Below are 41,343 nucleotides of genomic sequence, written 5' to 3'. Positions count from 1 at the left end.
TGCCACCGATGAAGACCATCCCGCCTTCCTGTCCCGAACCGGAAACGGGCCGCACCTATTGGCGCAGCCTTGACCAGATTTCTGACACCCCGGAATTCCGTGAGTGGCTTCACCGGGAATTCCCCTCGGGCGCAAGCGAGTTTCTCGATCCCGTTTCCCGCCGGCATTTCGTCAAGATCATGTCCGCCTCCTTCGCGCTGGCGGGGCTGGGCTTCGGCCTGACCGGCTGCCGTCGGCCGGAGGAAAAGCTCGAGCCGATGGGCAAGGCGCCGGATGATTACACCTACGGCATGCCTTCGTATTACGCCTCCGCCATGCCCACGCGCGGCGGGGCCATCCCGCTGGTCGTCAAATCCTATGACGGCCGGCCGGTGAAGGTGGAAGGCAACGATCTTTATCCCGATGGCAACGGCAGCACCGACCGCTTTGCGCAAGCCTCCATCCTGAACCTTTACGATCCCGATCGCGCGCAACGGTTTCTCAAGGACGGCAAGACCGCCACGGCTGAGGCGGCGTATGATTTTCTGGCGGAACTCTCGAAGAAATTCTCGACCAGCCAGGGGCAGGGCCTGGCGTTCCTTGTTGAGCCCGGCACCTCGCCTTCGCGCCAGCGTTTGCAGCAGCTCGCGGAGGGGTTGATGCCCAAGGCGGGCTGGTTCTCCTATGATCCGACGGACAGCGTGGTGCATGCGCAGGCGGCGGCCCAGTTCTGCGGCAAACCGGTGGCGCCCACGTTCCGTTACGACAAGGCCAGCGTGATCGTTTCGTTGGATTGTGATTTTCTCGGCTCCGAGGAGGACGTTCACAATCACATCCGGCGCTTTGCGAACGGCCGGCGTTTGGAAAAGCCGTCCGATACCATGAGCCGGCTTTACGTCGTCGAAGGTTTGATGTCGCTGACCGGCGCCAACGCCGATCATCGCCTGCGTCTGCCTGGCAGCGCGGTGTTGAAGGCGGCGGCCGTGATGGCGTCGGCGATCGGCGTGGCGGGTGTTTCGGCGGAGAACGTTCCCGCCGACGCGGCCAAATGGCTGGCCGAATGCGCCAAGGATTTGGTGGCCAACAAAGGCCGCAGCCTCGTGGTGGCAGGTGCGGGGCAGCCGCTTGCCGTGCATGCGCTGGCTTACGCGATGAATGCGGCGCTGGATAACTTGGGCCGCACGGTCGAGTTCCGGGAAATGCCGCAGAAGGGCGGCACCATTCAGCAGCTTACGACGGCGTTGAACAATGGGGTGGTGGACACGCTGGTCATTCTGGGCAGCAATCCCGCCTACACCGCGCCGGCGGATTTGAAGTGGAGCGAAGCGCAGGCCCGGGCGAAGACCGTGGTCCGCCATGCATACTACGAGGATGAAAGCGCGGCCGGATGCCACTGGCATTTGCCCGGCACGCACTATCTCGAATCATGGGGCGACCTCCGCACGTCGGACGGCACGCTGGTGCCGATTCAACCGTTGATTGCGCCGCTGTTCGGCGGCCTGTCGGAAATCGAAGTCCTTGCGCGCATCGTGGGCGCTTCGGCCGTCAGTTCCTACGAGATCGTGCGTGAAACATTTGCAGGCTTGGTAAGCGGCAACGTCGAGGATGCGTGGCGGAAGTTCCTGCATGACGGTTTCCTCGCGGATTCCGCCGCGAAGAAGGTTTCGGTGGCGCTCGACAACGTCGCCGTGGCGAAGGCGCTGAACGCGGTCAGGGCGGAGGCTGCTGCGACGGGCAAGTTGGAACTCCTGGTCCGCCGCGATTACAGCGTGGACGACGGGCGTTACACCAACAACGGCTGGCTCCAAGAAATGCCCGATCCGATCACCAAGATGACGTGGGACAACGCCGTTCTGGTCAGCCGGAAGACGGCTCAAGATTTGGGTGTGGCCAACAACGACATGGTGACGCTCACCGTCGGCGGGCGTTCGGTTGATGGCCCGATCTGGGTGCAGCCCGGCATGGCCGACAACGTGGTGGGAGTTACTTTGGGCTACGGCCGTCCCAAGGCGGGACGCGTTGGTTCCGGCACCGGTTTCAATGCTTACGTGCTGCGCGCGAGTGACGCGATGCACATTGTCAGCGGCGTCACGGTGACGAAGACGGGCAAGACGTTCCCGCTTTCCTGCACGCAGGAGCACTGGTCCATGGAAGGCCGGCCGATTGTCCGGGAGGCGAACCTCGAGCAGTTCCGCGAGCACCCGGACTTTCCGGCGGCGCTCGACCTCGAAAAACCGCCCGTTGTCCAGTCGCTTTACGACAAGGAAAACCCGCTCAAGGCGGCCATGAAGGCGGCGCACCATCAGTGGGGCATGTCGGTGGACTTGAATGCCTGCGTCGGCTGCTCGGCGTGTGTGATCGCCTGCCAGAGCGAGAACAACATTCCTATTGTTGGCAAGGATCAGGTCCGTCGTGGGCGCGAGATGCAGTGGATCCGCATCGACCGTTACTATACGACCGACAAGGAGCACGCGAAGCAGAAGCCCACGGTGCCGCCGCTGGAATCCAAGCAGGAATTTGAGTCGTGGATCGATGACGTGCAGGTGGTCAACCAGCCGATGATGTGCCAGCACTGCGAAAATGCGCCGTGCGAAAACGTCTGTCCGGTCAACGCCACCGCGCACGACGCCGAAGGTTTGAACGTGATGGCCTACAACCGTTGCGTGGGCACGCGTTACTGCTCGAACAACTGCCCCTACAAGGTTCGCCGCTTCAACTTCCTGGATTACAACAAGCGTCCGTTGAGCAATCTCAAGGGGCCGTTTTACGCGACACCGCTCACCCACACGACTGATGGACAGTGGGACATGGTGCGCTGGTTCAAGGATCCGAATGCGGGCATGCGGCCGGATGACGAGTGGGATCTGATCAAGATGATCAAGAACCCGCAGGTCACCGTGCGCATGCGTGGTGTGATGGAGAAGTGCTCGTTCTGTCTCCAGCGCATCGAGGCGGCGAAGATCGCCCAGAAGGTGAAGGCGGGGCCGACCGGCGACGTCATCGTGCCGGACGGGGTCATCAAGACCGCCTGCCAGCAGGCCTGTCCGGCCGGCGCCATCGTGTTCGGCAATGTCGCCGATCCCGAGAGCCGCGTTTCAAAGCTGAAAGGCCAGACCCGCAACTACAGCGTGCTGGAATTTCTCCTGACCAAACCGCGCCTCACGTATCTGGCGCGCGTGCGCAATCCGAACAAGGCCATGCCGGATTACTACGAAGCACCGAAGAGTTTGCAGGAATACGAAGTCAAGATGCAGACTGAAAATCCGTTTGAAGAACACGCGGGTGCACATGAGCCCGCCAACGCCGGAGCCACGGCCGAGAAAGGAGCCGAATAATGGCTTCGCAATCGACAGTCACGGCGCTGCCGGTGGTGCCCCGCGAACTGGAGCGGATCCCGCTCGTCGCGAACGACCGCAAGCCCGGCTGGATTTCCGACCGCGTGGCGGGAATCTGCGAGGGCAAAACGCCCGCCTGGTGGTGGGCGGCCTTCATTCCCAGCGTGCTGCTGGCCGGATTGCTCCTGGCCATGCTGGCCTACCAGATTTCCACGGGTGTTGGCGTCTGGGGCAATCATCATCCCACCATGTGGGCCTGGGACATCGTCAACTTCGTCTGGTGGATCGGCATCGGCCACGCCGGCACGTTGATTTCGGCGATTCTCTTCCTGCTGCGCCAGCGCTGGCGCACGGGAGTGAACCGCGCGGCGGAAGCCATGACGATTTTCGCGGTCATGTGCGCCGGCATTTATCCGGCGGTCCACGTGGGCCGTGTCTGGTTTGACTGGTTCCTGTTTCCGATTCCCACGTCCAACGGCGTCTGGCCGCAATTCCGCTCGCCGCTCATGTGGGACGTGTTCGCGGTTTCAACCTATTTCACGGTTTCGCTGCTGTTCTGGTATATCGGCCTGGTGCCCGACATCGCGGTGATGCGCGACCGGGCGAAGTCTAGAATCCGGCAGTTTCTCTACGGGCTGTTCTCGCTCGGGTGGACGGGGTCCAACCGTCACTGGCGGAACTATGAAAAGGCCTACCTCATTCTGGCCGGCTTGAGCACGCCGCTGGTGTTGTCGGTGCACTCCACGGTGTCGCTGGACTTTTCCGTTTCGCAGCTGCCCGGCTGGCACACGACGATCTTCCCGCCCTACTTTGTGGCGGGTGCGATTTTCTCCGGCTTCGGCATGGTGCTGACGCTGCTGATTCCGCTGCGTCGCTGGTGTCATCTCGAGGACGTCATCACGATGCGGCACATTGACGTGATGTGCAAGGTGACCCTGGCCACGGGTTCGATCGTGGGTTACGCCTACTGCATGGAGTTTTTCATCGCGTGGTATAGCGGCAACCCGAACGAGCGATTCCACTTCCTGAACCGGGCCATGGGTCCGTATTGGTGGGGCTGGGTGTGCATGATGGGTTTCAACACGCTGCTGCCGCAGGTGTTCTGGTTCCGGAAGATCCGGGAAAACCTCTGGCTGGTTTTCGTGGTTTCAATTCTGGTCAACGTGGGCATGTGGTTTGAGCGGTTTGTGATCATCGTGGTCTCGTTGCACCGCGACTTCCTGCCCAGCAGCTGGGCCTATTATTTGCCAACCTGGGTGGACGTCAGCACGTTCATGGGAACGTTCGGACTGTTCTTCACCCTGTTCCTGTTGTTCATGCGTTTCCTGCCCATGATTGCCATATCTGAAGTCAAGGGTGTGACGCCATACGCCGATCCGCACACCGTCGAAGGGGGCGCGAAGGGAGGACAACACTGATGAGTGCAAACGCAAAGGCCTACGGGATCATGGCGGAGTTTCAGACGCCGGCGGACGCGCTGCACGCCGCCGAAAAGGTGCGCGATGCCGGGTTTCGGCGCTGGGACGTTTTCACGCCGTTCCCGGTGCATGGCATGGACAAGGCCATGGGCCTGTCCAATTCCAAGGTGGGCTGGTTTTCGTTCCTGGGTGGTGTTGCCGGCTACACGAGCGGCATGCTCATGATCTGGTTCTGCAACAAGTTCGATTACCCGGTGCTGGTGGGTGGCAAGCCGCTGTTCAGTCCATTCAGCGCGTTCCCGCCGTCGTTCGAGTTGACGATTCTGCTGGGTGCGTTTGGCGCCATTGGCGGCATGTTGTTTTTGAACCGCCTGCCCCGCCTGCACCATCCATTGCTTAAAAACCGCCGCTTTGCCCTCGCGACGCACGACCGTTATTTCGTCGTCATCGAGACCAGCGATCCGCGGTATAACGAGATTGAAACCCGCAAGCTGTTGGAAGCCGCTGGCAGCAAGCACATCGAGTTGGTGGAGGAATAATGCGCTACTTCCTGCTTGTCTTTGGAATTGTCATTGTGCTGGGCATGGCCGTTGCCGGCAAACGCGGCAGCCTGTCCCGCCGTCCGCCCATCGAAGTGTTTCCCGACATGGACCGGCAGCTCAAGCTGCGGCCCATGCAGCCGGACGGCTTCTTTGCCAACGGCATCAGTTCGCAGCCGCACATTGCGGGCACCATTCCCCGGGGCGAGCCGATTCAGACCGCCGCGGGTCCGGTGTTTCCCTATGAAGATTCGCCGGTGAACACCGGGCGCATTCCCGGCACCACGAACTTTGTTCCGGTGAACCCGCTGGTGGTGGATGCGGCCCTCATGAAGCGCGGCCGCGAGCGGTTCACGATTTATTGCTCGCCCTGTCACGGGCAACTGGCCGACGGCAACGGCGTGACGCGCAAGTATGGGATGGCTGCGGTGGCCAACCTGCATGACAAGCGCATCGTGGAAATGCCGGACGGTGAAATTTTCAACACCATCACGCACGGCAAAAACCTGATGCAACCTTACGGCCCGCAGGTGGATGTCCGGGATCGCTGGGCCATCATTGCCTACGTGCGGGCCCTGCAACTCTCGCAGTTGGGAACCATTGACGACGTGCCGGAGGCCGAGCGGGCCTCCCTCAAGAAATAGCTTATGAGCGCCGATTCAACTTCTACCAATCCACCAGCGCCGCTCGACTTGTCGAAGTGGGCCAAGGTGCCGAATCTGCTGATTGGCGCGGGGATCGTGCTGACCGGTTTGGGCGCCTTTCTGAGCATCAAGCAGTTTGCCTATTCGTGGCTGCTGGCCTTCATGTTTTGCCTGAGCCTCTGTCTCGGGTCGCTGTTCCTCGTGATCGTGCATCATTTGTTCGACGCGGGCTGGTCCGTTCCGCCGCGCCGCTTCCTGGAGCACATTGCGTCCTGCCTGTTTCCGTGGATGGCAATTTTCTTCATCCCCATCCTGCTGCTGGCCAAGACGATTTATCCCTGGCTGACGGTAAACCCGGAAGTGGACCACGCGGTGCGTGCGAAACTGCCGGTGTTTACGGTGCCCGGATTCTATGTGGTCGCGGCGGTGAACTTCCTGGTGTGGTGGGTTCTTTCGGCCGGGCTGCGGCGCTGGTCCATCGCACAGGACGCGACGGGTGACCCGAAGTGCACGTTCAAAATGCGTGGCTATGCCTACTGGGGCATCTTTGCCTTTGCGGTCACGCTGACGCTCGCGGCCATCATATGGATGAAGTCGATCCAATATCAGTGGTTTTCGACGATGTATGGCGTGTGGTATTTCGCGGCCAGTGCCTGGACGGCACTGGGCGTGGCGTATGCCATCATGGCGGTGTTGAACCGCCAGCGGGTGATCACGCATGTGCTGCACGATCACCAATTCTATTTCATGGGCACGCTGCTGTTTGCGTTCACGGTGTTTCACGCCTACGTGTCCTTTTCGCAATACTTCATCATCTGGAACGCCAACATGCCGGAGGAAACCTTCTGGTATGTGCTGCGCGAACGCGGCACCTGGTTCTGGGTCAGCATGGTCATCATTTTTGGCCATTTTCTGCTGCCATTCCTGATGTTGCTGCGCATCGACATCAAGAGTTCGCCGAAGTTCGTGGTGCCGCTGGCCATTTGGGGACTGCTGATGAATTACGTGGATATCACCTTCAACATCACCCCGGCGGTCAGTCCGGAGGGGTATCCCTTTAAATGGATCTGGCTGGATGCCGGCTGCATTGCGCTGATGGTGGGGGTGCTGGCCAAGGTGTTCGTTGCGAAATACAAGAGCGCCGCGCCGTATCCAATCAAGGATCCGCGGCTCATTGAAGCCATGGGCGGACATTATTCCGTGCCCACGCAGATTTCCGGCGGTGAGCTGGATCAAACCGACGATTTGCTGGACGGCCCGTCCCAGGCGACGAAAGGAAGTCACTGATGAATGGTAGCAAGGTAAACGACACGGGCGGCTGCTGCGGTGTCCGCTGGTCCTACGTGATTGCCGTCACAGGCGCGTTTTTGATTGTGGGCGGGCTGGTTTGGGCGATGAAACACTACACCACGCCGCCTTCGTTGACGGCACAACGTGCGGCCGAACGCCTGAAGAACCTCACCGACCTGCGCAGCGCCGAAACCCAGGCAATCAACAATTACGGCTGGGTGGATCAGCCGAAGGGCATCGTCCGCCTGACCGTGGACCGCGCTGTGGAACTGGCGACGGCTGCCTGGCAGAATCCGGAGGAAGCGCGCAAGGATCTGATCGAACGCGAGGAAAAGGCCACCTACGTCCCGCCAAAGGCGCCCGAAAAACCCAGTCCTTTTGAATGAGCCGGCGCCGCATGAGCGAGACCCGATCCATTTCTGATTCAGCCACGCCGACGACCGGAGCCATCGACGCGTCCTGTCGTGTGCCGTTGCTGGCCTTGTTTGCCGGAGCGTCGCTCTGGCTGCTGGCGGCGGCCGTGACGGCGTTGCTGGCCTCGATGAGTTTTCACAAGCCGGATCTGTTTGCCGATGACCTGTGGCTCAGCTACGGCCGGATTCTGCCGTTCAGCAAGGCCGCGCTGTTGTATGGCTTCTGCCTGCCGGCGGGATACGGACTGGCGTTGTGGCTGGGGGCGCGGCTGGGGCGCACTCCGCTGGCCGCGCCTGCAATGGGCCTGCTGGGAGCCCTGCTTTGGAACTTGGGCGTGCTGATTGGTGCATTTGGAGTCCTTTGCGGCGGCAGCACGGGCTACGAGGGCATGGCCATGCCCAAGTATGCCATGTTCATGATTTTTGGCGCGTCACTGCTGCTTGGATTTGTGGGGCTGCTCACGGTGCATCAACGGCGGGACCGGCAGATGTATCCCTCCCTCTGGTTCGTAATCAGCGCGTATTTCTGGTTTCCGTGGATTTTGTCCACGGCCGTTCTGCTGGTCGATGTGACGCCCGTGCGCGGAGTGGCGCAGGCCATCATTGCCGATTGGTATCTGAACAACCTCCAATTCGTCGTCCTCGGTTTGTTTGGCATGGGCGCAGCCTTGTATTTCGTCCCCAAACTGGCGGGGCGGGGGCTCTACAGCGCCAACACCGCGCTGTTCGCCCTGTTTACCTTGATGGTGTTTGGCAGCTGGACCGGCATCCCGATGGGCGGGCCGTTGCCGGCGTGGATCGGCACCTTGAGCAGCATTGCGGCTGTCTTTGCCGTGGTGCCAACGCTTGCGCATTTTGACAACGTGCGGCGCTCCTCCGGCGGGGCGGCGCCTGCGGCGGAAGCAAAATTCTTTTCCTGGAGTGCGGCGCTGCTGGTGCTGGCGGCGTTGGTCGCCGCCGTGAGCGCCTTCGTGGCGCAAACCCAGTTCACATTGGTTCGTCCTGCGCAAATGACCCTGCTCGTTCAGGGGTTCTTCGTGTTGATTGCGCTGGGCGGCATGTATCACGTCGTGCCGAAAGTTGCCGACCTTAACTGGCCGGTGACGGGTTTCGTTCGCCTGCATTTCTGGCTGGCGGCCGGGGGCGTTCTGTTGATGGCGTTGCCGGGTTTGATCGGCGGCTGGCAGCAAGGCGCAAAGCTTAATCAGCCCGACGTCGTCTTTTTGGACGTGGCGAAAGGCGCGCTCATGCCGATTCGCGCAGCGAGCGCCGGTGAGCTGTTGTGGGCTTTGGGCACCGTGTTGCTGGCTCTGAATGTGTTTGGCGTGCTTCTCAAGCGCGCGCGGGCCTGCTGGCGGCCGGCGGTGAGCGAAATGACAGCGACCATGACGACGGCGGAGGTGAAGGCGTGAACTCGGGGGCGATTGTTTTTCTCGCGGGCTTTGTGGCGCTCGCGAGCTCGTGGTTTGGCCTCGTGCTGGCGCCGCAATTGCAGGTCGGCCGCAAGGACATCACCACAGTGACCGGCACCGGCGATCTGTATCCGTCGCGCCGTCCGGGACAGGCGGAGCAGGGGGCGCAGGTTTATCGCGCCAACGGCTGCGTGACCTGTCACAGCCAGCAGGTGCGGCAGACGGGCACGGTGTTTGACGTGGTGCTCGATGAACTGGGCACCAACGCACCCGCCGTCAAACAGGCGTTGAAGGAACTCGATGCAAATTTGAGTGAGGCCGAACTGGCCGCGCTGCCGAAGGACATTTTCCGGGCGGTGGACAAGGACCATTCCGACAAGGCGGATGCTGCCTTGAAGAAAACGGGCGCGAAGTATGAAATCCGCATTCGTCCCATTGGTGCTGACATCGACCGGGGGTGGGGCCGGCGCGGCAATGTGGCGGCAGATTACCTGCAGGACAGTCCGGTCTTTTTGGGCGCGCAACGGCTCGGGCCGGATCTGGCCAATGTGGGCGTGCGCAAGCCGGACCTGAACTGGCAATTGAATCATCTGTATGCTCCGGCCAGCGTGGTTCCGGGTTCCACCATGCCGCCTTACCGGTTTTTGTTCGAGAAGCGCAAAATCGGCCGCTATCCGTCGCCAGACGCACTGAAGCTCCCGGGTGAATTCGCGCCAGAACCCGGCTACGAAATTGTCCCGACGGACCGGGCCCGCGAACTCGCGGCCTACCTGCTCAGCCTGCGCTCGGACGTTCCCCTGCACGAAGCTCCTTTGTCAGCGAAATGAGTCAGAACACCAAATCAATCAACGTGCGTGGCGCGGTGGATGCGGAACCGACGGCCGGCCCGGCCAACGTCCCCATCTGGATGATGGTGTCGCTCCTTGTGCTTTTCTTTGCCGGGGCGCTTTACTTTGACAGCGAGGGCGGCTGGTTCAGTCAGGAGGTTTACGCTCCCTACCGCAGCGAGGAGCAACTCGCCTTGTTCCAGCCCGCCTCCGGCGCCGACCGCGCCCTGGCGCGCGGGAAGTTGGTTTTTGAGCAGGTTTGCGCGCTTTGCCATGGCGTGGACGGCCTTGGCAAGCCCGGGCAGGCGCCTCCGTTCGTCGGCTCCGAATGGGTGCTCAGCGATGTGCCCGCCCGCTTGATTCGTATTCCGTTGCATGGGTTGAACGGACCGATCACGGTCAAAGGCGAGCAATGGGCGCTGGCCATGCCGGCCATGGGCGCGGCGATGCCGGATGAAGATTTGGCGGCAGTGCTGACCTACATGCGCAATTCGTGGGGCAACAAGGCCTCGGAAATCACGCCGGAACAAGTCGCCGCTGAGCGGGCGGCCACGGCAAGCCACAGCCAGCCGTGGACGTCGGATGAACTCCTGCAAGTGAAATAAACGGCCGGAGCAATTCGGATCACGACCGGAAATTTTTTTTGGAATGAGGCAGGCTTCGTGCCTGCCTCATTTTTTTCTGCTGTTGATTTGAGCCACGGCCCAGCGGGCGTGTTCAGCAATCAAAGGTTCCGGATCACTCGTCGCCCTGGCCAGCGTTGGGAGAACAGCGGCCGTGCCGACATTGCCCAGCGCCACGCACACATTGCGCACCAAGCCGCGGCGTTTCGAGCGCAGCAGCGGTGTTCCGGCAAACCGCCGTTTGAACTGCGCCTCATCGAGCTGGAGCAGTTCGAGCAGGGCAGGCTCCGTCAGGTCGGGCCGGGCGTGCGGGTGCAACAGCCGTCCCGCCTGGGCAAAGCGGTTCCATGGGCACACGGCCAGACAGTCGTCGCAGCCAAAAATCCGGTCGCCGATCGCGGAGCGCAGTTCCAATGGAATGGATCCTTTCAGCTCGATGGTCAGATAGGAAATGCAGCGGCGGGCATCGAGCTGAAAGGGCGCGGTGATTGCCTGGGTCGGGCACGATGCCAGGCAGCGCGTGCAGTTGCCACAACGGTTCGTCTCCGGGGGATCGGGTTCCAGTTCGAGTGTCGTCAAAATTTCCGCCAGCAAGATCCAGTTGCCGAACTGGCGGCTGATCACATTCGTATGCTTGCCCACGAAACCGATGCCGCTGCGCTCGGCCAGCTCCCGTTCGAGAATCGGGCCCGTGTCCACATACCACAAACACCGCGCGTTGGATCCACTCGTGGATTCAACAAACTCTGCCAGTGTTTTAAGCGGGGCGGACAGCACGTCATGATAGTCTGCGTGCCGGGCGTAACGCGCGACCTGGCCGCGCGGCTCGTCTGGCGAACCGGTCGAATTGGCTGTCGCATTGTCCCGGGGCGGCGGGTTGTAGTTGACGGCGAGGGTGATGATGCTGCGGGCGCCCGGCAGCACGGCCTGCAGGTCGCGGCGCTTGACGGCGCTGCGCTCCATCCAGCCCATTTCGCCCTGCCGTCCGGCGGCGAGCCACGCATCGAAGGCGGCCCGGCGGGCGGGCGGAGCGGCGTGGGTGAAGCGACAATCGTCGAAGCCCAGTTCCCGGGCGCGTTGCCGGATGGCTTCCTTCATGCGGTTTGGGCGGTGGCGAGGCGAAACTGCTGGATGACCTGCTGACAGACCTGGCGCTGTGAACGGTTGTCCGTGTTGAGCAGCACGTCGGCCTGCCGGTAAAACGGCGCGCGGATGTCCAGCAGCTCGCGAATGCGGGCCATCGGGTCGGCCGTTTGCAGGAGCGGACGGTGGCTTTGGTGGCGCACGCGTTCCCAAATGCGTTCCGGCGAAGTCCAGAGACAGACGACCAGCGCGTGTTGTTTGAGCAGGTCGAGATTGGTCTGATTGGTCGGCAGGCCGCCGCCGGTCGAAATGACCACGTTGCTGGCCGCGTCCAGTTGTTCGACGACCTTCCGTTCCAACTCGCGGAAATGCGCCTCGCCGTCCTGGGCGAAAATTTGCGTGATGGATTTGCCGGTCCGGGATTCGATCAATTCGTCCGTGTCCACAAACTCAAAGTGGAGCATCTGTGCAACCGCGCGGCCGACGGAGGACTTGCCGGCGCCCATGAAGCCGATCAACGCGAGGTTGCGAATGTGACGGCAGGAATCCATGCCAGTGACTTACCCGAGCCGGTGGCGGGGCGCACGAAGATATTTTGTCCGCGTGACCGCGGCCGTGCGGGCCTTCCGGGCCGCGGAGCGACAATCTGTTCTTTTCCGTTCATGATTCCACCTCCATCTTGTGTTCGATGCATGGGCACCCCGAAAGATCCTGGCATTTGCACCCGCTGCGAACCGCGATGCGCCGGCTCGGCGGCCTGATCGTCGCCGTTGCCTTGTGGCTGGGTTGGCTGCTGCCCGCCGGGGCGTCCTCGACCATCTTTGGCGGCGGGCCGTTTTATTCGGGTGGCACCGCGACGATGAATGCCTTGCGTGCTTCCGGCTACACAACGGTGATGCTTTGGTGCATTCATGTGGATGCGACGAGCGGCAACCTGATTTACAACGACCAGTTGATTGTCGCGAATGGCGCCTATGTGGGCAACGCGTCGTGGCCCGGGCAACTCGCCACGCTGAAGGCGCAGCCGACGTCCGTGAACCGCATCGAGGTGTCGGTGTCTTCCTGGGGGGTGAATGACTTCCAGTCGATTCAAACCCTGATGAACAACTACGGGACGAACACAGACAGCATTCTCTACCGTAATTTTCAAGCGTTGAAGGCGGCCACCGGCGCCGACGCCATTGATTACGACGACGAGACGCTTTATGACGTCGCGACGGCGGTGAAATTCGGCCGGATGCTGGCGTCCATCGGCTACAAGGTGACGCTGTGTCCTTACACCAATCCCAGCTTCTGGCAGGGCGTTTACAGTCAACTGGGCACCGGCATTGTGGACGCGGTTTATCTTCAGTGCTACGCGGGTGGGGCGGGCAATAATCCGGCGACGTGGAACGGCTATTTCAGCGGCACGAAGGTGCAGCCCGGGATGTGGTGCAAGAACGGGAACGGCTGCACGGCTGGCAACTCCGCCAGCGAGGTGCAGACGCAGATGGCCGCCTGGCGGGCCGGTGCGGACATCCCCGGCGGATTCATGTGGCTCTACGATGACATGCTGGCCTGCAACGCGGGCGGCACGCCGGCCGATTACGCCCGGGCCATCAACACGGCGGTGGATCCGCTCGTCGTTTCGCCCGCGGCCGGTTTCGCTGCGGCGACGGCGTTTCGCGCGTTGTCAGTGCCCACGACCACGCCGTTTGTGCTCTCAAACGCCGGTCCTTCAACGCTCAACTGGAATCTCGTCAATACCTCGAGCTGGCTCACCGTCTCGGCGGCAGGCGGTTCGCTCGTTGCCAACAGCGCGGCGATGGTGACAGTGGGTTTGAATGCTGCGGTTGCCACGAACCTGACACCGGGATTTTACTCCGCCAGCATCGTGTTCAGCAACCACAGTTCAGGCGTTGCGGTCGCGCGCAACTTCACGTTGAACACGGCCATTGCTCTCTGGCCGGTGACGGTGACGGGCTTTAATGCTGCCTTGCTGGCACCCAATACGGCCACACCTGCGAATCCCGGAGCGTCGGCGTTCGACATCCCGAACAATTACTGTTTCTGTCAGGCCGGGTTGAGCGGTGGTTCGCTGGGACTGCCGCTGAACGGCTTCTTCGCCAGCCTGGCCGATGCTTACACGGCGTTTCAACTGGGCGGTTACGGGACGACCAATGCCTTGTTGCTCGGGAACACGTATCCCCGATCCGGCACATTGACCATGACCTCACCTCGCCAGTTCAGTGCCCTGTCGGTGCTGGCGACATCGGCCAATGGCGGTGGCGTGGGCACTCTGGTGCTCAACTTCACCAACGGCACACGGAGTCCCGCGCTGTCGTTCAATGCGCAGGATTGGTTTTACACCGTGACGAATGTGGCGTTGCAGGGTTTTGGACGCTTGAAGCTCGGCACCAGTTTAACACTGGAGAACAATGGCGCCGCCAATCCTAACTTGTATCAGACCACGTTCAACCTTGCGGCGCTGGGGCTCACGCAGGCGGTTGCCTCTATCACTTTTTCCAACCCGGCCACGGCCGGCGCTTCCCAAACCACGGCCATCCTCGCCGTCAGCGGACTTCCCGGCGACATTCCACTCGGTGCGCCCGCCGTGCTGGCGGCCCGGCCGGGCTCCAACGCCACCGTGCAACTGACCTGGTCGCCGGTGGTCGGGGCGGCCAATTATCACGTCAAGCGTTCCACGGTGAGCGGAGGTCCTTACGTCACGTTGGCGAGCCCTGTCGGCACGAATCACACTGCGACCGGCCTTGCGAATGGCACCACGTATTTTTTCGTGGTTTCGTCGTCGGGTCCGTTCGGGGAAGGCGCGAACTCAACCGAAGTCAGCGCCATGCCGGGTTCGTATGCCGGCTGGCTCCTGTCCGCGAGTCCGGCTGGTTACTGGCCGCTGGCTGAGACCGGTGGTTCCGTGACGCACGATGTGGTGGGAGGGAACGACGGTTTTTACGCGGGCACCTGCTATCTGGGCCTGGCGGGCGTGGCAGGGGCGGGCTTTGCTGTGCCGCATCGGGCCGTGCATTACGACGGAAGCAGCGGTTACACGCAAATCCCGCGGGTGATTGGCAGCACGAATTTTTCGATTGCCTTCTGGCTTCTGACCAGCGCGACCGGCGGCACGCCCAATTGGTATAACGGCCGGGGCATTGTGGACGGTGAAGTGAGCGGCATGACGGATGATTTTGGCGTTGCATTGGTTGGCGGCAAGATTGGCTTTGGTCTGGGCAATCCGGATGTGACGCTGACCTCCGTCAAGACGGTCAATAACGCGCAGTGGCATCACGTCGGGGTGACGCGTGACGCCGGCACCGGCGCGCTGCGCATCTACATCGATGGCACCCTCGACACGAGTGGGACCGGTCCTACGGGGCCCAAGACCGCCCCGTCCAGCCTGCGCCTCGGCAGCTTGCAAACGGCCAACAATTTTCTCAACGGGAGCCTGTCCGATGTGGCGGTTTACAATCGCGTCTTGAATCCTGAAGACGTGGCGGTGCTTTACCAGGCGGCCACCGGTCTGTTCTACGACGTGACATTGACGAATTCGTGGAATGGCAACAGCCTTGTGTTGAGCTGGGCCGGCAACGGCAAATTGCTGGAGGCGACGAACATTTTGGGGCCTTGGTCAACCAATGCGGCGGGGTCGCCGGTGATCGTCAGTCCCGCCCAGCCGCAGAAGTTCTATCGCATCCTGACGCGCTGACGTTGAAATCTGATCCGCCAGCCGGATTGATTCCGGGCTGTCTGCCGCATGGCCAACATTCAAATCCAACCCGTGAAAGCTCTGAACTGTTACACTTGCAAGTTGACCCCGGAGCAGGCGGCCTCGTTGCGGGCATTCCTGGAACAGGCCAGGTTTGTGTTCCGTCAGGTGCCGCATGCTGCCTTCGCCGGCGACAAGGGCAAAGTCGGGGTGGTGTTTTACCACAGCGGCAAGCTCGTGGTGCAGGGCAAGGAAACCCGTGAGTTCGTCGAGTTCGTCCTCGAGCCCCAGATTATAAAGGAGGCGAAGCTCGGCTACGAAACCGTGCTGAATCCGGACCTGCTGCTCCCGCGGCTTGGCGTGGACGAAAGCGGCAAAGGCGACTTTTTCGGGCCGTTGTGCGTGGCGGGTGTGTATGTGAACGAAGCGGTCATCAAGGCCTGGGCGGACGCGGGCATTCGTGATTCGAAGAACATTTCGAGCGACAAAAAAATCGGCGAGCTGGCGGACTTGATCCAGCATACGCCGGGTTGCGTGACGACGGTGGTGCCGATTGGCAACGAGGCCTACAACCGGCTGCATGCCAAGCTCGGCAGTGTGAATGCAATCCTGGCCTGGGGGCATGCACGGGTGATCGAAAACCTGTTGGGACAGAAGCAGCGCATGAATCCGCCGCCGGTGCGCGCGATCAGCGACCAGTTTGCCCGCAGCAAGGCAACCGTCGAACGCGCCCTGATGTCACAAGGCCGCGAACTCGAGCTGGTCCAGCGCCACAAGGCGGAAGAAGACATGGCGGTGGCGGCGGCCTCAATTCTGGCGCGTCATGAATTCGTCAGCCGGCTGGCCCAGTTAGGCAAACAATTCGGCATGCCCCTGCCGAAGGGGGCGTCGGAAGCAACGCTTGCTGCCGGCCGGAAGTTTGTTGAGCTGCACGGCGCGGAAAAGCTCAGCCAGGTGGCGAAACTGCATTTCAAAACGACGCAGGCCATCGGCGGTTGAGACGCGGGAGAGGATTGCCCGGCTCGTGCCAGACAATTCCCGTTGACCAGTTGGCGACGGCGGCCAAATCATTCCCAGAATGAATGAACATGAATCCGATGCGCCCCCGGTCATCAACCGGCAGCTGCCGCCCGCCCCGCCGGTCATCGGTTCGAACCCGCCGCCGGATCTGCCGCGGCCGGAGGAACGGCCGGGCGTGGCGGACGCGCGATCGGAAAGCCGGTTGAAGAAGTTGCTCGGTTCGCTGGGCGTGGTGGGCGTGCTGCTTCTCAAGCTGGGGGCCAAGCTTAAACTCATCATTTTGCCGGCGATCAAATTCTTCCCGGTGTTGTTCAAGACGGGCGGCACCATGATTCTGTCGGTGGCCGCCTATGCCATGGCTTGGGGCTGGTGGTTTGCGTTGGGTTTCGTGCTGCTCATTTTCGTTCACGAATGCGGTCATCTGCTGGCGGCGAAGAGATGTGGCCTCAAAGTGGGGGCGCCGGTGTTTATTCCGTTCATGGGTGCATTCATTGCGCTCAAGGAGGCGCCGCGCAACGCATGGGTTGAGGCGCAGGTCGGCATTGGCGGGCCGTTGCTGGGCGCGTTCGGTGCCGCTGTCTGCGAAATCGTCCATCTGCTCACCGGCAATCTGCTGTTTCGTGCGCTGGCTTACATGGGATTCTTTCTCAACCTCTTCAACCTGGCTCCGCTCGGCATGCTTGACGGCGGCCGTATCGTGACGGCGCTGTCGCCCTGGCTGTGGGTGGTGGGGCTGGTGATCGTCGTAGGGCTGACGATTTTGCACCCGAGCTTCATTCTTTTTCTGATTCTCGTATTTTCCGCGCCGCGGGTTTTCTCGCTGTTCCGTCGCCAGAGCGAGGCGGAGCGGCGTTATTTTGAAGTGACGCCCGGCCAACGTTGGACGATGGGGACGCTTTATTTCGGGCTGATTGCGCTGCTCGTGCTGGGCATGCAGTTTACCCACATCCCTCGGGAAACGCTGCCGCAACGGGGAACACCCAGCCAAAGTGGAGGGGAAGGCCAGGCCGTTCGGACCGCGGCGGTTGGCGCCCAGCTTGTCGCGCTGAAGCCGCCCGCAACGAATTGCGTGGTGGTGAGATTTTGCGGGCGAATTTGATCCGTTTGCAGTCCTTTGAAGGGCGTGCGTGCGGTTCTTGGTGGGCGCAGGCACGATGCTTTAAGCGCTTGTTGCGGCAGAGGTTGGAGGAGATTGCACCGGGAGACACATTGTCCAGAAAAAATTCCGAAAACTCGTTGACACTCTGAACGCGCATTCCTATTTTGCTACCTGACATTGGGCCGTTAAAGTCAAAAAATCGCTAGCCCCAAAGCAAATTCCCGAGCAGGAAAGGGGGCTGCGGTTTTTTTGTCGTCTGCCGGTGTCAGGATTAGGCAGACAGTTTCGGTGCCCACGTAGCTCAGTTGGTAGAGCACGTCCTTGGTAAGGACGAGGTCATCAGTTCAATCCTGATCGTGGGCTCCATGCTTAACGAAACAACCGGTCGCAACAAACGAGAACAATAACAACAGGAAGCAGCAATGGCTAAAGAGCAATTTCAGAGAAACAAACCCCACCTGAATGTGGGAACGATTGGTCACGTTGACCACGGCAAGTCCACTCTCACGGCTGCCATCGTCTCGGTGCAAAACCGCAAAGGCATGGCTCCGGCGATTTCCTACGCGGACATCACCAAGGGAGGCACGGTGCGTGATGAAACCAAGACGGTCACCATTGCGGTTTCCCACGTTGAATACGAGAGCCCCAAGCGGCATTACGCGCACGTGGACTGCCCCGGCCATGCTGACTATGTCAAGAACATGATCACCGGTGCGGCCCAGATGGACGGCGCCATTCTCGTGGTGAGCGCGGCTGATGGTCCGATGCCGCAAACCCGTGAACACATTCTCCTGGCCCGCCAGGTCGGTGTGCCCAGCATTGTTGTCTTCCTCAACAAGGTGGATCTCGCGGACGCCGATCTCTTGGAGCTCATCGAAATGGAAATTCGCGAATTGCTGACCAAGTATGGTTTCCCTGGTGACACCACCCCGATCATTCGTGGTTCCGCGACGGCGGCCATGGCGGGCAAGCCTGAGGGCGAAAAGGCCATCACTGATTTGCTCGACGCTCTGGACAACTTTATCCCTGAACCTGTGCGCGAACAGGACAAGCCGTTCCTGATGTGCGTGGAAGACGTGTTCAACATTGAAGGTCGTGGCACGGTTGTCACGGGTCGTGTTGAGCGCGGCGTGCTCAAAAAGATGGAAGAAGTCGAGATTGTAGGTCTTCGCGAAACCCGCAAGACCACGGCGACGGACATCGAAATGTTCCGCAAGCTGCTTGATTCCTGCCAGCCCGGCGACAACGTTGGTGTGCTGCTCCGCGGCACGAAGAAGGACGAGGTTGAGCGCGGCATGGTTCTCGCAAAGCCAGGTTCCATTACGCCTCACACCAAGTTCAAGGCGGAAGTTTACGTCCTGTCCAAGGATGAAGGTGGTCGTCATACGCCGTTCTTCACCAACTATCGTCCGCAGTTCTATTTCCGGACGTCTGACGTGACTGGTTCGCTGACTCTGCCTGCTGGCGTGGAAATGGTGATGCCCGGTGATAACGTCACCGTTGAAGTCGTGCTGCAAAAGGCGGTCGCGATGGAGAAGGGCCTTCGCTTCGCGGTGCGCGAAGGTGGCCGCACCATCGGTGCCGGTCGCGTGACCGAAGTCATCGAATAAGGTTGGAATTCCCGGGGCGCGGGAGGGGAAACCTTCCCGCCCCCATTTTGTCTGATTTGAAGCGGAACAAGACGGGCGGCAACGGCGGTAGCTCAATTGGCAGAGTAGCGGTCTCCAAAACCGTTGGTTGGGGGTTCGATTCCCTCCCGCCGTGCCAATCTGCGAAATCTGGAGAGGTGGCAGAGTGGTCTATCGCGGCGGTCTTGAAAACCGCTTCAGGCGAAAGCCTGACGGGGGTTCGAATCCCTCCCTCTCCGCCACGATAGAAGAATTGCTTGTGAACGATCTGATTAAAATTGGGATCTGGGTGGTGGTCATCGGCGCGGCCTTCGGGTTGCTCTGGTGGCAGGGCTACTTGAAACGGCTGTCGGATTACGTTGCAGAGACGCGCGAGGAGTTGAAAAAGTGCACTTGGCCAACGTGGGATGAGTTGAAGGGGGCGAGTGTGGTGGTGTTTATCACCATTGCCCTGCTTGGCGGGTTCACCGTGGTGGTGGATTACTTTTCGTCGTGGGGTGTGATGGTGATCAACAAGATTTAATCGCATGCGCAGCCAGTGGTTCGTCATTCACACCCTTTCCGGCCAGGAGCAGAAGGTCAAGGAGAGCATCGACAAGCGTCTTAAGGCGGAGGAGATGGGTGAGTTCATCCAGGAAGTCCTCGTGCCGATGGAGAAAGTGGTCGAGGTCCGGAACAACAAGAAAACCGTCTCCACCCGCAAGCTCTGGCCCGGTTACGTGTTCATCAACATGTCGTTGTTGGATGAAAACGGACGCATCATTGAGAAGCCTTGGTATTTCATCAAGGAAACGCAGGGAGTGATTGGCTTTGTTGGGGGCGAGCCTCCCACGCCGACGCCGGCGGAGGAAGTGGAACAGATCAAGGCGCAGATTTCGGAATCCGAGGAAACCGAACGCCCGAAGGTCAGTTTTGAAGTGGGCGAGACGGTCAAGATCAACAACGGCCCCTTCCTCAATTTCAGCGGCATCATTGAAGAGGTGGAGCCGGAGCGGGGCAAATTGAAGGTGACGGTCAACATTTTCGGCCGCAACACCCCGGTGGAATTGGAATACTGGCAGGTGGAGAAGGCGTGATGCGCAAAAAGTTGAGGTGGCGGTCGGAGCGACGATTTGCCCTTCAGCGGTCAACAATTTAACGAATCGACGAACAACATGGCAAAGAAAGTCACAGGACAGATCAAGCTGCAGATTCCGGCCGGGCAGGCCAATCCCGCCCCGCCTGTGGGCCCCGCGCTGGGTCAGCACGGCGTGAACATCATGGGCTTCTGCAAGGAATTCAACGCCAAAACCAAGGACCAGGCCGGCATGATCATTCCGGTCGTCATCACGGTTTACCAGGACAAGTCCTTCACCTTCATCACCAAATCACCGCCGGCCTCGGCCCTGCTGAAGAAGGCTGCGGGCATAGCTTCAGGTTCCAAGACGCCCAACAAGGACAAGGTCGGCAAGGTGACCAAGAAGCAGGTGATGGACATTGTGAAGCTCAAGCTGAATGACATGAATGCCACCAGCGAGGAGGCGGCTGCCCGCGTCATTGCCGGCACGGCCCGCAGCATGGGCATTGAAGTCGTCGGTTGATTCAATTTTTAACCAAAACCGCGGGAGAGCCTCCGCTCGTCTGCACCGCACCCCAGACATGCCAAGCAAGCGATACACCAAAGCCCTGCAGCTCGTGGATGCCAAAAAAGGCTATCCGCTCAAGGCTGCGATTGAAGTTCTGAGCAAATTCCCCAAGGCCAAGTTCAATGAAAGCATTGATCTGGCATTCCGCTTGGGGGTTGATCCCAAACAATCCGACCAGATGGTGCGTGGAACCGTGCCGCTGCCCCACGGCAGTGGCAAGACGGTCCGCGTCCTCGTCTTCGCCAAGCCAGGACCGGCGGCTGATGCCGCCAAGGCGGCGGGCGCCGAATTCGTTGGCTTTGATGACATGATCAAGAAGTGCAACGACGGCTGGGCTGACTTTGACGTGGCGGTGGCCACGCCGGAAGCGATGGTGGAAGTCCGCAAGCTGGGCAAGGTGCTCGGACCGCGCGGATTGATGCCCAATCCCAAGACTGGCACGGTCACCGACGACACGGCCAAGGCTGTCAAGGAAGTCAAGGCGGGCCGCGTTGAATACAAGGTTGACAAGGCTGGTAACGTTCACGTTGCGGTGGGCAAGGGGAGCTTCACGTCCGTGCAGATCGAGGAAAACGCGCGGGCGGTCATCGAAGCCGTGGTCAAGGCGCGGCCGGCCAGCGTGCGTGGCACCTATGTGCGCTGCTGCGCGATCTCGCTGACCATGAGCCCGGCCGTGCGGGTGGACCTGAAAGAATTTGCGGCCTGAGCCCCGTGACAACCTCAACGAATTAAAGAGCCATGCGTGCTGAAAAACTGAATCTCACCAAGGAATACGTGGCCCGGCTGAACGCCTCGCCGTTCTTCATTGTGGCCTCATTCCAGGGCCTCAATGTCGGCCAGTTGACGGAGTTGCGGAAACGCCTGTTCAAGGTGGGCGCCGAATTCCACGTGGTCAAAAACTCCGTGTTTCGGATCGCTGCCAAAGAGGCGGGCATCGCCGACCTCGGCGGCACCTTGGCGGGCATGCTCGCCGTGGTGACCGGCCAGAAGGATGTTTCGGCCACGGCCAAGATCCTCAAAAATTTCAGTGCCGAGTTTGACAAGCTGAAGCTAAACTTCGGCTTCATGGGCAACGAGCGTCTCGAAAAGGACACCATTCTTGCCCTCGCCGATCTGCCGTCCATCGAAGTGCTGCGCGGCAAGCTGCTCGGCGTCATCCAGGCACCGGCCACCAAGCTGGCGGTCCTGCTCAACACGCCCGGTTCGCAACTGGCGCGCGTCATCAAGGCCAAGTCCGAGAAGGCATAACTTGCCGCAGATGGCGGCGTGCCAAGGAAGATTTCCGCGTCGCGTCAAGCCCGCGAGGCGGAGAAACAAACATCAACAACGTAAATCGTCGGTTTGCTGGCAGTGGACTTAAATTGCCCGTGGCCGCGGGCAGCGACGAGACGAAAGGAAACATGGCTGACATTGGTAACCTCGTAGAAGAACTGAGCAAGCTCACGGTCATTGAGGCCGCTGACTTGGTGAAGAAACTGGAAGAAAAGTGGGGCGTCACGGCGGCGGCTCCGGTGGCCGTTGCGGCGGTCGCAGGTGGCGGCGGTGGCGCGGCGGCTCCGGCGGCGGAAGCCAAGACCACTTTTGACGTGATTCTCGCATCGGTGCCGGCGGACAAGAAGATTGCCGTCATCAAGGCCGTGCGCGAAGTCAAGGCCGGCCTCGGCCTCGCCGAAGCCAAGGCGCTGGTTGAAGGCGCACCCAAGCCCGTGCTCGAAGGCGCTTCCAAGGCGGACGCAGATGCCGCCAAGAAGAAGCTCGAAGAAGCGGGCGGCAAGGTCGAAGTCAAGTAACCGACGGTTTCCCGGGGCGGTGGCTTCGGCTGCCGCCCCTTTGCCGCCTCTGACTGGAGGCGGTCAACAGACAATTTTTCAACTGCCCCGGCAGTTGCATTGGGCAAGTTCCTGAACGCTCAGGAACCTTGCCTTGTATCGTTTAGCGGCAGAACCGGTCCGGCGGGTGAGCCGGCCAGCATAGAAAAGGTCCAAATGGCATCGCGAACAACTGAACGTATCAACTTCGGCAAGATCAAAGAAGTCGTTGCCCCGCCCAACCTCATCGAGTTGCAGACCAACTCCTACCTTGAGTTTTTGCAGGCGGAGGTCGCTCCTTCCAAGCGTCGGAATCTCGGCCTTCAGGCCGTGTTCACCGAGGTGTTTCCCATTGAAAGCTATGATGGGAAGTGCGTGCTGGATTTTCATTCCTACGAAATCGGCGAACCCAAGCTCGACTGGCTGGAGTGCCTGCGCGAAGGCCTGACCTACGGCGCGCCGCTCTACGTCACGTTCCTGCTCAAGGATGAGCGGGGCACGAAGGAGGAGAAGGTGTTCATGGGCGAACTTCCGCTCATGACACCCCAGGGCACGTTCGTCATCAATGGCGCCGAACGCGTCATCGTGAGCCAGTTGCATCGTTCGCCCGGTCTGGCCTTCGAGAAAACCATTCACCCGAACGGCAAGGAGCTTTTTTCCTTCCGCATCATCCCGGACCGCGGCTCCTGGTATGAAGCCCAGTTCGACACGAGCGATTTGCTCTACGTCTATCTCGACCGCAAAAAGCGCCGCCGCAAATTTTTGACCACGACGCTTTTCCGCGCGCTGGCGTTCCTCGACGTGGAAGGCAAGGAAAAGTCCAAGAAGGACGAGGAAAAGAATCGCGGCACGGACGAGGAAATTTTGAAGCTCTTCTATGACGTGGAGGAGATGACCATCAAGGAAGCCGAAAAATCCGATACGCTCGCCACCAAGGTGCTGACGGAGGATGTGCTCGACGTGGACAAGGGGCTGGTCGTGGCGCGTGCCTTTGAACCGCTTTCCAAGGCGGTGGTGAAGCAAATCGGCGAACTTGGCGTCAACCGGATCAAGGTCGTGGATACGGCACTCGATGACGGCATCATCATCAAGTGCATGAAGAAGGATCCGGCGAAGAACGAAGAGGAGGCCTTGAAGGATATTTACCGCCGGCTGCGTCCGGGCGATCCGCCCACGGCCGCCAACGCCCGGGCGCTCATCAAGCGTCTGTTCTTTGACGCCAAGCGTTACGACTTGGGCCGCGTGGGGCGTTACAAGATCAACCAGAAGCTCGGCATCAAGGGCGGTGATTCGCGCATCCTGACCAAGGAAGACTTGGTGGCTGCCACCAAGTATCTGCTCCGCCTCAAGAAGGGCGAAGGCAGCCTGGACGACATCGACCATCTTGGCAGCCGCCGCATCCGCACCGTGGGTGAGTTGCTCGCCAACCAGTGCCGGGTCGGCCTCGCGCGCACCGAGCGCCTCGTCAAGGAGCGCATGACCTTGTTCGATCAGTCGATCGAACAGATGACGCCGCAGAAATTGATCAATCCGAAGGCGCTGAGCGCCGTGATTCGCGACTTTTTTGGACGCAGTCAGCTCAGTCAGTTCATGGACCAGATCAATCCGCTGGCCGAGTTGACGCACAAGCGCCGTCTATCTGCCCTCGGACCTGGCGGCCTGAGCCGCGACCGTGCGGGCTTCGAAGTTCGCGACGTTCACCCGTCACATTACGGGCGCATTTGCCCCATTGAAACGCCCGAAGGTCCGAACATCGGCCTCATTGCCTCAATGGCCACATTTGCGCGCATCAATGACTTTGGCTTCATTGAGACCCCTTATCGGAAGGTTAACAATGGGCGCGTTACCAACGAAATTGAGTATCTCACGGCCGACCGTGAGGAGAATTATTCCATCGCGCAGGCCAATGCGCCGGTCGATGAAAAGGGCCACTTCACCGTGGAACGCGTGCCTTGCCGTTGCCGTGGCGGTGACTTCGTGGACATCGAGCCGGCCCGCGTGGATTACATGGACGTTTCGCCGAAGCAGCTCGTTTCGGTGGCGGCATCCCTGATTCCGTTCCTGGAGCACGACGACGCCAACCGCGCGTTGATGGGTTCGAACATGCAACGCCAGGCCGTGCCGTTGTTGGTGCCTGAGGCGCCGCTGGTGGCGACCGGGTTGGAAGAACGGGTGGCTCGCGACTCGCGCGCTGTCATTGTCGCCGAGGAGGCCGGCAAGGTGGCGTCCATTAACGGTGACCAGATCATCCTCACCGCCGACGGCAAACTGCCCGAGGGCAAAAAGAAAATTAAGCACGATCCCGAGAAGGGCGTGTGGGTTTATCAGGTGCGCAAATTCATGCGCTCCAACGCGGCGACCTGCATCAACCAGAAGATCCTGGTCCAGAAGGGCGACCATGTGAAGAAGGGGCAGGTGATTGCGGACGGACCCTGCACCAAGGGTGGCGAACTCGCCCTCGGTCGCAACGTGCTCGTCGCGTTCATGCCGTGGAACGGTTACAACTTCGAGGACGCAATCATGATCAGTGAACGCGTCGCGAAGGAGGACATTTTCACCTCGATCCACATCGATGAGTTCGAAGTGGCGGCCCGCGACACCAAGCTTGGACCGGAGGAAATTACGCGCGACATCCCGAACCTCGGTGACGAAGCGTTGAAGAATCTCGGGCCGGACGGGGTCATCCGCATCGGCGCCGAAGTGAAGCCCGGCGACATCCTCGTGGGTAAAATCACGCCCAAGAGCGAAACCGAACTGGCGCCGGAAGAACGGTTGCTGCGCGCCATCTTCGGTGAAAAGGCGGCGGACGTTAAGGACACCTCGCTGAAGGTTCCCTCCGGCACCTACGGCATCGTCATGGACGTCAAGGTTTCCTCGAAGAAGGAGTCCGACCGCGAGAAGGCGACTTCTGACGAGCGCAAGGCGGCCAAGCAGATCGAGGAGGAATACAAGAAGAAGAAGGACGAGTTGAGCGATCAGTTGACTGAGGCGCTTTCCAACATCCTCCTCGGGGAGAAGATTCCGCTCGATGTGGTGAACAGCGAGACGGGTGAGATCATCATCCCTGCGAACCGCAAGATCACCAAGACGCTGCTGCGCAAGCTGGCGGAAGTGTATGACCGGATCGAGATCGATCCTTCGCCCATCCGCAACAAGATCAACGAAATCATCGGCGGCTTTAAGAAGAAGTTTGACGACCTCCAGATGCAGTATGACGAGGAACTCGAACGCTTTGAGGCCGGCGGCGGCGGCGACTCTGGCGTCATCAAGTCGGTGAAAGTTTACATCGCCTCGAAGCGCAAGCTTTCGGTGGGTGACAAGATGGCCGGCCGTCACGGCAACAAGGGTGTCGTGGCCCGCATCACGCACGAAGAGGACATGCCGTTCCTCAGCGACGGCACGCCGGTGGACATTGTTCTGAATCCGCTGGGGGTGCCCTCGCGCATGAACGTCGGCCAGGTGTTGGAAACGCACCTGGGCTGGGCGTGCAAGCTGCTCGGCATCAAGATCGCCACCCCGGTCTTCGACGGCATCAAAGAAAAGGAAGTGCGTGGCTATCTGAAGGAGGCCGTGCAACATCAGCGCCACGAGAGGGAGAAACCTTTGATTGGGGAAAACGGCAAGGCGCGGCTCTACGACGGCCGCACCGGCGAGCCGTTTGATCAGGAAGTGGTGGTCGGCTACATCTACATGATGAAGCTGGGACACCTGGTCGCGGACAAGATTCACGCCCGCGCTGTTGGGCCTTACTCGCTCGTCACCCAGCAGCCGTTGGGCGGCAAGGCGCAGTATGGCGGCCAGCGTTTCGGCGAAATGGAAGTGTGGGCCATGGAAGCCTATGGCGCCGCTTACACGCTGCAGGAACTGCTCACCGTCAAGTCGGACGACGTGCAGGGCCGCACGCGAATCTACGAGAGCATCGTCAAGGGTGACAACGCCCTCGAGGCCGGCATTCCCGAGTCGTTCAACGTGCTCGTGAAGGAAATGCAGTCGCTCGTGCTCGATGTGAAGGTCGGTTACACGAATCCGGTGGATCAACCCGAGGAAGCCCCCGTGGCTTTGACGGGTGCGCCGGCTGCCGCCTGAACCGACAACCATAACCGCAATATTTTCCCTGAATTAAGAATATGATCAGCGCCAAGGAAAGCACCCGGGAGTTGCTCGGTCTGGACAAGGTGAACCAGGTGGACTACGTCGCGATTTCGGTCGCGTCGCCGGACGCCATTCGTTCCTGGTCCAAGGGCGAGGTGAAGAACCCCGAGACGATCAATTACCGCACGTTCAAGCCCGAGAAGGGCGGCCTCTTCTGTGAACGCATTTTCGGTCCGGTGAAGGACTGGGAATGCTCCTGCGGCAAATACAAGCGCATCAAGCACCGCGGCGTCGTTTGCGACCGCTGCGGCGTTGAAGTCACGATGGCACGGGTGCGCCGTGAGCGCATGGGCCACATCGAACTCGCCGTGCCGGTGAGCCACATCTGGTTCTTCAAGTGCATGCCGTCGCGCTTGGGCCTCGTGCTCGACATGACCGCGCGCCAGTTGGAGCGGGTCATCTACTATGAAGACTACATGGTGATTGACCCGGGCAGCACGCCGCTGCAGCAGAACCAGCTGCTCACGGAAAACGAATACCGCGAAGCCCGCGAAACCTACGGCGCCGACGCGTTCGTCGCCAAGATGGGGGCGGAAGCGGTGCGTGATGGTCTCGCCAAGGTTGAACTGGCCAAGGTCATTGATGAATTGCAGGAGGCAATGACGCAGACCAAGAGCAAGCAGATCCGCAAGAAGCTCGCCAAGCGCATCAAGCTGCTTCAGGGCTTGCACTCCTCGAAGACGCGTCCCGAGTGGATGATCCTCACGGTGCTCCCGGTGATCCCGCCGGACCTGCGCCCGCTGGTTCCACTGGAAGGCGGCCGCTTTGCGACCTCCGACCTGAACGATCTGTATCGCCGTGTCATCAACCGCAACAACCGGCTGAAGAACCTGCTCTCGCTCAAGACGCCGGAAGTCATCATCCGCAACGAAAAACGCATGTTGCAGGAGGCCGTGGACGCGTTGTTCGACAACGGCCGTCATGGTCGCGCCGTCACCGGCGCCGGCAACCGCTCGCTCAAGTCGCTTTCCGACATGCTCAAGGGCAAGTCGGGCCGCTTCCGGCAGAACCTGCTCGGCAAGCGCGTGGACTATTCCGGCCGTTCGGTCATCGTCATCGGCCCTGAGCTGAAGCTCAACCAGTGCGGTCTGCCCAAGAAAATGGCGCTCGTGCTGTTCGAGCCGTTCATCATCCGCCGCTTGAAGGAACTCGGCTACGTTCACACCGTTCGTAGCGCGAAGAAGATGATCGAACGCCAGACCAAGGAAGTATGGGATATCTTGGAAGAAGTGACCAAGGGTCATCCGGTCATGCTCAACCGCGCCCCGACGCTTCACCGTTTGTCCATCCAGGCCTTCGAACCGCAGCTTATCGAAGGTGAGGCCATCCGCATTCATCCGCTGGTTTGCACCGCTTACAACGCGGATTTTGACGGCGACCAGATGGCCGTGCACGTGCCGCTATCCGTGGAAGCGCAGATGGAGGCCCGGCTGTTCATGCTGGCAACCAACAACATCTTCAGTCCTTCGAGCGGCAAGCCGATCATCACGCCCACGCAGGACATTACGCTGGGCTGCTTTTACCTCACGGCCGAGCCGCGCAGCGTGCACAAGCAGCGCGAGCGCAAGCTGCTGTTTGGCTCCAAGGACGAGGTCGTTTTTGCCCACGCGGACGGCGAGCTCAAGACGCACGAGCGCATCCTCCTCAAGAACCCTGATCATGGCACGGACACCGTCTGGGGCGACAAGACCAAGAAGGTGATTGAAACCACCGTAGGCCGGGTGACGTTCAGCGAAATCTGGCCGCCGGAACTCGGCTTCTACAACAAGGAAGTCCGCAAGTCCGAACTGGGAGACATGATCTGGAAGTGCTACAAGCACGCCGGTCATGAAAAGACCGTCATCATGCTCGACAAGCTGAAGGAAATTGGCTTCCGCGAAGCCACCAAGGCGGGCGTTTCCATCGGTATCGACGACATGATTATTCCACGTGAAAAGGACGAGGAAATCGATTCCGCGCAGAAGCAGATCAAGGAAATCGAGAAGCGCTACCGCAAGGGTCTTATCACGATGGGCGAGCGCTACAACCAGATCATCGACGCGTGGACCCACGCGACTGACAAGATTTCCAACGTCATGTTCCGCACGCTGGAAAACAACCAGGGCAAGCAGGAATACAATCCGGTTTACCTCATGGTTCACTCCGGCGCGCGCGGCAACAAACAGCAGGTGCGCCAGCTGGCCGGCGTTCGCGGGCTGATGGCCAAACCGGACGGCTCGATCATTGAAAAGCCGATTCTCTCAAACTTCCGTGAAGGTCTGACTGTGTTGGAATACTTTATTTCGACGCACGGCGCCCGTAAGGGTCTCGCCGACACCGCGCTCAAGACCGCCGACTCGGGTTACATGACCCGCAAGCTGGTGGACGTGGCGCAGGACGTCATCATTCGCGAAGTTGATTGCGGAACCAACAACGGCATCTGGGTCTCGCCGATTTACGAGGGCGACGATGTTGCGGTCAAACTGGCGGATCGCCTGGTCGGCCGTTGTTCCGTCGAGGACATCATCAATCCGTCAAACCCGAAGGAATACCTGGTTCGTGCGAACGAGGAGATCGACGAGCTCAAGGCCCGGGCGATCGAAAACGCAGGCATTGAGCGGGTGAAGATCCGGTCGGTGCTGACCTGCGAAAGCAAGCTGGGCGTGTGCATCCACTGCTACGGCCGCAATCTGGCGACCGGGAAGGCCGTCGAATTGGGCGAGGCTGTTGGCATTGTGGCCGCCCAATCCATTGGTGAGCCCGGCACGCAGTTGACGATGCGCACGTTCCACACCGGTGGTGTGGCCGCGGGCACGTTCAAGCAGCCCATCATCAAGGTGAAGCACGACGGCGCGATTCGTTACAACGAGCTGCGCACGGTGGAACTCGAAGACGGCAACACGATCGTGTTGAACAAGAACGGCTCCATTTCGCTCCTTGGCGACGACGGTCACGAACTGGAAAACCACAACATCGTCATCGGCGCCGTCATTTCGGTCCGCGACGGCGGCAAGATCAAAAAGGGTGACACGCTGGTGCAGTGGGATCCGCACAATGTCCCGATTCTCTCCGAGAAGGCGGGCACGGTGAAGTTCCACGACATCATCGAGGGTGTGACGATGAAGCAGGAGCTGGACGAAACGACCGGCCAGGAAAACATTGTCATCATCGAGCACAAGGAAGATTTGCATCCGCAAATCCTCATTCTCGACGCAAAGAAGGAGGCGGTGGCAAGCTACGCGATTCCCGCGGGCGCCCACGTGGTGGTGACCGAGGGCGTGGAGATCGTCGCCGGCACGCTGCTCGCGAAGACGCCGCGCAAGACGGCGAAGACCAAGGACATTACCGGCGGTCTGCCGCGCGTGGCGGAACTCTTTGAGGCCCGCCGGCCCAAGGATGCTGCCGAAATCTCCAAGATTGATGGCATTGTGGACTTCGGTCCGAGCGTGCGTGGCAAGCGCTGCATTGTCATCAAGGATCCGCAGACCCAGCTGGAAGAGGAGCACCTTATTCCCATCGGCAAGCACGTCATCGTGTTCAAGGGCGACTTCGTTAAGAAGGGCCAGCAGTTGACCGAAGGCCCCATGGATCCACATGAGATTCTGGAGGTTCTCGGACCGCAGGAATTGCAGGAGCACCTGGTCAACGAAGTGCAGGAAGTTTATCGTCTCCAGGGTGTGACGATTAACGACAAGCACATCGAAATCATCGTGCGCCAGATGCTGCGCAAGGTCCGCATCACCGAGCCGGGCGACACCACGTTCCTGTGGGGTGAGCAGATCGACAAGCTGGAGTTCGAGGCCGAGAACCAGCGGGTTGAGGAAATGGGCGGCAAGCCCGCGGAAGCCCAGCCCGTGCTGTTGGGCATCACCAAGGCGTCGCTCGAAACAGAGAGCTTCCTGAGCGCAGCGTCCTTTCAGGACACCACCCGTGTGCTTACGGAAGCGGCCACGCGGTCCAAAATCGACTATCTGCGCGGTTTCAAGGAGAACGTCATCATGGGCCACATCATCCCGGCTGGCACCGGCTTTGACCTGCATCGCAAGGCGCGGATCAAGCCGCTGGTGGAAATTGTTGAAGAAGAGCCGGCGGGGGAAGTTGAAGCCGTCGAGCCGGAATCGCCGGCGGCCATCTGACAACCGAGGAATTGGACAAAAACAAGTTGCAAGGAAAAGGTCGTTTGTTAACATCCGCGCTCCGTTTGCCCGGCTAATAAGGGTGGAAGGAGCCACAAACTTGAGGATTTAGAGCTAAATGCCGACTATCAACCAACTCGTCGCCAAAGGGCGAAAGAAGCTGAACATCAAGTCGAAATCGCCCGCCTTGGAAGGCTCGCCGTTTCGTCGTGGCGTGTGCATTCAAGTCATGACCCGCACGCCGAAGAAGCCGAATTCGGCCATGCGCAAGGTGGCCAAGGTTCGCCTGACCAATGGTTACGAAGTCATTGCCTACATCCCGGACGAAGGGCATAACCTGCAGGAACACTCCATCGTGCTCGTGCGCGGTGGTCGTGTGAAGGATCTGCCCGGTGTGCGTTATCACATTGTGCGGGGAACGCTGGACGCTGCCGGTGTTGAAAAACGCCGGGTCAGTCGTTCCAAATACGGCGTGAAGCGCCCGAAGGACGCGAAAGCCGCCGCTGCGGCCGCCAACAAGTAAATCTGAACTGAATTATGTCTCGTCGTCGTCAAGCTGTTAAACGTCCGGTTGTCGCGGATGCGAAATTCAACAGCGCACTCGTTGCGCGTCTGGTCAGCACAGTGATGGTTTCCGGCAAGAAAACCACGGCCCAGAGCATTGTTTACGGAGCGTTCGACCATATTGCGGAAAAATTGCCGCAGGTCAGCCCGGTTGAAGTGTTGCAGCGTGCGGTGGACAACGCGAAGCCGCGCATTGAAACGAAGGCGCGCCGTGTGGGTGGTGCGACCTATCAGGTGCCGCTGGAAGTTCCCGCTGACCGGCAGGCGTCGCTGGCCATGCGCTGGATTGTTGATTTTGCGGACGCGCGCAAGGGCATTCCCATGAAGGAAGCGCTCGCGGGCGAAATCATGGAGGCCTATCAAGCACAGGGCAACGCCATCCGGAAACGGGATGAGGTGCACAAGATGGCCCAGGCAAACAAGGCCTTTGCCCACTTCCGCTGGTAGAATTTAGATTGGCCTGCGCCCCGGTGTGCAACTGGGGCGCCTTTTTATCTCAGGACCGCAGGAAAACTAAAAATGTCAGACGCAGCCACAGTCAAATCGCCCAACTCGCCCAAGCGTCCTTACACGCTGGAGCGCACCCGTAACATCGGCATTGCCGCCCACATTGACGCGGGCAAGACCACGACCACCGAGCGCATTCTTTTTTACACGGGGCTCATTCACAAGATGGGCGATGTGCACGATGGCAACACCGTCACCGACTGGATGGAGCAGGAGCGTGAGCGCGGCATCACCATCACGTCGGCGGCGACGACCTGCTACTGGACGCAGAAGAAGGACGGCACCTACAAGGCGTTCGAAGGCGTCAGTCATCGCATCAACATCATCGACACTCCCGGCCACGTGGACTTCACGGCGGAAGTGGAGCGTTCCATGCGCGTGCTGGACGGCGCGGTGGCGGTGTTCTGCGGGGTGGCGGGCGTGCAGCCCCAGTCTGAAACGGTCTGGCGCCAGGCGACCAAATACAAGGTGCCGCGCATCGCGTTCGTCAACAAGATGGACCGCACGGGCGCGAATTTTGAAAATGCCCTGAACGACATGCGCACCAAGCTCGGTGCCTACGCGTTTCCGGTCGGCCTGCCGCTCGGCAAGGAAGACAAGTTGAGCGGCGTCATCGATGTCGTGAATCAAAAGGCGATCGTTTACGATCCGACCGATGAAGCGGGGTTGAAGTTTGAGGTCACCGAAATCCCGGCCGAACACCAGGAAACCGCCAAGGCGGCGCTTGCCGAATTGATTGATGCTGTGGCGAACAAGGATGACGCCATTGCGGAACTGGTCATTGAAGAGAAGCCGATCACGCCGGAGGCGTTAAAGGCGGCCATCCGCCGGCTGACGTGCAAGATCGAGTTTGTTCCGGTGCTTGGCGGCTCGGCCTTCAAGAAGCGCAACGTGCAGTTCCTCGTGGACGCGGTGGTGGACTATCTGCCCAGCCCGCTGGACATTCCCGCGGCTGAAGGCGAAGTGCCCGGGAGCCCCGAGCAGCGCGTGCCCGCGCCGACGGACGACAACGCCAAATTCTGCTCGCTCGCGTTCAAGCTTTGGACCGATCCCTTCGTCGGCAAGCTTGTGTTCTTCCGGGTCTATTCCGGCCAGTTAAACAAGGGTGACACGATTTACAACCCCCGCACGCGGAAGCGCGAGCGTGTCAGCCGCGTGATGATGATTCAGGCGGACAAGCGTCTGGACGTTGAAACTGTCTATGCGGGCGACATCGCCGCGCTGGTTGGTTTGCGCAACATCACCACGGGTGACACGCTCTGCGACGAGGAGTTTGACATCAGTCTCGAACCGCCGACGTTCCCCGAACCCGTCATCAGCATGGCGATCGAGCCCAAGACCAAGGGCGACCGCGAGAAGATGGTCGAAGGACTCCAGCGACTTGCGGAAGAGGATCCGACGTTCCGTTGCTTTACCAACGAGGAAACCGGCCAGCTCATTATCGCGGGCATGGGCGAGCTGCACTTGGAGATCATTCGCGACCGCCTCATGCGCGAGTTCAAGGTGGAGGCCAACGCCGGAGCACCCCAGATCGCGTATCGGGAAACCTTCACGGCGGCGGCGGAGGGCGAAGGCAAGTTCATTCGCCAGTCTGGCGGTCGAGGTCAATACGGTCACGCCTGCATCAAGGTGGAGCCGAACGAACGCGGCAAGGGCGTCGAAATCGAAAACGCCATCGTCGGCGGCGCGATTCCCAAGGAATACGTCCCGGCGGTCATTGATGGCTTGAATGAAGCGGTCAAGGGCGGTGTGCTGGCCGGCTACCCGATCGTGGATTTGAAGATTCAAATCGTGGACGGCTCGTTCCACGAGGTGGACTCAAACGAACTTGCGTTCAAGATGGCGGGCATCTTTGCACTCAAAGAAGCCGCCAAACACGCCAAACCCATTTTGCTTGAACCCATCATGAAGGTGGAGGTCACTACGCCCGACGAATATCAGGGCGATTTGCTCGGTGACTTGAACCGTCGGCGCGGCAAAATCGCCGCGATGGACAGCAAGGATCAAACCTCGATCCTGCGCGCCGAGGTGCCGCTGGCCGAAATGTTCGGCTATGCCACCGCCATCCGCTCGCTGTCCAAGGGCCGCGCGGCCTACTCGATGGAACCGTTCAGCTTCGAACCAGTGCCCAACAGCATCGTCGAAAAGATTCTGGATACCGCCAAGAACAGACCCGCGGCCCGGAGCTAAACCTAAAACCATTAACAGAAAATCGTTCTTTGTATGGCAGGACAACGCATTCGAATCCGATTGAAGGCCTTTGACCATCGCGTCATTGACCAATCCGCCCGCGAAATCTCGGACACCGTCAAACGCACGGGCGCCCGGGTCGCCGGTCCCATTCCGCTTCCCACACGCGTGGAGCGGTTTACCGTTCAACGTTCCCCGCACGCTGACAAGAAGTCCCAGGAGACCTTCGAGCAACGCACGCACAAGCGGCTCATTGACATCATCGAGCCGACGGCCAAGACCGTGGATGAGTTGAAGAAACTGAACCTGCCTGCGGGCGTGGACATCACCATCAAGATCTAAGGACGTGCCATGCCAGTAGGACTAATTGCCAAAAAATTGGGCCATACCCGCGTTTACGACGCGAATGGCGTCATCACCCCCGTCACCGTTATGCTCGCCGGCCCGAACCGGGTGCTGCAGGTGAAGACCAAGGACAGCAAGGACGGCTACAGCGCCGTCCAGCTTGGCTTCGGCGCGCAAAAGCCGCAACGCCTGACCAAGCCCAAGCTCGGTCATCTGAAAAAATTCGGCTTGGAGGTGAAGGACAAGAGCACCGACGCTCTCAACGGTGTGCAACGCATTCGCGAGTTCCGCAACTTCTCCAAGGAAGTGAAGGCTGGTGAATTGCTCGGTCCGGACGTTTTCGCCGTGGGTGATTACGTGGACTGCATCGGCGTCACCAAGGGTCGCGGCTTTGAGGGCGTTGTCGGCCGTCACGCCTTCCGTGGTGGTGACTCCACGCACGGTGCGAAGGGCTGGCACCGCCGGTCCGGCGCCATCGGCCAGCGTTTGTTTCCCGGCACGGTCATGCGCGGTATGAAGATGCCCGGTCACATGGGCCAGGTGCGCCGCACCGTGCAGAACCTCGAAGTTGTTCAAGTTCGTCCCGAAGACAACATCCTTCTCATCAAAGGCTCCATGCCCGGCTCGGAAGGTGACTACGTCATCATCCGCGAATCCAAGAAGCGCCCGAAGGGTTGGAAGAAGCCCGTGGCGTCCGCCGGCAAGAAGGACAAGAAGAAGTAAGGAGCACGCGCCATGAAACTGAAAATTCAAGACACGAAGGGCAACAGCGCGGGCGAACTCGAAGTGAAGTTCCCGCTGATTGACAACTCCAAGGGCGAGCAGGCTGTTCACGACGTTGTGGTCGCGTATCGCGCCGCTCAACGCAGCGGCACCGCCTGCACCAAGACCGTTGGCGAAGTCGCCGGCACCAACAAGAAACCGTGGCGTCAGAAGGGCACCGGCCGCGCCCGAGCGGGCTCGTTCCGCTCACCGCTGTGGCCGGGGGGTGGCGTGGTTTTCGGACCCAAGCCCCGCGACTTCTCCAAGAAGGTCAACAAGAAGACCCGCGACCTCGCGCTTCGCAAGGCGCTCAGCGAACGCCTTAAGGCCGGTGACGTGATCATTGTGGACGACCTCAAGCTTGCGGCGCCCAAGACCAAGGAGATGGTCGCGGTTCTCGCTGCGTTGAAGCTCGAAGGCACCACCCTCATCGTCCAGCCGGGCGTGGACAAAAACCTCGTGCTCGCCTCGCGGAACATTCCCGACCTCGCGATCACCACGAGCGCCAACCTCAACACCTACGACGTGCTGCGTCCGGACAAGCTCGTGTTCACCAAGGGCTCGTTCGAGAAGGTGGAAGCCCGTCTCGCCAAGGAAAACGAATGAACAGCTTCGACATCGTCAAAACTGTCCGCCTGACCGAAAAGGGCACGCGGCAGGGGGAAAAATACAACCAATACACGGTCGTTTGCGACCGGCGCGCCACGAAGATCCAGATCCGCAAGGCGGTCGAGGAACTCTTCAAGGTCAAGGTGACCGCATGCAACACGCTCAATGTCCGCGGCAAGAGCCGCCGCCAGCGCACTCATCAGGCGGGCAAGGACCGCGACTGGAAGAAGGCCATTGTCACCCTCAAGGAAGGTGACAAAATCCAGTTGACCTGAACCTTGACAGGTATCTTCAGGAGGGCAGACGTTGAGTCTGCCCTCTTTTTTCTTTTCGTGACCGGATGCGAGGCGGTAAGCATGGATACGTCGTGTGCTTCACCGTGGAGGCCGGCTGCAAGTTTGTAGAATCACTCTAGACACTCCCGGTTCGCTGCGGCTGCGTGTTGACTATGCGAATGACTGTTGCTGGCGGGGTGGGAATTGTCTTTTTTGCGTGCCTTGCGTTTGGCGGCGACCTGTCGCAGATCCGGCTCGAGTCAATGGGCGCCCGCTATGGATTTGGCGCGAATGATTTCAGCAGTGCTTTTCACCAGGCGGAAGCCGTTGTCAGTTTTTCGCTGCCTTGGCAGTGGGACCTGGGAGCCGGGTGGAAGCTCGATTCGCACCTGGATCTTTCCCTTGGCTGGCTGGGAGCCGACCACACTGATGCGTTCGTTGGCACGCTGGGTCCGCGGCTGTCATTGTCGCGCGGAACTTTTCCCGTGACCGTTGAAGGCGGCGTCAGCCCCACTTGGCTTAGCCATGACACTTTTGGCCGGCATGATCTGGGGATTCCACTCCAGTTTACCTCCCATATTGGACTGGTGTGGCACATCGCCCGACGCCTTGAGGTCGGCTACCGTCTTCAACACATGTCCAATGCGGGTTTGAGCCGGGATAATCAAGGGATGAACATGCACATGTTTTATGTCGGGTGCGGTTTTTAGCGGCGACTTTATGGCGCGCTGCTTTTCAAATCCCATCAACGTCCGTTCCAATTCCGCTCCCGATCAACGGGAGTCATGTTGGCTGATTTCAAATTGGCGTCCGTGACGGTGCGGGCGATGGTCGAGTGGCACCTGTCAAATGCCTCCAGCCCGTGTGGGGGGGCGGCATTGCTCAAGTCCGATGTGCCCATGATTGGTTTGGGAAGCGGAATATTTGCAGCAAAGCGCGCCAAGCGGAGCAGCGGTGATCGCGTTCCCTCGATGGTTGTGATGTTGTGTGTTTCGCCGGTTGTGCGGCTGATCTTCGATCATTTCTCCATGACTCGCATCCCCAGACGGGTTGGCGGAGACAACCCCCAATCTGCCTTTTGTGCTCGCACCAAAAGCCGACGCGTGGGCTGTGACCTGAGAACATTCTTAATGAATAACGCCGCCGGCTGGGTTTCATTTACGCGTGGCGGCAGCCAGTCCACGTTCAAGGCCACGGCGGCAAAGTTCTCGATTTGCCTAAGTCCACCAAGTGCTGCACCGGCATTGACTTGCCTTAGCCAGGCCATCTGAGCCGATGAGGGCGGCGTGAAATCGCGTGTGCACCGGACCGCTGGACGAGCGAAATTCACTGGCCCGTGCTGGCCCGTTTGACATGCCCGGTCCGGGTTGTCATTGAGCGGGGCAGGCAGGTGGGAAGACCAAGTTTTTTCGCATTTTTCCACGAGACGGCGTGTAGGTGGAGATCATTTCAAGCCAAATGAGAGCTTGCCAAGTTCGCGGGGCATGACTACTGTCCTCGCTCCTTTGGCATGGTGGTATTGGCCGATGCATGGTTGCGCCCGGCCGGCCGCCGAGAAATTACGATTATGGCAGTCAAAATTCGTCTCAAGCGCGTTGGTGCGAAGAACACGCCGGCTTACCGCATCGTGGTGGCGGATGGTCGGAGCAAGCGCGACGGCAAGTTTATCGAAGAAATCGGCACCTATCTGCCGCTTCAGAAAACGGACAAGGTCAAGCTGAACTTGGAGCGGGCCAATTATTGGGTGAGTGTCGGTGCACAGCCGAGCGACACCGTGGCCAGCTTCATCAAGAAGGCGACCAAAGCCGCCGCGGCTGCCTGAGCTGGCGCATGCAGGCTTTTCTGGAATACGTCGTCAAAGGTCTGGTTCAGGATCCGGAGGCCGTCTCTGTGACGCCTGTTGAACGAGCCGGCCAGACGATTTATGAATTGCGATTGAATCCGGCCGACGCAGGCCGGGTGATTGGTCGTCAAGGCCAGACAATCAATGCGATCCGCACGTTGTTGCAGGCGGGCAGCGCGAAGCAGGGAGTGCGCTGCACCGTGGAATTGGTGGACGAAAAGCCGGCTCACTGAGCGCCGGCCAATGCCTTGCCTTCAGCAGGGCATCACGCGAGCATGAAAATCGACGTGCTCACACTTTTTCCCGGAATGTTTTCCGGGCCGCTCGATGAAAGCATCGTCAAGCGGGCGCGGGAGGCGGGAATCCTGCAACTGGGGATTCACAACCTCCGCGACTGGACGCACGACCGGCACAAAACGGTGGATGATCGTCCGTTCGGTGGCGGTCCGGGAATGCTGTTGAAGCCGGAGCCGATCTTTGAAGCAGTGGAACATCTCAGCGATGAGCGGACTCAGGTAATCCTGCTCTGTCCGCAGGGCAGAAAGTTCGACCAGTCAGTGGCTCGCGAACTGGCGCAAAAAGAGCATCTGCTGCTGGTGTGTGGCAGTTATGAAGGGTTTGACGAGCGCATTCGCGAAGGATTGGCGGACGACGAATTGTCAATCGGCGACTTTGTCCTGACCAACGGCGCGTTGCCGGCGATGGTCGTCATTGACGCCGTGACGCGATTGCTGCCCGGCGTGCTGGGCGACGATGAAAGTTCGAGGGACGAGTCCTTCAGCCAGGGGCTGTTGGAATACCCGCATTACACGCGCCCGGCGGACTTTCGCGGCATGAAAGTTCCCGACGTGTTGTTGTCGGGCAACCATGCGGAGATCGCCCGGTGGCGGGAACAGCAGGCGCGCCTCAGAACGGCGCGGCGCCGGCCGGATTTGACGGATTTTGACCAAAGCAAAAGACAGACTTGAAAGGCAGAGCATATGAACCAGGCATTGTTGGACAAGATTGAGAAGGAACAGTATCGCCAGGAGACACCCGCGTTTAACGTGGGTGACAGCGTGCGCGTGCATACGAAGGTTGTGGAAGGCGACAAGGAGCGCATTCAGGTTTTTGCGGGTGTTGTGATCGGCCGCCGCGGCCACGGGTTGAACGAAAGCTTTACCGTCCGCCGCATCAGCTATGGCGAGGGCGTGGAGCGTATTTTCCCCGTTCACTCACCGCGTGTGGACAAAATCGAGGTTGAGCGTCGGGGTGACGTTCGCCGGGCCAAACTGACCTACTTGCGCAAACGGATTGGCAAGGGCGCGACGCTGGTCAAGGAAGCGGCGACGGCGGCGGCGAAGTAAACCCATCAGTTTTTACACGGAAGAGGGCGGGGGAAACCCCGCCCTCAACTTTTTTGCCATCACGCTCACTGGCCGCGGAGCCAGGCAACGAGTTCACTGAGCGGCAGAACGTTTTCCTGCCGGGTGGCCAGCTGCCGCACCCGCACGCGGAGTCCGTCGTCTTGACGTTCCAGTCTGACGGTGCGCAGCGCCTTCAATTCCTGGGCGCGTTTGAATTGCTTGTCTGGCTTTGCCGGCGTCAGGGCGAAGTCCACGGCGAAGCCGGCGGAGCGCAGTTGTTGCACCAGGGCGATCGATTCGGCGCGCAGCGCTTCGTCTTCGACCAGCACGAACGCATCGAGGCGGCCGTCAAAATTTGGCAGCACGCCGCGGGCCTTCAGCAGTTCAAACAGCACCACGTCGCCCATGCCAAAGCCGAGCGCGGGCATGTCCACCTTTCCGCCACTGATCAACTTGACTAGGTTGTCATAGCGTCCGCCGCCGGCAATGGCGCGGAATTCGCCCTTCTTGTCAAATGCCTCGAAGACCGGTCCCGTATAATAGGCCAGTCCGCGAATGACGCGATAATCCACCTTCACGAATTCGCCCATCTGTCGGGCGGACAGGTTGTCGAGAATGTGCTGCAACTCGGCCGTCGGCTCCCCGGCTTCGATGAAACGGGTCACTTCATCAAGCGACGTGCCGACGCTGCGCAGTTTCTGGTCGGTGGCTTCGGGTGATTCACGCTCCAGTTTGTCCACGGCCTGATAGAATTCGTAGGCCCTGGCGGGATCGCCATGCCGGCTCGTGTAGAATTCCTGCCACGCGCGGCGACTGCTCAGACGGACGCAAAAATCCTCGGCCGTGAGACCGAACGAACGGAGTGTGTCAATGAGCAGTGCCATCAGCTCGGCGTCCGCGGCCGGATCGGTTTCGCCCAAGATGTCAGCGTTGAACTGGAAGTGCTCGCGCAGCCGGCCCTTTTGCTGCTTTTCGTAGCGAAACAATTGCGGGATGGCGAACCACTTGATGGGCTTTTTGTAGTTCCGTTCGTGGGCACCAGCCATCCGGGCCAGGGTCGGGGTCATTTCGGGCCGCAGGGCCACCTCCCGGTTTCCCTTGTCGGTGAAATTGTAAAGCTGCCGGACGATTTCATCACCGCTCTTGGTGGTGTAAAGCTCCAGCGGCTCCAGCGGCGGACCATCGTATTCGCGAAAGCCGTAACGGCGGGCGAGCGTGCGCCACCGGTCGAAAATGTATTGGCGCGCGTCGGCACTCCACGCATCACCGTGCGGCAGGGGCTCGGGAAAAAAATCACGAAAACCGGGCAAACGTTCCATAAAGCGGCGGAAAGCTACTGGGACCGAAGGCAGGGGAGAAGGCAAAACCTCCCTTCGCTGCGGGACGAACGAAAAAGCCCGCCGGGATGCAGCGGGCGATGGTGAACCTTAACCTTGCGGCGCGGTGGGCGGGGGTTGTTGCGCGGGCGGAGAGAGCTTGAGCACATCAGCCCGCATTTCCTTCCCTGCTTTGAACTTCACGACGGCACGTTGCGGAATCGGCACGTCCGTTTCCGGCGCGTTGGGATTCCGGCCCACCCGAGCCTTGCGGATCTTCACTTCGAAAACCCCAAAGTTCCGCAGTTCAACTTTTTCACCATGGGCCAGCGCGTCAGCGATGTAATCGAGTGTCTTTTGAACCACATCAAGCACCTGCTGCTGCACCAAGCCTGTTTCGTTGCTGATCCGAACCACCAAGTCTCGTTTCGTGAGTGCCATAGCTTTTATGCGAGTTGAAGGTTGTGCCTGCCTTCGTCTCTATAAACCTCTTACTGCCAACGGTCAAGAAAAGAAGGCTGGCGGGCCCCCGGATCGAGGGTCGCCACGGGACGCAAAAGCCAGGCAAAAGCTATTGACGTGGAATGGCTTTCGTCATTCCCGCCGCCTGGAATCAATGAGAATGGTAATCGGACCGTCGTTGCAGAGCTGCACCTGCATGTCTGCCCCAAATTCACCGGTTTGCGGGGCTTTGCCGGTGTCCTTGCCGAGTTGGGCGAGGAATTGTTCGTAAAGCGGTATGGCGCATTCGGGACGCGCGGCACGCACGTAGGACGGGCGATTGCCTTTTCGGGTGCTGGCAAAAAGGGTGAACTGACTCACCACCAGCAGTTCTCCGCCCACGTCTTGAAGGGAGAGGTTGGGAACGCCATTGGG

At 60.2% G+C, this 41,343-nt stretch carries 39 protein-coding genes and 3 tRNA genes (1 of these 42 cut by a window edge); 37 read left to right on the top strand and 5 right to left on the bottom strand.

The window, feature by feature from the left end:
- The 9 genes from VFV96_15605 to VFV96_15565 form a co-directional block, all read left to right on the top strand.
- Positions 1-3,314, top strand: a 3,314-nt coding sequence (locus VFV96_15605; protein ID HEU5071828.1) for a TAT-variant-translocated molybdopterin oxidoreductase, incomplete at its 5' end; no start/stop codon positions are given.
- Positions 3,314-4,732: an NrfD/PsrC family molybdoenzyme membrane anchor subunit gene (gene nrfD, locus VFV96_15600; protein ID HEU5071827.1), complete on the top strand. Its 1,419-nt coding sequence runs from the start codon at positions 3,314-3,316 to the stop codon at positions 4,730-4,732. The genes VFV96_15605 and nrfD, both read left to right, overlap by 1 nt.
- Entirely contained in the window at positions 4,732-5,271 is a 540-nt protein-coding gene (locus VFV96_15595) for a DUF3341 domain-containing protein (GenBank protein ID HEU5071826.1), read from the top strand. The genes nrfD and VFV96_15595 overlap by 1 nt, the downstream gene beginning before the upstream one ends.
- Positions 5,271-5,915 (top strand): cytochrome c, encoded by a 645-nt coding sequence (locus VFV96_15590; protein HEU5071825.1) that lies wholly within the window; start codon positions 5,271-5,273, stop codon positions 5,913-5,915. The genes VFV96_15595 and VFV96_15590 overlap by 1 nt, the downstream gene beginning before the upstream one ends.
- Positions 5,916-5,918: 3 nt before the next feature.
- Positions 5,919-7,202 carry a hypothetical protein gene (locus tag VFV96_15585; GenBank protein ID HEU5071824.1) on the top strand — a complete coding sequence of 428 codons (1,284 nt, stop codon included), beginning with the start codon at positions 5,919-5,921 and terminating at the stop codon, positions 7,200-7,202.
- Positions 7,202-7,591 carry a hypothetical protein gene (locus VFV96_15580; protein HEU5071823.1) on the top strand — a complete coding sequence of 130 codons (390 nt, stop codon included), beginning with the start codon at positions 7,202-7,204 and terminating at the stop codon, positions 7,589-7,591. The genes VFV96_15585 and VFV96_15580 overlap by 1 nt, the downstream gene beginning before the upstream one ends.
- Positions 7,592-7,602: 11 nt before the next feature.
- Entirely contained in the window at positions 7,603-9,030 is a 1,428-nt protein-coding gene (locus VFV96_15575) for a cbb3-type cytochrome c oxidase subunit I (GenBank protein ID HEU5071822.1), read from the top strand.
- 32 nt (positions 9,031-9,062) lie between these two features.
- On the top strand, positions 9,063-9,857 hold the full coding sequence (locus VFV96_15570; protein HEU5071821.1) for a cbb3-type cytochrome c oxidase subunit II: 795 nt from the start codon (positions 9,063-9,065) through the stop codon (positions 9,855-9,857).
- Positions 9,854-10,462 (top strand): cytochrome c, encoded by a 609-nt coding sequence (locus tag VFV96_15565; protein HEU5071820.1) that lies wholly within the window; start codon positions 9,854-9,856, stop codon positions 10,460-10,462. Before VFV96_15570 ends, VFV96_15565 begins: the two co-directional genes overlap by 4 nt.
- 66 nt (positions 10,463-10,528) lie before the next feature.
- Here VFV96_15565 and queG read toward each other — a convergent pair whose 3' ends face one another.
- Complete coding sequence (gene queG, locus VFV96_15560) at positions 10,529-11,578, bottom strand: tRNA epoxyqueuosine(34) reductase QueG (GenBank protein HEU5071819.1); 1,050 nt, start codon at positions 11,576-11,578, stop codon at positions 10,529-10,531.
- Entirely contained in the window at positions 11,575-12,114 is a 540-nt protein-coding gene (locus tag VFV96_15555; protein HEU5071818.1) for a shikimate kinase, read from the bottom strand. The genes queG and VFV96_15555 overlap by 4 nt, the downstream gene beginning before the upstream one ends.
- A gap of 167 nt (positions 12,115-12,281) precedes the next feature.
- Between VFV96_15555 and VFV96_15550 the strand changes: the two genes are divergently transcribed.
- The 28 genes from VFV96_15550 to rplS all read left to right on the top strand — a co-directional run bounded on the left by VFV96_15550 (position 12,282) and on the right by rplS (position 39,151).
- Positions 12,282-15,263 carry a LamG-like jellyroll fold domain-containing protein gene (locus tag VFV96_15550; GenBank protein ID HEU5071817.1) on the top strand — a complete coding sequence of 994 codons (2,982 nt, stop codon included), beginning with the start codon at positions 12,282-12,284 and terminating at the stop codon, positions 15,261-15,263.
- A gap of 72 nt (positions 15,264-15,335) precedes the next feature.
- Positions 15,336-16,262: a ribonuclease HIII gene (gene rnhC / locus VFV96_15545; protein ID HEU5071816.1), complete on the top strand. Its 927-nt coding sequence runs from the start codon at positions 15,336-15,338 to the stop codon at positions 16,260-16,262.
- Between the two features lie 79 nt (positions 16,263-16,341).
- On the top strand, positions 16,342-17,382 hold the full coding sequence (locus VFV96_15540; protein ID HEU5071815.1) for a site-2 protease family protein: 1,041 nt from the start codon (positions 16,342-16,344) through the stop codon (positions 17,380-17,382).
- 290 nt (positions 17,383-17,672) lie between these two features.
- Positions 17,673-17,748, top strand: a tRNA-Thr gene (locus VFV96_15535).
- 56 nt (positions 17,749-17,804) lie between these two features.
- Positions 17,805-18,992, top strand: coding sequence for an elongation factor Tu (gene tuf / locus VFV96_15530; protein HEU5071814.1), 1,188 nt, complete (start codon positions 17,805-17,807; stop codon positions 18,990-18,992).
- 81 nt (positions 18,993-19,073) lie between these two features.
- A tRNA-Trp gene (locus tag VFV96_15525) sits at positions 19,074-19,149 on the top strand.
- Between the two features lie 13 nt (positions 19,150-19,162).
- Positions 19,163-19,252, top strand: a tRNA-Ser gene (locus VFV96_15520).
- Between the two features lie 17 nt (positions 19,253-19,269).
- Positions 19,270-19,533 carry a preprotein translocase subunit SecE gene (secE, locus tag VFV96_15515; protein HEU5071813.1) on the top strand — a complete coding sequence of 88 codons (264 nt, stop codon included), beginning with the start codon at positions 19,270-19,272 and terminating at the stop codon, positions 19,531-19,533.
- A 4-nt stretch (positions 19,534-19,537) separates the two neighbouring features.
- Positions 19,538-20,086 (top strand): transcription termination/antitermination protein NusG, encoded by a 549-nt coding sequence (gene nusG, locus VFV96_15510; GenBank protein ID HEU5071812.1) that lies wholly within the window; start codon positions 19,538-19,540, stop codon positions 20,084-20,086.
- Between the two features lie 78 nt (positions 20,087-20,164).
- The gene (gene rplK, locus VFV96_15505; GenBank protein ID HEU5071811.1) at positions 20,165-20,590 is read left to right on the top strand and encodes a 50S ribosomal protein L11; all 426 of its coding nucleotides are present in this window, start codon (positions 20,165-20,167) and stop codon (positions 20,588-20,590) included.
- A gap of 58 nt (positions 20,591-20,648) precedes the next feature.
- Entirely contained in the window at positions 20,649-21,341 is a 693-nt protein-coding gene (gene rplA, locus VFV96_15500) for a 50S ribosomal protein L1 (GenBank protein HEU5071810.1), read from the top strand.
- Positions 21,342-21,373: 32 nt separating this feature from the next.
- The gene (gene rplJ / locus VFV96_15495; protein ID HEU5071809.1) at positions 21,374-21,883 is read left to right on the top strand and encodes a 50S ribosomal protein L10; all 510 of its coding nucleotides are present in this window, start codon (positions 21,374-21,376) and stop codon (positions 21,881-21,883) included.
- Positions 21,884-22,035: 152 nt separating this feature from the next.
- Complete coding sequence (gene rplL, locus VFV96_15490) at positions 22,036-22,425, top strand: 50S ribosomal protein L7/L12 (GenBank protein HEU5071808.1); 390 nt, start codon at positions 22,036-22,038, stop codon at positions 22,423-22,425.
- A gap of 195 nt (positions 22,426-22,620) precedes the next feature.
- Positions 22,621-26,529, top strand: a complete 3,909-nt coding sequence (gene rpoB, locus VFV96_15485) for a DNA-directed RNA polymerase subunit beta (protein ID HEU5071807.1) — start codon at positions 22,621-22,623, stop codon at positions 26,527-26,529.
- A 44-nt stretch (positions 26,530-26,573) separates the two neighbouring features.
- Positions 26,574-30,710, top strand: coding sequence for a DNA-directed RNA polymerase subunit beta' (rpoC, locus tag VFV96_15480; protein ID HEU5071806.1), 4,137 nt, complete (start codon positions 26,574-26,576; stop codon positions 30,708-30,710).
- Between the two features lie 118 nt (positions 30,711-30,828).
- Entirely contained in the window at positions 30,829-31,233 is a 405-nt protein-coding gene (rpsL, locus tag VFV96_15475; GenBank protein HEU5071805.1) for a 30S ribosomal protein S12, read from the top strand.
- 14 nt (positions 31,234-31,247) lie between these two features.
- Entirely contained in the window at positions 31,248-31,721 is a 474-nt protein-coding gene (gene rpsG, locus VFV96_15470; GenBank protein ID HEU5071804.1) for a 30S ribosomal protein S7, read from the top strand.
- Between the two features lie 72 nt (positions 31,722-31,793).
- Entirely contained in the window at positions 31,794-33,971 is a 2,178-nt protein-coding gene (gene fusA, locus VFV96_15465) for an elongation factor G (protein ID HEU5071803.1), read from the top strand.
- Between the two features lie 33 nt (positions 33,972-34,004).
- Positions 34,005-34,313 (top strand): 30S ribosomal protein S10, encoded by a 309-nt coding sequence (gene rpsJ / locus VFV96_15460; protein HEU5071802.1) that lies wholly within the window; start codon positions 34,005-34,007, stop codon positions 34,311-34,313.
- Between the two features lie 9 nt (positions 34,314-34,322).
- Positions 34,323-35,039: a 50S ribosomal protein L3 gene (gene rplC / locus VFV96_15455; GenBank protein ID HEU5071801.1), complete on the top strand. Its 717-nt coding sequence runs from the start codon at positions 34,323-34,325 to the stop codon at positions 35,037-35,039.
- Positions 35,040-35,051: 12 nt separating this feature from the next.
- Entirely contained in the window at positions 35,052-35,684 is a 633-nt protein-coding gene (gene rplD, locus VFV96_15450) for a 50S ribosomal protein L4 (protein ID HEU5071800.1), read from the top strand.
- Positions 35,681-35,962: a 50S ribosomal protein L23 gene (rplW, locus tag VFV96_15445; GenBank protein ID HEU5071799.1), complete on the top strand. Its 282-nt coding sequence runs from the start codon at positions 35,681-35,683 to the stop codon at positions 35,960-35,962. The genes rplD and rplW overlap by 4 nt, the downstream gene beginning before the upstream one ends.
- Positions 35,963-36,141: 179 nt before the next feature.
- On the top strand, positions 36,142-36,672 hold the full coding sequence (locus VFV96_15440; protein HEU5071798.1) for an acyloxyacyl hydrolase: 531 nt from the start codon (positions 36,142-36,144) through the stop codon (positions 36,670-36,672).
- Positions 36,673-36,747: 75 nt separating this feature from the next.
- Entirely contained in the window at positions 36,748-37,233 is a 486-nt protein-coding gene (locus VFV96_15435) for a hypothetical protein (protein HEU5071797.1), read from the top strand.
- 296 nt (positions 37,234-37,529) lie between these two features.
- Positions 37,530-37,784 carry a 30S ribosomal protein S16 gene (gene rpsP / locus VFV96_15430; protein HEU5071796.1) on the top strand — a complete coding sequence of 85 codons (255 nt, stop codon included), beginning with the start codon at positions 37,530-37,532 and terminating at the stop codon, positions 37,782-37,784.
- 8 nt (positions 37,785-37,792) lie between these two features.
- The gene (locus VFV96_15425) at positions 37,793-38,038 is read left to right on the top strand and encodes a KH domain-containing protein (GenBank protein ID HEU5071795.1); all 246 of its coding nucleotides are present in this window, start codon (positions 37,793-37,795) and stop codon (positions 38,036-38,038) included.
- A gap of 42 nt (positions 38,039-38,080) precedes the next feature.
- Positions 38,081-38,773 (top strand): tRNA (guanosine(37)-N1)-methyltransferase TrmD, encoded by a 693-nt coding sequence (gene trmD / locus VFV96_15420; protein HEU5071794.1) that lies wholly within the window; start codon positions 38,081-38,083, stop codon positions 38,771-38,773.
- Positions 38,774-38,785: 12 nt separating this feature from the next.
- Positions 38,786-39,151, top strand: a complete 366-nt coding sequence (gene rplS, locus VFV96_15415) for a 50S ribosomal protein L19 (protein HEU5071793.1) — start codon at positions 38,786-38,788, stop codon at positions 39,149-39,151.
- Between the two features lie 65 nt (positions 39,152-39,216).
- On the opposite strand, the gene hisS is transcribed toward rplS, so the two are convergent.
- The 3 genes from hisS to dtd form a co-directional block, all read right to left on the bottom strand.
- Complete coding sequence (gene hisS, locus VFV96_15410) at positions 39,217-40,470, bottom strand: histidine--tRNA ligase (protein ID HEU5071792.1); 1,254 nt, start codon at positions 40,468-40,470, stop codon at positions 39,217-39,219.
- A 108-nt stretch (positions 40,471-40,578) separates the two neighbouring features.
- Complete coding sequence (locus VFV96_15405; GenBank protein ID HEU5071791.1) at positions 40,579-40,908, bottom strand: HU family DNA-binding protein; 330 nt, start codon at positions 40,906-40,908, stop codon at positions 40,579-40,581.
- A gap of 153 nt (positions 40,909-41,061) precedes the next feature.
- Positions 41,062-41,343 carry the 3' portion of a D-aminoacyl-tRNA deacylase gene (gene dtd / locus VFV96_15400; protein HEU5071790.1) on the bottom strand. 171 nt of this gene lie beyond the right edge of the window, so the window shows 282 of its 453 coding nt (coding positions 172-453); the start codon falls outside the window, past its right edge — the gene reads right to left on this strand; its stop codon occupies positions 41,062-41,064.

The sequence above is a fragment of the Verrucomicrobiia bacterium genome, assembly GCA_035765895.1.
Classification (GTDB): domain Bacteria; phylum Verrucomicrobiota; class Verrucomicrobiia; order Limisphaerales; family DSYF01; genus DSYF01.
This window is presented reverse-complemented; position numbering and strand designations above follow the sequence as displayed.

Bases quoted from the DNA above. Each gene is read 5' to 3' on its own strand.
- rplA (HEU5071810.1), top strand. From the start codon at position 20,649: ATGCCAAGCAAGCGATACACCAAAGCCCTGCAGCTCGTGGATGCCAAA.
- rpsP (HEU5071796.1), top strand. From the start codon at position 37,530: ATGGCAGTCAAAATTCGTCTCAAGCGCGTTGGTGCGAAGAACACGCCG.
- VFV96_15580 (HEU5071823.1), top strand. From the start codon at position 7,202: ATGAATGGTAGCAAGGTAAACGACACGGGCGGCTGCTGCGGTGTCCGC.
- nrfD (HEU5071827.1), top strand. From the start codon at position 3,314: ATGGCTTCGCAATCGACAGTCACGGCGCTGCCGGTGGTGCCCCGCGAA.
- VFV96_15555 (HEU5071818.1), bottom strand. From the start codon at position 12,114: ATGGATTCCTGCCGTCACATTCGCAACCTCGCGTTGATCGGCTTCATG.
- rplS (HEU5071793.1), top strand. From the start codon at position 38,786: ATGAACCAGGCATTGTTGGACAAGATTGAGAAGGAACAGTATCGCCAG.
- rplD (HEU5071800.1), top strand. From the start codon at position 35,052: ATGAAACTGAAAATTCAAGACACGAAGGGCAACAGCGCGGGCGAACTC.
- rplL (HEU5071808.1), top strand. From the start codon at position 22,036: ATGGCTGACATTGGTAACCTCGTAGAAGAACTGAGCAAGCTCACGGTC.
- nusG (HEU5071812.1), top strand. From the start codon at position 19,538: ATGCGCAGCCAGTGGTTCGTCATTCACACCCTTTCCGGCCAGGAGCAG.
- VFV96_15435 (HEU5071797.1), top strand. From the start codon at position 36,748: ATGTTGGCTGATTTCAAATTGGCGTCCGTGACGGTGCGGGCGATGGTC.
- tuf (HEU5071814.1), top strand. From the start codon at position 17,805: ATGGCTAAAGAGCAATTTCAGAGAAACAAACCCCACCTGAATGTGGGA.
- VFV96_15440 (HEU5071798.1), top strand. From the start codon at position 36,142: ATGACTGTTGCTGGCGGGGTGGGAATTGTCTTTTTTGCGTGCCTTGCG.
- rplC (HEU5071801.1), top strand. From the start codon at position 34,323: ATGCCAGTAGGACTAATTGCCAAAAAATTGGGCCATACCCGCGTTTAC.
- VFV96_15405 (HEU5071791.1), bottom strand. From the start codon at position 40,908: ATGGCACTCACGAAACGAGACTTGGTGGTTCGGATCAGCAACGAAACA.
- rpsL (HEU5071805.1), top strand. From the start codon at position 30,829: ATGCCGACTATCAACCAACTCGTCGCCAAAGGGCGAAAGAAGCTGAAC.
- rpoB (HEU5071807.1), top strand. From the start codon at position 22,621: ATGGCATCGCGAACAACTGAACGTATCAACTTCGGCAAGATCAAAGAA.
- rplK (HEU5071811.1), top strand. From the start codon at position 20,165: ATGGCAAAGAAAGTCACAGGACAGATCAAGCTGCAGATTCCGGCCGGG.
- trmD (HEU5071794.1), top strand. From the start codon at position 38,081: ATGAAAATCGACGTGCTCACACTTTTTCCCGGAATGTTTTCCGGGCCG.
- VFV96_15585 (HEU5071824.1), top strand. From the start codon at position 5,919: ATGAGCGCCGATTCAACTTCTACCAATCCACCAGCGCCGCTCGACTTG.
- queG (HEU5071819.1), bottom strand. From the start codon at position 11,578: ATGAAGGAAGCCATCCGGCAACGCGCCCGGGAACTGGGCTTCGACGAT.
- VFV96_15425 (HEU5071795.1), top strand. From the start codon at position 37,793: ATGCAGGCTTTTCTGGAATACGTCGTCAAAGGTCTGGTTCAGGATCCG.
- rpsJ (HEU5071802.1), top strand. From the start codon at position 34,005: ATGGCAGGACAACGCATTCGAATCCGATTGAAGGCCTTTGACCATCGC.
- VFV96_15540 (HEU5071815.1), top strand. From the start codon at position 16,342: ATGAATGAACATGAATCCGATGCGCCCCCGGTCATCAACCGGCAGCTG.
- rplJ (HEU5071809.1), top strand. From the start codon at position 21,374: ATGCGTGCTGAAAAACTGAATCTCACCAAGGAATACGTGGCCCGGCTG.
- rplW (HEU5071799.1), top strand. From the start codon at position 35,681: ATGAACAGCTTCGACATCGTCAAAACTGTCCGCCTGACCGAAAAGGGC.
- VFV96_15575 (HEU5071822.1), top strand. From the start codon at position 7,603: ATGAGCGAGACCCGATCCATTTCTGATTCAGCCACGCCGACGACCGGA.
- rpsG (HEU5071804.1), top strand. From the start codon at position 31,248: ATGTCTCGTCGTCGTCAAGCTGTTAAACGTCCGGTTGTCGCGGATGCG.
- VFV96_15565 (HEU5071820.1), top strand. From the start codon at position 9,854: ATGAGTCAGAACACCAAATCAATCAACGTGCGTGGCGCGGTGGATGCG.
- fusA (HEU5071803.1), top strand. From the start codon at position 31,794: ATGTCAGACGCAGCCACAGTCAAATCGCCCAACTCGCCCAAGCGTCCT.
- hisS (HEU5071792.1), bottom strand. From the start codon at position 40,470: ATGGAACGTTTGCCCGGTTTTCGTGATTTTTTTCCCGAGCCCCTGCCG.
- VFV96_15595 (HEU5071826.1), top strand. From the start codon at position 4,732: ATGAGTGCAAACGCAAAGGCCTACGGGATCATGGCGGAGTTTCAGACG.
- VFV96_15590 (HEU5071825.1), top strand. From the start codon at position 5,271: ATGCGCTACTTCCTGCTTGTCTTTGGAATTGTCATTGTGCTGGGCATG.